This window comes from Mycoplasma haliaeeti (assembly GCF_048284645.1).
Taxonomy (GTDB): Bacteria; Bacillota_I; Bacilli_A; order Mycoplasmatales; family Metamycoplasmataceae; genus Mycoplasmopsis.
Map to the genome: position 1 here is coordinate 1 of NZ_JBLWAB010000003.1, position 57,671 is coordinate 57,671.

The 57,671-nt window shown below is 29.7% G+C and carries 50 protein-coding genes, 3 tRNA genes and 1 other RNA gene (1 of these 54 running past the window's edge); 27 read left to right on the forward strand and 27 right to left on the reverse strand.

The window, feature by feature from the left end:
• Nucleotides 1-91: 91 nt before the first annotated feature.
• The 4 genes from ACNQ2T_RS01065 to gltX all read right to left on the reverse strand — a co-directional run bounded on the left by ACNQ2T_RS01065 (nucleotide 92) and on the right by gltX (nucleotide 7,387).
• The gene (locus tag ACNQ2T_RS01065; protein WP_418035781.1) at nucleotides 92-2,770 is read right to left on the reverse strand and encodes a hypothetical protein; all 2,679 of its coding nucleotides are present in this window, start codon (nucleotides 2,768-2,770) and stop codon (nucleotides 92-94) included.
• A gap of 327 nt (nucleotides 2,771-3,097) precedes the next feature.
• Nucleotides 3,098-5,359: a 5'-nucleotidase C-terminal domain-containing protein gene (locus ACNQ2T_RS01070; RefSeq protein WP_418035782.1), complete on the reverse strand. Its 2,262-nt coding sequence runs from the start codon at nucleotides 5,357-5,359 to the stop codon at nucleotides 3,098-3,100.
• A 182-nt stretch (nucleotides 5,360-5,541) separates the two neighbouring features.
• Nucleotides 5,542-5,976: a hypothetical protein gene (locus tag ACNQ2T_RS01075; RefSeq protein WP_416755312.1), complete on the reverse strand. Its 435-nt coding sequence runs from the start codon at nucleotides 5,974-5,976 to the stop codon at nucleotides 5,542-5,544.
• Nucleotides 5,966-7,387, reverse strand: coding sequence for a glutamate--tRNA ligase (gltX, locus tag ACNQ2T_RS01080; RefSeq protein ID WP_418035783.1), 1,422 nt, complete (start codon nucleotides 7,385-7,387; stop codon nucleotides 5,966-5,968). Before gltX ends, ACNQ2T_RS01075 begins: the two co-directional genes overlap by 11 nt.
• Nucleotides 7,388-7,790: 403 nt before the next feature.
• Here gltX and ACNQ2T_RS01085 point away from each other — a divergent pair, with 403 nt between their 5' ends.
• The 3 genes from ACNQ2T_RS01085 to ACNQ2T_RS01095 all read left to right on the forward strand — a co-directional run bounded on the left by ACNQ2T_RS01085 (nucleotide 7,791) and on the right by ACNQ2T_RS01095 (nucleotide 10,410).
• On the forward strand, nucleotides 7,791-8,348 hold the full coding sequence (locus ACNQ2T_RS01085; protein WP_418035784.1) for a hypothetical protein: 558 nt from the start codon (nucleotides 7,791-7,793) through the stop codon (nucleotides 8,346-8,348).
• Between the two features lie 318 nt (nucleotides 8,349-8,666).
• A tRNA-Lys gene (locus ACNQ2T_RS01090) sits at nucleotides 8,667-8,742 on the forward strand.
• A gap of 156 nt (nucleotides 8,743-8,898) precedes the next feature.
• On the forward strand, nucleotides 8,899-10,410 hold the full coding sequence (locus tag ACNQ2T_RS01095; RefSeq protein WP_416755298.1) for a YitT family protein: 1,512 nt from the start codon (nucleotides 8,899-8,901) through the stop codon (nucleotides 10,408-10,410).
• A 36-nt stretch (nucleotides 10,411-10,446) separates the two neighbouring features.
• Here ACNQ2T_RS01095 and ACNQ2T_RS01100 read toward each other — a convergent pair whose 3' ends face one another.
• The 5 genes from ACNQ2T_RS01100 to ACNQ2T_RS01120 all read right to left on the reverse strand — a co-directional run bounded on the left by ACNQ2T_RS01100 (nucleotide 10,447) and on the right by ACNQ2T_RS01120 (nucleotide 14,636).
• On the reverse strand, nucleotides 10,447-11,562 hold the full coding sequence (locus ACNQ2T_RS01100; RefSeq protein ID WP_418035785.1) for a 5-methylcytosine restriction system specificity protein McrC: 1,116 nt from the start codon (nucleotides 11,560-11,562) through the stop codon (nucleotides 10,447-10,449).
• Nucleotides 11,563-11,616: 54 nt separating this feature from the next.
• Nucleotides 11,617-11,691 (reverse strand) — tRNA-Thr (locus ACNQ2T_RS01105).
• Nucleotide 11,692: 1 nt separating this feature from the next.
• Nucleotides 11,693-12,064: a transfer-messenger RNA gene (gene ssrA, locus ACNQ2T_RS01110) on the reverse strand.
• 15 nt (nucleotides 12,065-12,079) lie between these two features.
• Entirely contained in the window at nucleotides 12,080-12,514 is a 435-nt protein-coding gene (gene smpB / locus ACNQ2T_RS01115; RefSeq protein WP_416755294.1) for an SsrA-binding protein, read from the reverse strand.
• Nucleotides 12,515-12,581: 67 nt separating this feature from the next.
• Entirely contained in the window at nucleotides 12,582-14,636 is a 2,055-nt protein-coding gene (locus ACNQ2T_RS01120; RefSeq protein WP_418035786.1) for a GmrSD restriction endonuclease domain-containing protein, read from the reverse strand.
• A 250-nt stretch (nucleotides 14,637-14,886) separates the two neighbouring features.
• Here ACNQ2T_RS01120 and ACNQ2T_RS01125 point away from each other — a divergent pair, with 250 nt between their 5' ends.
• Nucleotides 14,887-17,376 (forward strand): valine--tRNA ligase, encoded by a 2,490-nt coding sequence (locus ACNQ2T_RS01125; protein WP_416755292.1) that lies wholly within the window; start codon nucleotides 14,887-14,889, stop codon nucleotides 17,374-17,376.
• Nucleotides 17,364-18,194 carry a bifunctional 5,10-methylenetetrahydrofolate dehydrogenase/5,10-methenyltetrahydrofolate cyclohydrolase gene (locus ACNQ2T_RS01130; protein WP_418006121.1) on the forward strand — a complete coding sequence of 277 codons (831 nt, stop codon included), beginning with the start codon at nucleotides 17,364-17,366 and terminating at the stop codon, nucleotides 18,192-18,194. The genes ACNQ2T_RS01125 and ACNQ2T_RS01130 overlap by 13 nt, the downstream gene beginning before the upstream one ends.
• A 71-nt stretch (nucleotides 18,195-18,265) precedes the next feature.
• On the opposite strand, the gene ACNQ2T_RS01135 is transcribed toward ACNQ2T_RS01130, so the two are convergent.
• From ACNQ2T_RS01135 to argS, 6 genes are all read right to left on the reverse strand, one after another.
• The gene (locus ACNQ2T_RS01135; RefSeq protein WP_418035787.1) at nucleotides 18,266-18,640 is read right to left on the reverse strand and encodes a hypothetical protein; all 375 of its coding nucleotides are present in this window, start codon (nucleotides 18,638-18,640) and stop codon (nucleotides 18,266-18,268) included.
• A gap of 119 nt (nucleotides 18,641-18,759) precedes the next feature.
• Nucleotides 18,760-20,712, reverse strand: coding sequence for a DNA topoisomerase subunit B (locus tag ACNQ2T_RS01140; RefSeq protein ID WP_416741616.1), 1,953 nt, complete (start codon nucleotides 20,710-20,712; stop codon nucleotides 18,760-18,762).
• 137 nt (nucleotides 20,713-20,849) lie between these two features.
• The gene (locus ACNQ2T_RS01145) at nucleotides 20,850-22,040 is read right to left on the reverse strand and encodes a thermonuclease family protein (protein ID WP_418035788.1); all 1,191 of its coding nucleotides are present in this window, start codon (nucleotides 22,038-22,040) and stop codon (nucleotides 20,850-20,852) included.
• Nucleotides 22,041-22,083: 43 nt separating this feature from the next.
• A complete protein-coding gene (fba, locus tag ACNQ2T_RS01150; protein ID WP_418035789.1) occupies nucleotides 22,084-22,950 on the reverse strand; it encodes a class II fructose-1,6-bisphosphate aldolase in 867 nt (288 codons plus the stop codon).
• A gap of 9 nt (nucleotides 22,951-22,959) precedes the next feature.
• Entirely contained in the window at nucleotides 22,960-23,220 is a 261-nt protein-coding gene (rpoE, locus tag ACNQ2T_RS01155) for a DNA-directed RNA polymerase subunit delta (RefSeq protein ID WP_416755284.1), read from the reverse strand.
• A 44-nt stretch (nucleotides 23,221-23,264) separates the two neighbouring features.
• Entirely contained in the window at nucleotides 23,265-24,926 is a 1,662-nt protein-coding gene (gene argS / locus ACNQ2T_RS01160; RefSeq protein WP_418035790.1) for an arginine--tRNA ligase, read from the reverse strand.
• A 162-nt stretch (nucleotides 24,927-25,088) separates the two neighbouring features.
• Here argS and ACNQ2T_RS01165 point away from each other — a divergent pair, with 162 nt between their 5' ends.
• The 6 genes from ACNQ2T_RS01165 (at nucleotide 25,089) to der (ending at nucleotide 30,854) form a co-directional block, all read left to right on the forward strand.
• Nucleotides 25,089-26,318 (forward strand): class I tRNA ligase family protein, encoded by a 1,230-nt coding sequence (locus tag ACNQ2T_RS01165; RefSeq protein ID WP_418035791.1) that lies wholly within the window; start codon nucleotides 25,089-25,091, stop codon nucleotides 26,316-26,318.
• 8 nt (nucleotides 26,319-26,326) lie between these two features.
• A complete protein-coding gene (gene rlmB / locus ACNQ2T_RS01170; RefSeq protein ID WP_418035792.1) occupies nucleotides 26,327-27,115 on the forward strand; it encodes a 23S rRNA (guanosine(2251)-2'-O)-methyltransferase RlmB in 789 nt (262 codons plus the stop codon).
• Nucleotides 27,116-27,553: 438 nt separating this feature from the next.
• Nucleotides 27,554-28,336, forward strand: a complete 783-nt coding sequence (locus ACNQ2T_RS01175; protein ID WP_416755279.1) for a hypothetical protein — start codon at nucleotides 27,554-27,556, stop codon at nucleotides 28,334-28,336.
• Nucleotides 28,337-28,392: 56 nt separating this feature from the next.
• Complete coding sequence (locus ACNQ2T_RS01180; protein WP_416755278.1) at nucleotides 28,393-28,827, forward strand: hypothetical protein; 435 nt, start codon at nucleotides 28,393-28,395, stop codon at nucleotides 28,825-28,827.
• A gap of 37 nt (nucleotides 28,828-28,864) precedes the next feature.
• Complete coding sequence (cmk, locus tag ACNQ2T_RS01185; protein WP_416755277.1) at nucleotides 28,865-29,551, forward strand: (d)CMP kinase; 687 nt, start codon at nucleotides 28,865-28,867, stop codon at nucleotides 29,549-29,551.
• Nucleotides 29,544-30,854, forward strand: coding sequence for a ribosome biogenesis GTPase Der (gene der, locus ACNQ2T_RS01190; RefSeq protein WP_416755276.1), 1,311 nt, complete (start codon nucleotides 29,544-29,546; stop codon nucleotides 30,852-30,854). The genes cmk and der overlap by 8 nt, the downstream gene beginning before the upstream one ends.
• Before the next feature lie 49 nt (nucleotides 30,855-30,903).
• Here der and ACNQ2T_RS01195 read toward each other — a convergent pair whose 3' ends face one another.
• The 3 genes from ACNQ2T_RS01195 to ACNQ2T_RS01205 all read right to left on the reverse strand — a co-directional run bounded on the left by ACNQ2T_RS01195 (nucleotide 30,904) and on the right by ACNQ2T_RS01205 (nucleotide 34,838).
• The gene (locus tag ACNQ2T_RS01195; RefSeq protein WP_416755275.1) at nucleotides 30,904-31,254 is read right to left on the reverse strand and encodes a hypothetical protein; all 351 of its coding nucleotides are present in this window, start codon (nucleotides 31,252-31,254) and stop codon (nucleotides 30,904-30,906) included.
• An 80-nt stretch (nucleotides 31,255-31,334) separates the two neighbouring features.
• Nucleotides 31,335-32,147, reverse strand: coding sequence for a TIGR00282 family metallophosphoesterase (locus ACNQ2T_RS01200; protein ID WP_416755274.1), 813 nt, complete (start codon nucleotides 32,145-32,147; stop codon nucleotides 31,335-31,337).
• Between the two features lie 90 nt (nucleotides 32,148-32,237).
• Nucleotides 32,238-34,838, reverse strand: coding sequence for a DNA topoisomerase IV subunit A (locus tag ACNQ2T_RS01205; protein WP_418035793.1), 2,601 nt, complete (start codon nucleotides 34,836-34,838; stop codon nucleotides 32,238-32,240).
• A gap of 1,336 nt (nucleotides 34,839-36,174) precedes the next feature.
• On the opposite strand from ACNQ2T_RS01205, the gene ACNQ2T_RS01210 reads away from it, so the two are divergent.
• The 7 genes from ACNQ2T_RS01210 to rsmI all read left to right on the forward strand — a co-directional run bounded on the left by ACNQ2T_RS01210 (nucleotide 36,175) and on the right by rsmI (nucleotide 43,169).
• Nucleotides 36,175-37,290 (forward strand): restriction endonuclease subunit S, encoded by a 1,116-nt coding sequence (locus ACNQ2T_RS01210; protein ID WP_418035794.1) that lies wholly within the window; start codon nucleotides 36,175-36,177, stop codon nucleotides 37,288-37,290.
• A gap of 445 nt (nucleotides 37,291-37,735) precedes the next feature.
• Nucleotides 37,736-39,988, forward strand: a complete 2,253-nt coding sequence (dnaX, locus tag ACNQ2T_RS01215) for a DNA polymerase III subunit gamma/tau (protein ID WP_418035795.1) — start codon at nucleotides 37,736-37,738, stop codon at nucleotides 39,986-39,988.
• Between the two features lie 16 nt (nucleotides 39,989-40,004).
• Complete coding sequence (locus ACNQ2T_RS01220; protein ID WP_416741599.1) at nucleotides 40,005-40,295, forward strand: YbaB/EbfC family nucleoid-associated protein; 291 nt, start codon at nucleotides 40,005-40,007, stop codon at nucleotides 40,293-40,295.
• 6 nt (nucleotides 40,296-40,301) lie between these two features.
• The gene (locus ACNQ2T_RS01225) at nucleotides 40,302-40,886 is read left to right on the forward strand and encodes a recombination protein RecR (RefSeq protein WP_418018285.1); all 585 of its coding nucleotides are present in this window, start codon (nucleotides 40,302-40,304) and stop codon (nucleotides 40,884-40,886) included.
• A 10-nt stretch (nucleotides 40,887-40,896) separates the two neighbouring features.
• A complete protein-coding gene (tmk, locus tag ACNQ2T_RS01230; protein ID WP_416755114.1) occupies nucleotides 40,897-41,553 on the forward strand; it encodes a dTMP kinase in 657 nt (218 codons plus the stop codon).
• Complete coding sequence (locus ACNQ2T_RS01235) at nucleotides 41,540-42,466, forward strand: DNA polymerase III delta subunit-related protein (RefSeq protein ID WP_418035796.1); 927 nt, start codon at nucleotides 41,540-41,542, stop codon at nucleotides 42,464-42,466. The genes tmk and ACNQ2T_RS01235 overlap by 14 nt, the downstream gene beginning before the upstream one ends.
• The gene (gene rsmI / locus ACNQ2T_RS01240) at nucleotides 42,459-43,169 is read left to right on the forward strand and encodes a 16S rRNA (cytidine(1402)-2'-O)-methyltransferase (protein ID WP_418035797.1); all 711 of its coding nucleotides are present in this window, start codon (nucleotides 42,459-42,461) and stop codon (nucleotides 43,167-43,169) included. Before ACNQ2T_RS01235 ends, rsmI begins: the two co-directional genes overlap by 8 nt.
• A gap of 63 nt (nucleotides 43,170-43,232) precedes the next feature.
• Here rsmI and ACNQ2T_RS01245 read toward each other — a convergent pair whose 3' ends face one another.
• The 3 genes from ACNQ2T_RS01245 to ACNQ2T_RS01255 all read right to left on the reverse strand — a co-directional run bounded on the left by ACNQ2T_RS01245 (nucleotide 43,233) and on the right by ACNQ2T_RS01255 (nucleotide 46,527).
• Entirely contained in the window at nucleotides 43,233-44,840 is a 1,608-nt protein-coding gene (locus ACNQ2T_RS01245) for a DUF2130 domain-containing protein (RefSeq protein ID WP_418035798.1), read from the reverse strand.
• 86 nt (nucleotides 44,841-44,926) lie between these two features.
• The gene (locus ACNQ2T_RS01250; RefSeq protein ID WP_418035799.1) at nucleotides 44,927-45,619 is read right to left on the reverse strand and encodes a ribonuclease HIII; all 693 of its coding nucleotides are present in this window, start codon (nucleotides 45,617-45,619) and stop codon (nucleotides 44,927-44,929) included.
• A 2-nt stretch (nucleotides 45,620-45,621) separates the two neighbouring features.
• Complete coding sequence (locus ACNQ2T_RS01255; RefSeq protein ID WP_416755121.1) at nucleotides 45,622-46,527, reverse strand: Cof-type HAD-IIB family hydrolase; 906 nt, start codon at nucleotides 46,525-46,527, stop codon at nucleotides 45,622-45,624.
• Between the two features lie 376 nt (nucleotides 46,528-46,903).
• Here ACNQ2T_RS01255 and pyrH point away from each other — a divergent pair, with 376 nt between their 5' ends.
• Nucleotides 46,904-47,623 (forward strand): UMP kinase, encoded by a 720-nt coding sequence (gene pyrH, locus ACNQ2T_RS01260; protein ID WP_416755123.1) that lies wholly within the window; start codon nucleotides 46,904-46,906, stop codon nucleotides 47,621-47,623.
• Entirely contained in the window at nucleotides 47,623-48,174 is a 552-nt protein-coding gene (frr, locus tag ACNQ2T_RS01265) for a ribosome recycling factor (protein ID WP_416741590.1), read from the forward strand. The genes pyrH and frr overlap by 1 nt, the downstream gene beginning before the upstream one ends.
• Nucleotides 48,175-48,707: 533 nt before the next feature.
• Here frr and ACNQ2T_RS01270 read toward each other — a convergent pair.
• Nucleotides 48,708-48,935 carry a sigma factor-like helix-turn-helix DNA-binding protein gene (locus ACNQ2T_RS01270; RefSeq protein WP_418018728.1) on the reverse strand — a complete coding sequence of 76 codons (228 nt, stop codon included), beginning with the start codon at nucleotides 48,933-48,935 and terminating at the stop codon, nucleotides 48,708-48,710.
• On the reverse strand, nucleotides 48,928-49,968 hold the full coding sequence (gene ftsY, locus ACNQ2T_RS01275) for a signal recognition particle-docking protein FtsY (protein WP_416741588.1): 1,041 nt from the start codon (nucleotides 49,966-49,968) through the stop codon (nucleotides 48,928-48,930). The genes ACNQ2T_RS01270 and ftsY overlap by 8 nt, the downstream gene beginning before the upstream one ends.
• 162 nt (nucleotides 49,969-50,130) lie before the next feature.
• Here ftsY and ACNQ2T_RS01280 point away from each other — a divergent pair.
• A tRNA-Leu gene (locus ACNQ2T_RS01280) sits at nucleotides 50,131-50,215 on the forward strand.
• A gap of 73 nt (nucleotides 50,216-50,288) precedes the next feature.
• On the opposite strand, the gene ACNQ2T_RS01285 is transcribed toward ACNQ2T_RS01280, so the two are convergent.
• From ACNQ2T_RS01285 to ACNQ2T_RS01300, 4 genes are all read right to left on the reverse strand, one after another.
• Nucleotides 50,289-50,552: an HPr family phosphocarrier protein gene (locus ACNQ2T_RS01285; RefSeq protein WP_416741587.1), complete on the reverse strand. Its 264-nt coding sequence runs from the start codon at nucleotides 50,550-50,552 to the stop codon at nucleotides 50,289-50,291.
• 65 nt (nucleotides 50,553-50,617) lie between these two features.
• Complete coding sequence (locus tag ACNQ2T_RS01290; RefSeq protein ID WP_416755125.1) at nucleotides 50,618-52,132, reverse strand: phospholipase D-like domain-containing protein; 1,515 nt, start codon at nucleotides 52,130-52,132, stop codon at nucleotides 50,618-50,620.
• A gap of 45 nt (nucleotides 52,133-52,177) precedes the next feature.
• Complete coding sequence (locus tag ACNQ2T_RS01295; protein WP_416741585.1) at nucleotides 52,178-52,426, reverse strand: DUF2188 domain-containing protein; 249 nt, start codon at nucleotides 52,424-52,426, stop codon at nucleotides 52,178-52,180.
• A gap of 2 nt (nucleotides 52,427-52,428) precedes the next feature.
• Entirely contained in the window at nucleotides 52,429-52,866 is a 438-nt protein-coding gene (locus ACNQ2T_RS01300) for an RpiB/LacA/LacB family sugar-phosphate isomerase (RefSeq protein WP_416755129.1), read from the reverse strand.
• Between the two features lie 99 nt (nucleotides 52,867-52,965).
• Between ACNQ2T_RS01300 and ACNQ2T_RS01305 the strand changes: the two genes are divergently transcribed.
• From ACNQ2T_RS01305 to ACNQ2T_RS01330, 6 genes are all read left to right on the forward strand, one after another.
• A complete protein-coding gene (locus ACNQ2T_RS01305; RefSeq protein ID WP_418035800.1) occupies nucleotides 52,966-54,990 on the forward strand; it encodes an Mbov_0121 family peptidase domain-containing ABC transporter in 2,025 nt (674 codons plus the stop codon).
• The gene (locus ACNQ2T_RS01310; protein ID WP_416755132.1) at nucleotides 54,968-55,351 is read left to right on the forward strand and encodes an MAG1140 family protein; all 384 of its coding nucleotides are present in this window, start codon (nucleotides 54,968-54,970) and stop codon (nucleotides 55,349-55,351) included. Before ACNQ2T_RS01305 ends, ACNQ2T_RS01310 begins: the two co-directional genes overlap by 23 nt.
• A 52-nt stretch (nucleotides 55,352-55,403) precedes the next feature.
• Nucleotides 55,404-55,901 (forward strand): rRNA maturation RNase YbeY, encoded by a 498-nt coding sequence (ybeY, locus tag ACNQ2T_RS01315; protein ID WP_416755133.1) that lies wholly within the window; start codon nucleotides 55,404-55,406, stop codon nucleotides 55,899-55,901.
• A 71-nt stretch (nucleotides 55,902-55,972) separates the two neighbouring features.
• Nucleotides 55,973-56,371, forward strand: coding sequence for a cytidine deaminase (gene cdd, locus ACNQ2T_RS01320; protein ID WP_416755134.1), 399 nt, complete (start codon nucleotides 55,973-55,975; stop codon nucleotides 56,369-56,371).
• A 2-nt stretch (nucleotides 56,372-56,373) separates the two neighbouring features.
• Nucleotides 56,374-57,255 carry a GTPase Era gene (era, locus tag ACNQ2T_RS01325; protein WP_416741578.1) on the forward strand — a complete coding sequence of 294 codons (882 nt, stop codon included), beginning with the start codon at nucleotides 56,374-56,376 and terminating at the stop codon, nucleotides 57,253-57,255.
• Nucleotides 57,256-57,353: 98 nt separating this feature from the next.
• Nucleotides 57,354-57,671 carry the beginning of a heat-inducible transcriptional repressor HrcA gene (locus ACNQ2T_RS01330; RefSeq protein ID WP_416755135.1) on the forward strand. It continues 720 nt past the right edge of the window, so 318 of the gene's 1,038 nt are visible here — the first part of the coding sequence; it begins with the start codon at nucleotides 57,354-57,356; the stop codon falls past the right edge of the window.

The window sequence follows — 57,671 nt, forward strand, 5'->3', positions numbered from 1 at the left end:
GAATACATTAATTTTTTAAACGAAAGGAATTGTCCTAAATATCTTTATTAGTTCGATAAAAAAGCCTATGCCATAGGCATAGACTAATAAATTATATGTATGTAATGTGAATGTTGTTAAAGTAACTATCAGCTTGAATTGCATCTTTAAACTTGGTTGGAATTTTGAGCTCTTCTAAGCCAATATTTTTAAGAGCTTCTAGATTAATTTCTTTGGTATTCTTATTAAATATGATTTTCTTTATACTATATGGACTCTTTATTTCATGGCCAACTATATTTTTAAAAATATTAGGATCATCAAAGTACATTACATTAGATTGAGAAAGGTCAATGGCGTCAAAATATGATACTGTCTTATATCATTTATTAGTATTGCTATCATATCCTTTAACATTGTGCTTACAGCTAAATAAATCATCAATAGATGTAATATTTTGTGGCACATATAAAGTGGCTGGATAAGCGCTTTGTGATACTTTCAATGCAATTGCATCTATCATATTTGTGCCACTATAAATAATGCTATTTTCATAGTTATAGAATATATGGTCTTTATCATAATCTACTCAATATGTATCATCTGTAGTTGGGTTATAAACGAAGTTAAGTAAAACATTATTTATAGATATGCTATCAGGATATAAGGCAAGAATAGAAAGATTGAATGCTTTATTATTTTCATCAGTATCGTCACTCTTATTGCCAGGAACTCCTTTAAGGAGATACATTAGATTATGTTGTTTGAGGAATGTAACTAATTGAGTAACTTTAGGAGTAATTCAAGCATCGAAATCAAGTGCATTTGTAAGCTTGTTAAAAGCTAGAGAATATTTTGAATGTAATAAATTTAGTTCATTTAGCAAGTTGACATAATTACTCTTATAATCAATTTTAATAAGTTTGTTAATAACTTCAAATATATCACTTTGATTCAAGCCTTTGCTTAAGTCTTCATAATCTTCTTGGTACTTGTAGGCTATATATTTGTTGAATGCAGTAGCAAGGTCAGGACTATTAAAGAATGTGCTATTATCAATGTGATTATAAGTCTTGATTAAGAAATCTTTAGCAGCATTTGAAAAGGCTTCCTTATTTGCATATTTATTTACAAATTGTTCAGCTTTTACTTTGTATTCTGCTGTTATGGCATTATCTTGTTCAATGACATCTAACTTAAGTCCTACAATAATTTCAAACATCTCTGGATTTAAGAATATATTGTAAGTAGATTCTATAGTACTATTTGAATTCTTTTCTAGTAGAGCAGATAAGAGATTTGAGGTTTTAACAAAATAATCTGAACCAATATAAGTTTGATATACATCATTATTAATTGCATTAATATAGTTTGTTAGCGCTTTGAAATAAGCAACTATCATATCAGTCTTTTCGCTATCTTTAGCAATTGATTCAAAATCCTTTACAACTGAATAAATATTTTCAAGAGTTAACTTAGCATTTTTGCGAGCTAATGAAGCTGCAATTGGTAGATTTTCTTTTTCCACAAAGAAATTAGTTGGTATTGCCTCATATGCTTTGGTTAATTTTTCTTTATTACTATCACTTATAATAATAGCAGGACCAATTACTGTAGATGAAATAGATTTAACATATTTAAAGTTAGGGTAAGTTTTGCTAAAAATTTTTGAAACACCTTTAAATTCTAGACTGTAATTTAATATTAAATCACGACTGGTTTCTGGTTTAGTGATTGAATCAACTTTAAAATTAACAACAGGTTGTTCACTAGTATATCCAAAATCTGATTTATCACTGATATCTTGACGATTTAATTCACTTGGTAACTTAGCATTAATGGTTTTAACTTGTAAAAATGCTTCATTGGCTTTGTTTAAGATTTCTTCAAAATTAATTTTAAATCCGGTATAGCTTTTACTAAATCCTTTGTTAACATCTCCGGCAACAATATTGTAATGCAGTACTAAAGTATTGCTATTAATGTCTTTATGAATTGAAACAGTCTTAAATGAGTATTTACTATCTTTTGGATAATTAAAGTCAGAATTATCATCAATATTAGATAAGTAAAGTTGATCAAGAGACTTGCCATTAATTGTCTTGATTGAATTAAATTCACTGTTAGCCTTAGTTATTAAATTTTCTCAATTAGGCTTAAATCCAGTATAAGTACGCGTAAAATCTTTTGTTACATATTTATATGTAATACTGTAAGACAAGGTAACTGTATCATCCTTAACTACAACATTTTTTACTTTAAATGTAGCATCATTAGCAGGGAAATTAAAGTTAGAAGTAGTATTTATTTCACTAGCTAGTAATTCATAAATAGGTTTGTTATTAATTGTTTTATTAGCTAAGAAATCATTATTTGCTTTTGTTATGATACTATCATAGTCAGCTTGAAAGCCTTTTAGTCTAAATCCTCGATAAGTTTTTTCAAAATGTTTAGTTATACCTTTGTAACTAATTGAGTAGTGTAGAACTAAAACGTTGCTAATTCCTTTGTTAATAGAATCAACTGTAAAAGTTGAATCAAGGTCTGGATAATTAAAGTCAGAGTTACTATTAACATTTTCAATAACTATTTGATTTACTGGTTGACCATCAATAGTATTGATACGATTAAATTGTTCTGCCTTTTGTACGATTTCTTTACTGATTTCTTCGCTATTATTTTCCGAATTTGGCTTACTGCAAGCCTTTAAGGGAATAATAATTGCACATAATAGACCAGTAACTCCAAGCGTCACACCCCCAGCAAGTAGAATTTTTGATCTTTTGTTCATTTTTTTCTCCTAGAAAAACACTTGTTTTTCTATTTTTATTATATTAAATTGACAAATCTATATCGCTATATGAAATTAAATTGTGGAACAAGCAAGCATAATTTTTTCACCTTATTTATAGGCATTTTAAGAATGTGCTTATAAAAATACATTTTAAAACTAAGTTTATTTAGCGAATTATTTTGCTGCCAAATTGACTTTTATAGCTAAAATTAAGTTAAATATAATTTTTAGTTATAAAGCTTTATGCAAATAAAAAACTACATGAATATTATTTTACTCATGTAGTTTATATCTTTAATCCTATGTAATAGGCACTATATTATTTTAGTCAGCTGTTGGAACTGGTTTTTCTCCAGCTTCAGCAGGAATGTTAACCACTTGTCCTTTTAGTGTATCTTTATTTGCAAATTCATCAAATGTTTTTTCGAATTTACTTGCATCTAATTTAACATCAGGTGTTAAGATGTGCTTTACAAATTTAATTGTTTCTTCAATTAAACTTAGTCCTTCATACATTAATTTAACTTCATCTTTATCTTTTACATAGTTAAGCATTGTGTAACCATCTCCACCTGCAGCTAAATAGTCATTTGTACAGATGTAGTAGTATTTGTTAGGATCAATAGCTTTTCCATTAATCTTAATTGTACCTTCTTTTGCTTTTCACATGTATTCTTGTTTTTGTGTTTTAGGGTTTAATTCCTTATTAATTTCAACTTCATATGTAACGTTTGAAGATAATTGTGAGAATCCACCTGATCTAGCTTTAGAAAGTCCGTATTTAATAGCTTGTAAAGCTCTATCACCTTTAACTTGGATTACATTAGGTCTATTTCCAAATGGTGAAATTCCTCTCATTTTTCCATATGTAACTTCACCTTTAGTGATGTTTTCACGTAATCCACCACCATTCATAAGTCCAAATGTATTATCTAGTGAAGCAGCTTCAGCTCCTTCTTGTCCTTCTCAGGCTTTGGTATTCATGTAGTTTCATGCAGCAGCATTAGTAAATAACATACCTAAAGTTGTAGGTTCAACTCTACCTCTTCAGTATGGCACTCCATCAATATTAACGCTATCTGTGTGCACAAAGTCTTGTGTAGAAGTGAAAACTACTTTATCATTTTCAGCTTTATAAATGTCTTCTAGTGCTTTAAGAAGTTTTTCGTTTGGACTATTAGGGTCAATTACATCATTAATTGTAGCAACAGCAATTTCGTACATATCTCTAAGCACTTGTTTTTGACTAACAATTTTACCTGTTTGGGTATCAAATTCAAGTTCGATATCTCCTAGATATTTAGTGTAAGCTTCGGTTTGTGTTACATAAACATCTTTATTATCATTGTTATTAATGTGGATTAATGTGTGTGAGTGTCCATCTAAAATTAAGTCTAGTTCATTATCAGTGTGTGCAGCTAAATATTCAGATGTTCAAGCAGCATTAGATCTTCCTTTACCTAAGTGTGCGATACAAATAATAAAGTTAATATCTGGGTGTTCTTTTCTAATTTCTGCTACTACTTTTTTAGATTCTTCAACTGGTTCTGTAAATTTAACTAGTCTTGAGTTTCTTGGGTGAGATGTAACACTTGTATCAGGAGTTGTAAGTCCAAAGATACCAACTTTAATTCCACTTTCTAGTTCCTTAACAATATAAGGTTTGAAAGCACGTTGTCCAACTTTGCTTGCATCATATCCTTCAACTGATTTTTGATCTTCTGCTGATAATTCTTTATAGTAAATATTAGCTGATAAAAATGGCATAACTTCTTTTTCTTCATTAAGTTCTGCGTTAAGGTCTAAAACGTGTTTTAATCCATAGTCAAATTCATGGTTACCTACAGCTATAGCTTCATAGCCAATGTTTCTAGCAATGTGAGTAATTGTTTTACCTTTATCAGTATCTGAAAGAGGTAATCCTTGAATCATGTCTCCAGCTGAAAGAAGTAAATCACGGGCTTTACCATTTAAATATTCTCCAGTGCGGATCATACCTGAGTAAAGTGAGTATTTTCCATCATCCATCTTAATTCTTCCATGTTCATCATTAGAGTGGAAAATTTTAATTGTTTTAATTCTTGAGTTAGCATCTTTTTCAGCTTTTCTTAAAAGATTAAAGGCTTGGTCATGTTTAACACTTAATGGTTGTAATTCATTTGTAACTCTAGTTTTAAGTTCGTTAATACCTTTAGTTTTTTCAGTTTCATCTTTTAAGCCTTTAACTTCTTTAAGTTTTAATGCTAGTTCTTTTAGTTTAGCATCATATGCTTTAGAAGCTTCTTTGTATTGATCTTTAGCAACAGCTAAAATGGCATTGGCTGTAGCTGTTTTTTCAGCTTTTAATTTTTCTAATTGTGCTTGAACATCTTTAAGTTGATCAGCACTTCCTTTACTATCGTTAAGTTGAGCTTCTAATGCAGCAATTCTGCTATCTAAGCTACTTTTTTCACCTTTTAATTTATCTAATTGAGCTTTGATTTGATCTTTTTCAGGATCGTTACATGATACAACTGCTAATGGTAAGGTAATTGCAGCTGTACCAAGAGGCATCAATTTTAAAAATCATTTAGTTCTGTTTTTCATATATGTTCTCCATAATTTTGCGTATTTAATTGAATACTACTTTGATTTTATAATAACCAGATAAAGGTAAAAATAAATAGATAATAAATGTGGAAATATATTTGTTTTTTCCACATTTGTGAGAATTTCCACATCATTTGCATAAGAAAGATATAAAAAAAGCTAGTATTACTAGCTTATTATTATTCAGATAAAGTTAATGTTAAATCAAAATAACTAGCAGGAGTTGCATTATCTGGTGCACAGATAAAGTACTTAAATTCATACTTATTTTCTTCCTTAAGGAATTCAGAACAATATGTACGCATATTTAACTCGTGTAGTTGTTTAGTTTTAGGATCTAAGAAAGTAACATTAACTTCACCAAAGGCATTGTGTTTGATTTGGACTGTGGTTTGATTGGTATAAACCCAAGCTTCAGAATCATAAATATCAATCCGATTGGTTTCGTTATATTTTGGCTCTTTAAAAATCAATTCTACAGCTTGTTCTTCTTCGTTTCAGTTACGATTAACAGGCGCATCAAATTCAATAATTTGAATTGCTTCTTCATTAATCTTTTCTTCACCATTTTCTGTAAAAACAGGCTTTATTATAGACTTAAAATTAATTTTCATAGTGAGCTAATCTTTCTTTAATTACATCAGCACCAAATAGTCAAATAGCTTTAGCTAATTCAGGCCCATGTGAAACACAAGTAGCAGCAAGTCTAATTGGCATGAATAGATTTTTACCTTTAACACCAAGTTCTTGTTGAGTTTGATTAATTGCTTCTTGAATGCTTGAAATAGTAAAGATATTATTAGCTAAGTTAGCTTTTAAATATTTAGTAAATGTAGCAACTGTTTTTAAATCAGCTTCATTAAATTCTTGTTTTTCAAATGAAGGCTGCATGTATAAGTCTAAGTGAGATTTTAGTTCACTTGTAGTAACCGCACTAGATTTAAATGTTTCAACAAAAGTATCTAATCAGTCAGCATCAAAAGCACTAGCATCTAGGTTCATAAGTTTAATTAACTTATCATTAGGTTCGTTTTTAAGGTATTGTTTTGAGAATCAATCCATCTTAGTAATATCAAATTTAGAAGGGCTTTTTGATAGTCTAGCTGGATCAAATTTTTCAATAATTTCAGCTTGAGACATCACTTCACTAGCATCAGCTGCAGTTCATCCAAGTAAAGCTAAGAAGTTGAAAATAGCTTCAGGAATGTAACCTTCATTACGGTAGTCTTCAATAAATTGTTTAGTTTCTAAATCACGCTTTGAAAGTTTTTTACCTTCCATGTTAGTAATAATTGTCATGTGACCAAAAGCTGGAGTATCTCAGCCTAACGCTTGATATAAAGCAAGTTGTTTAGGTGTATTTCCGATATGTTCTTCACCACGTAAAATGTGAGTAATTTCCATATCATGATCGTCTACTACTACAGCAAAGTTGTAGGTAGGATATCCATCTGATTTAAAGATAACTCAATCAGCAATTTCATCAGAATTAAAGCTAATTCTATCTCTAACCATATCATCTCAAGCTAATTCAACATTTTTAGGCATAACTAGACGATAAGAAAATTCACCAGCAGCATCTCTTTTAGCTTTTTCAGCATCAGAAATTTTTAATCAGTTTTTGTTATATCTAAAACTTGGAATTCCTTTAGCATCTGATTCAGCTTTTTGAGCTTCTAATTCTTCAGTAGTATCATAAGCTTTATATGCTAAACCTTTAGCTAATAATTCTTCTAGTACTTGGTTATATCTGTCTAACTTTTCACTTTGACGATATTTTCCATATTTAGGATTTGGATTAAGTGGACTTTCATCAGGTACAATTCCTAACCAAGCAAGGTTAAGAAGTTGAGATTCCTCACCACCTTCTACATTTCTCTTAACATCTGTATCTTCTAATCTAAAAACAAAGTCACCATTGTAGTGTTTAGCAAATAAATAACAGAAAAGGGCTGTTCTAGCTCCCCCAATGTGTAAATATCCAGTAGGACTAGGTGCATAACGTGTTCTAACTTTTTTAGTCATATATTCTCCTTTAAAGTAGTTAAATTATAAATTAATTTAGATATGTGTTATTAAATTTCTTTAAGGCTTTATTTGCTTATTTGTAAGCAGAAAATAAAGCCTAGTAATACTTAAAACATTGACTGGGATAGATTTTTCAATATTAGTTATTAAGATTATTTACTACCACACAACTGTTTAATATGAATATTAAAAGAATATAATTAAATTAGGAGGTTATAAAAAGTATCTATTTTTATATTTTTTAAACAACAATTATTAATTACCTGAGTAATTGAATTAGTTAATTGGATACAAATTAATTAGCCTATAACATAGGGATATATATTTTGTTATATTACAATGTACTTAGAAATCTAAATTTAGAACAATTATGAGGGTAAAATTAAAAAAGGAGATTACAATGTGACGTAAAAACTGATTAAAATTCTCAACCTTATGTGTCTATTTAGTTATTTTATTTTCTATTATAATAGCCTTACCTATTTATTATCTCGATTTAGTTCCATCAGAATGACCAGGCTTGCCAGAAGGAATTCATAAACACTATGGTGGTGGAGAATTATATATCTTTAAAGATTTTGGCTTTTGATACATACTTAGTTTATTTATATTAACAAATAATATTGTCTATTTACGTTTAAATAAAAATAGTTGATTTACATGCCTTCTTCCATTTTTCGCTGAAACTATCAAGATAGAATATTCATTTACTTATAAAATGAAATTTATTACATTTCTATTTGTGTATGGTTTTATAGCAATTATATTGATCACAGGAACTGTTTTACAATTTGTCTTTATCTTCATAAAAACATATCCAGTAAATTCTATAACTATTATTGCACTTGTTACAAGTATATTTATGGCTCTTACTATTTTCTTATTCATCTGTATTCTAGTGTTTGATGGTTATCAAAAAATAGCTTTAGCTAAAAGAAACAATAATGTAGCTGCATAAGTAACATAAAAATTATGAATTTATAAAATTTCAATTTAAACCAAACATAGTCACATTTTCAAATATAAGATGTGACTTTTGTTTTAGTTTCAAAAAGACTATGCCAAATCAAGCACAATATAATTAGGTGTATTTGTCTTATATAAATAGCATTTTGCTTTGATAGCTTATTTGTCATTAACAAATCGGACCTGAAATATTATTTCAAAGCTATCTAATTAGTAAGGGCTTAAATTGAGTTAAAGTATCTACTTGCTTAAAAATATAAAAAAGAACATTTTTTATTATCACATATAAAAAAAGTTCTATAATAATACTGCATCGTTAGCTCAGTCGGTAGAGCAGCTGGCTCTTAACCAGCGGGTCGCAGGTTCGAACCCTGTACGATGTACCATTTCATCTTTGATGACTAATTCTAGCCTAGTTATGCTTAACTAGGCTTTTTAATTAAAATTTTAGTGCTATAGGTGCTAAAAAGTAGTAGAATAAAAAGGATATTAGCTGTTGCTAATAATCTTTTTTATTTATTTTTTAAGGAAGGGAGGAAAAAATGAAAAATATCTTTTCTAAGAAAAAAGAAAAATCAAATGATAGCGAATTTAACCAAGAAATGCGTAATCTAGTTGAAGGATATGATCAAAGTGGTGCAGCACATATTCAAAAACGTAACACTTTATACAAAAGAACTAGAATGTCTAACTTTGGACTTAAATTAAATCGCTTTTACTCACAAATGCCAATGTGAAAAATAGTTACAATCACTATAGTAACAGCTATTTTCTTTGGGATTATCAGTGTTTTCTTCGTTAAGAACGTTGGTATTTATAACTTTGGTTTAGCTGCTTTTGGACAATCTGCTGCTAAAATCATTGTTGTTAACTTAAAAGAATCTCAAGTTAGCGAAACTGTAAGAAACTTTATTGACCAATTCATTTTCTGGGTTGCTTATATTATTTTAAGTATTCCTATATTTATATTTGGATATAAAAAAGTTGGTAAGTTATTTACAAACATTACAATTTTATTCCTAGCAGTATCATCATTAGTATCATTCTCAATCGGAATGATTCCAGGAGCTAATGCTGTTTACATTATCGGGGATTATTCAAATGTTAATGTTAAAAACTTCTTATCAGACTATAAGAAATCATTAAGTAGCATTATTCCTATGCAATGAACAGGGGCTGATGCAGGTAACACAATTGCCTTAATGCTTTACTCAATCGTATATGGATACATGCTGGCTTACATTTTTGCAATTATCCAAATTATTGGTGGTACAGCTGGAGTTACTGGGGTTATTGGGGAATGATATGCTAATGCAAAACAAAAATCATTCGGTGCTATCTCAGGATACATGAACATTATTATTGTCTTTATAGCTGTTGCTATCGGGTCATGATTACCAGGTTCATTATTATTACAAGATGCAAAAACAAATATGACTGAAGCTCAAAAAGTGTGAGCTGCAAGTTTAACAGCTATTCAATCTAATGCAGAAATAACAACTGTAGAAGGACTTAAAGCATCAGTATCTGAAGCTGCAAAAAACATTAACGGAATTAACTTAACAAACTTTAATGAATTTAAGGACATAGATTGAAAAGCTGCATTTAATAATAAAGCTGACCTTGTAAATTACTTATCATTAAGCAAGGATTTTGCAGCTGCAAATGAATTATTTAGCAAAGCTTGATCATTTGAATTATACTTATCACCAAACTTTGTTGCTACAATTTTAGTTAACGTAGTTTACATCATGATGCTTGATAAGCTATATCCTAAATTTAAACTTGTTCGTGTTCAAATCTTTACAAAGAATGCTGACTTGATCAGAGATATTATTAACAATGATAATAAAATTGTTACAGGTATGACTATATTCCCTGCAAAAGGTGGATATAAAGGTGAAGACCTTCAAGTTATTACATCTATCGCATTATTTAGACACGTGCTTCGTATTATTAAAGACGTACGTAAATGCGACGAAAATGCCTTTATTTCAGTTTCAGAAATCAAGAGCATTGATGGAAATATCTACTTACCTGAAGATAAATTCTAAAATTATAATAATAGAGCTACCTAATGGCAGCTCTTTTTATTTAATCTTATTTTCTAGCAATGTATATATTTGACTGAGAGAATTTTCATCTAAATGTCCAAGATGAAATGGGATGAGCAGAATTGAAATTTCAATTTCTTTACTTAGACAAAACCAAGTAGCTTTCTTTTCTTTGTAAACAATTTTTTCTTCATGTACTTGATTATCAAAAGAAGGATAAATTAAGAACCCTTTCTTTAATTTTAAAGCTTGACAGTATGCTAATAATTGATAAAGATTCGCATTATGAATTTTATATTGTCCATTATTATATGTTTTGGGAATAATGTGCTTAATTTCAATTGCACAGGTTGGTTTGTTTTTATGTGAAATTAATAAATCTGGCTTAAAATCAAAAGTATTAGTTAGATAACTAGTGCTTGAAACTTTAGTTAAGATATTATTGACCACAGGTTGATAATGAACATTATCACTACTATTAGCTAGGTAATTTTCGATAAGACTATAGATAAAAATTTCAAATAAAGTAGTCTCAGGTATATAAAACTCTAATCGTCCATTTAATTTAACACTACTAAAAATAGTTGTATAAAACTTATTGATAAATTTTAGCCTGAAATTCAAATCCTCTGGTTTGATAATATCAAAATCATTTTCTAGCAATTCATGGAATTTATTGCTTCCATTTGCTAAATTGAACAGATAAGTTAAGTAATCAGCATTATTTTGCAATTTCTTAACTAATTGTAATGAAGTAGTATCTAATACATATGTCTTTTTTACAGCTTTTAAATATTCTTTTATTATGTAATTTAGCTTAAAGAAAATATTAGTTTGTGCTTGAGTTTTATCACTATCAGAATGAAGTATTTGGCAAAAAATCAAGAATAATCAACTGTCAAAATCACTACGGAAATTAGCATTTTGATTTCCTTTTTGATTTCCACGGTGATCAGTTATGCAATAAATATTATGGTATCAATTTAATCCATTATCTTTATTATGCAGAAAATGCTCAACACCTAATAAACGTAATTTCTGATTTTTATCAAAGAATCATTTTTGTGAAGCAACATTAGCATTAGTGATGATTTTATAGTTTGCAGAGCTGAAGAAAATGAATTCTCAATTTATATCTTTTTGTTCTTTCATAATTTAATTATACCCAAATTTAAGGCATAAAAAAATCATGCACAGCATGATATATGGTGCCCCTTATGAGAATCGAACTCATGATGGTTGGTTACGAGTCAACTGTTTTACCACTAGAACTAAAAGGGCATGGTGGAGATAAGGGGAATCGAACCCCTGTCCACATTATAAAGGACTTACTACGTCTACAGTTTAGTTTGCTTTTAATAACACCATAAGCCTAAAGCAAACTAAAAGGTTTTATGATGTGTGACAAATTTCATGCAAGCTTGTCAACCTTTGCACTATCCTCTAACCGACTTATAAAACCGAGGAATTTCTTATAAGCCACTAGTTCGCAAATATTAAGCGAAAACTAGGTTTGTGTTGTTGTAAGCAAAAACCATTGGGTTGATGCTTGATTCTTTTTTAGCGTTTCCGTTTAAAAAGTCTAGAAGTATTATAGTCTACCAAACTACTGCAATAATAAGGCTCCATAACATGTCGAAACCATTATATCCCCATAAAGAAAATTGTATTAAAATAATAAAGTTTTAGCAATTTTTTTATTGACTTCTTCTTTAATAATTTTAGCACGCTTATCATATTTTTTAAGCCCACGTGCAAGGGCTATCTCTACTTTAAGACGTGACTTTTCATTGAAATAAATTTTAAGTGGAATGATAGTTAAACGTAATGTGTCTTCTTTAAAACCAATTTTACGTATTTCGTTTTTATGCAAAAGCAATCTACGATCTCTGGTTTCATCACATTTTACTTGCATATATTGCTTAAAATAAGCTTCTTTAAGGTACATTTCACCTTTATAGATTGAGCAAAAGGCATTAGTAATATCAATGCTTGAAGCACGTGCTGATTTAACCTCTCAGCCCATTAACTCAATTCCAGCTTCAAATTTTTCAATGATTTCATAATCATGATAAGCTTTTTTATTATTTGCTACTATTTTCATATACCTATTTTACCTTAATATTGGTACTAAAGTCAAATAAAAACAGCTATTTATATAGCTGCTTGAATTATTTATTCTTGTTAAATGATTGAGTAATTAAATCAAAGGCATAAGTTGGGTTAGTATTATTTGTGAATGAAAACTCACTTTTACCTAAGTGTAGATGTCCAATATTTGTTACATCTCTACAAATTTGCTTAGAGTCATTAATTTCATTTATATTTAAATGTAGCCCAACAACAATTTTAGATACTCTTGGAGCTAATGATAAGAATGATTTATCTTTGATTTCATAAACAATATAAGTTTTGGTGATATAACGATTCACATCTTCTGATAATGACATAGCATAATCATCAATCATATGAAATATATGTAAAGATTCCTCACTTGTATTGAAGTCATTAATTGTATATTGTGCTTTTTGTTTAGGCACAAAGTCTTTTTCAACAGTAGGAAAAATTCAAATTTTTACTGCTTCTTGTGCTAAGATTGAACCTCTTTTATCAATTTGATCAGGGTTTCAAACTTGTATATCATTTTCAATAAAATATTGATTTAACTTGTAAGGAGTTTTTTGAATTCCACCCTTCATAGTTAATTTTGTTAAGAATGGTCTATTGCTTAGCTCAGAATTATAGTTGGTTAAAGTTAAATTTCCTATTCTATCACGATATTGTTCCTGGATAGAACGATAATTCTCTCCCAACATTTTTTGCCATTCAGCTCCTAGACTCCCTTGAGGTAAAATGTGCTCAATTGTAGCTGTATCAATATTAATATGATTTTTATTATCATATTCTTCTAGAGATTTTAAGATGTACTTCTTATTTAACTTCTTATAAACATTGAATGTCTTAAAGTCTTGCATGAATTCATCATCTCTTGGAAATCTGTCTTTATCTCTTAAACTAAAGAAATACTCATTAATAGATTTTGAGAAGTTATTTAGGTCAAGATGGCTAATTAATGAAGCAAATATTTTATTTAATCTATTACTTGGGAGGCCACATACATTACGACGTATAATGAAACTAATTGATAATTGTAGTCCTAAACAAAGATCTTCTTGAGTTATTTTTCCGGCTTCAAACAAGTCAATTAATTGCATAAAAAATGGGTAAGTAATGTTAATTTGTAGTCCTTTTATGTTACCTAGAATTGAGCTAACTTCTTTATCATTTCTATAATATCCATTAATAATTTGCTCGTATATTATTGCTTTTAAATAGAGGTCTTTGCAGACTTCTAGATTTTTATTTTCAATTGTTAAATTATTAAAGTATGCTTGGAACTGTTCATATAATTGATCTTTATTAGGAATAACCCTAGTCTTCATTGTTAAATAATCGCGTATAAAATTATCTGCAATTTCATTATTAAATGTATTGTTAATTGTAAATAATTCCTCTAAATTAATTCAATAATCATTGTAAATATGTTCTTGCTCTTTATATTTTAAGTTCATGAGCAAGTAATTTCTTATTAAATCTGACCCAGTTAAATTCTTTCCTGTTGAGTTAAGAGATTCAAAAATAGATTGTGAATCTTCATTTTCTTTATTTAAAATAATTTGAACTAGGCAAATTTGATTAATAGCTTCCACTAATTCATTACATTTAATTTTTGAATTTTTGATTTTCTTCATAAAGAAATCATAAGCAGACATGATTAAAGATGCTTTTTTGTCATGTGGTTTATTTTCTATTAAAGAAACTAATGCTTCTTGGTCATTTTTCCTTGATTCAATCCGATTATAAGTATTTTGTCTGGTTGATATAGTTAAATAAGTGTCTTGAATTATCTGTGCTTCATAATTTTGTTTATTATCTAAATAATAATCCCTCAAAGCTGCAAATAAGATGATAAATGTGGTTAATCTTTGCTGTCCATCAATGATAACTAAATCTTTAATAAGGCTTGCCGACATTTTTTCTTCTACAGAAACCATTGCTCCAATAAAGTAATCTTTCTTCTTAAAATTATGTATTTTAATAATATCATCTCATAGTCTAGACAATTTTTTTTCAGTTCAACTATAAGGCCTTTGATAAATGGGTATGATGTATTTAGTTTGCTCTGCAGATAATATATCTGATATATAATTTTGTGCTGTTTCCATAATTGTTACCATATCTATTATATATTTATCGAACCTAATTGGAAACTAAATAATTAAAGGGAGAAACTTAATTTTTAATTAACTATTGAAAAATAATTTTTTAATGCATATTTATGGGCATAGAAATTTCCAATAAAAAATTATTACCTTTTTTATTTAAAAATGTATAATACTGCCCTTTTTTGCAAAATACTATATAATTATATTAAATATATTTAGTATATAAATTTTGAAGAAAATTAGGAGAAAAATGGACAAATCATACAACCATAAACTTGTTGAAGCTGGCATCGATAATAAATGGCAAGCTAAAAAATATTTCCAAACTCATGATGAGGCTAAAAGACCTTTTACAATCTTATTACCACCTCCTAATGTTACAGGTAAATTACACTTAGGGCATGCTTTAGACGTATATATTCCTGACACCATTATTCGTTATAAGAAACTAAATGGTTTTGATGTACTTTGACTTCCAGGTATGGATCATGCTGGAATTGCAACTCAATCAAAAGTAGAAGACGAAATTTATAAAAAAGAAGGCCTAAATCGTCACGATTTAGGACGTGAAGAATTTATTAGACGTGTTTGAGAATGAAAACATGAATATGCAAATTTATTCAGAAAACAATGATCAACAATTGGATTAGCCTTAGATTATTCTAATGAACGTTTCACCTTAGATGAAAAAGCTAATGAGGCAGTCTCAAAAGTATTTGTTGACTTATACAATAAAGGCTTTATTTACAAGGGAGTAAAAGCAATTAACTGAGACGTTAAATTGCAAACAGCTCTTTCTAATATTGAAGTAAATAATGAACCTACAGAACAAAAAATGTATTACATTAAATATCCAATTGAAAACTCAAATGAATATTTAGTTATTGCTACAGTTAGAACTGAAACTTTACTTAGTGATGTGGCTGTAGTTTACAATCCAGAAGATACTCGTTACCAACATTTAGCAGGTAAATACGTAATTCACCCAGTTACTGGAAAACGTTTACCAATTATTGCGGATAACTATGTAGAAATTGGCTTTGGATCAGGATTAATGAAACTTAGTGCTCATGCTGAAGCTGATATTGAAATTATGCAAAAACTTGGTTTTGAAATTTTAGAAACCATTGATAAAGCTGGAAAAATTAATTATCCAGAAAATGCACTCTTCCATGGAATGGAACGTTTTGCAGCTCGTGAAGCTATTGGACAATATTTAGCTGACAACAACTTACTTGAAAAGGTTGAAACCACCATTTCAAATGTGGGAATTTCAGATAGATCTAAGACACCTGTAGAAATATTGGTATTGCCTCAATGATTCGTTAAAATGGAACACTTTAGAGATTTAATCTTAAATGACTTAGATTCAGGTAAGGGAGTTGAATTCTTCCCTAAACGTTTTGAAAACACCATGAGACAATGAATGGAAAATGTTTATGACTGAACTATTTCAAGACAATTATGATGAGGGCACAGAATTCCTGCTTGATATGACGCTGCTGGTAACATGAAAGTGCAAGTAGCTTGCCCCGGAGAAGGCTGAGTTCAAGATCCTGACGTGCTTGATACATGATTCTCTTCTGGATTAGCTCCATTTGTCTTTTTAGGATGACCTCAAGATGATAAATTGGTTAAAAGATACTATCCAACTTCTTTATTAGTTACTGGATATGACATTATCTTTTTCTGAGTTGCTAGAATGTACTTCTTTGGGCTTGAATTTATGGGACAAAAACCATTTGATGAATTATTACTTCATGGATTAATTCGTGATGCTCAAGGTAGAAAGATGTCAAAATCATTGAACAATGGTGTTGACCCAATGGATATGGTTGATAAATATGGATCAGATGCTTTAAGATGATTCTTAATTACCAATACAACTCCTGGACTAGATATCAAGTTTAGTGATGAAAAAGTTGAAGCAGCTTGAAGAGTTAATAATAAACTTTGAAATATTGCTAAATATATCTCTGATTTACCAGACAATGACTGCGATCAAACTGATGCAGATAAGTGAATAATGGAAAAATTAGCTTATTTAGAAGCTAAAATCAATACTCACATTAAGAGCTATGATTTTGCTGTGCTTGGAACTGAAATTTATCGTTATTTATTTAACGACTTATCAGGTTGATATGTTGAATTTTTAAAGACAGCATACTCAAAACAAAGTGCTATGGAAGTGCTTAGAAAGACCTTAATTGTGCTTCATCCATTTTTACCATTTATCACAGATAGACTATACAGTGAAATCTTTAAGGCTGAATTACTAGAACAAAGCTGACCTAGCTTTGAAATTGAAGCTCAAGCTTCTTATATTAACGATGTTATTTCAGTAGTTACTGAAATTAGAAAATATCGTGAAGACAACAACATATCTAAAAAAGAAATTATTTTATATAACTTAGTTACTGAATTAAACCCAAATGCAATTGCTATGATTAACAAGATGGCTTATGCACAAGTACAAGCTAACCTTGATTATATGATTGCACTGGAAAATAACACTTTATACATTAAACAATCTGATGAAACTAAAGCAAGAAATAAAGAAATGCTATTAGAAAAGATTGCTTTTGTTAAAAGTGAAATTGCCCGTGCTAAAGGCATTTTAAGCAATGAAAAATTCGTTGCTAAAGCACCTAGAGATAAAGTTGAAGCTGAAGAAAACAAACTAAAGAAATATAGTGAAGAACTAGAAAAATACGAAGAGGAGCTAAGATGCAAATATTAAGTGGAAAAGAATTAGCCAAAAGCGAATTAGCAAAATTAAAACAAGAACTAATCGACTTAGAATTACCAAGAGCCTTAACCATGGCAATTATTCAAGTTGGTGATAATGAAGCTTCAAATAAATACATTAAACATAAATTAAAGGTTGCTGAAGATTTAGGAATTGAAGCAACTTTATACAAATTCCCAGAAGACATTAGTCAAGATCGTTTATTAAAGAAAATGGATCGTATTAATGAAAAACACGATGGAATCATTGTGCAATTACCATTGCCAAAACACCTACCTACACAAGTTATTTTAGATGCTGTTCCATATGATAAAGATATTGATGGATTAACAAGCAAAAATGAATTCAGATTATATAATGATCAACCTGAAAAACACTTTGTACCAGCCACAGCCCGTGGTGTACTTGAATTAATGGAATACTACAAAATTGATGTGGAAGATAAAAAAGTTTGTGTTGTAGGTCGTTCACATGTTGTAGGAAAACCTCTAGCACACATTATTAAACGTATGGGCGCTACTGTAGCTACATATAACGAAGAAACTGGAATTAAAGGAATTGAATCTGGTGATATTGTTATTGTAGCAATCGGAGTAGCTAAATACATTAAGGCTAAAAACTTAAAAGAAGGTGCTATTGTAATTGATGTTGGTACAAACTTAGATGATAAATTAACTAGCGAACTTTGTGGTGATGTTGATTTTGAAGATGTAAAAGACAAAGTAGCAGCAATTACTCCAGTTCCTGGTGGAGTTGGACCAATGACAGTTGTTTCATTAATGAAAAACTTAGTTGATATTATTAGATAGAAAGTGCAATTGCACTTTTTTATTTGCAAAATAAAAATCCCTATCTGATAGGGATAAAGGGATTTATAATGCTAATTAGTTAGTTTAATTTCTTTTAAAGCTTGATAGCGACATGATAAAACTAAATAAATTTTTAAATTGCGATTTAAACTATTAATTGAACTATCCTCGCTTGCATATAAAATAATAAGCAAGCTAATTAATCTAGCTAAGAAATATGCATCTATTAGGATTAGGGCCAATCAGATTAAAGCAGCAGCAATACGTTGCGTAAGGCTTGAAAATGTTTCTCCGAAGCATGCCAATAAGAATGCCACAAGAAATGCTGCTAATAAAAATGAATTTAGCACAATAAAGGTAATAGTTCAGGTTTTATTTTTAGTATTTTTAAATGATGTAATAAATTCACTAGCTTTAGCATTTAAGTTAGTGTTTTGTTCTTTCATAATTCTCCTTATATTCTTATTATATAGAATATTTCCATACATTGTGAAATTAAATCTTTTTGACCTAAATTTCAGAAGCAAAATTAAAAACTCAGAGGGCTACTCTGAATTTTGAATTATTATAAATCGATATTTTTAACGTATTTAGCATTGGTTTGAATGAATTCACGTCTTGGTTCAACACGTTCACCCATTAAGGTTTCAAATACTTGATCAGCTTTATAAGCATCTTCAATTTGTACTTGAAGCATCTTTCTGTTTTCAGGATCCATAGTTGTTTCTCACAATTGTTCAGGGTCCATTTCTCCAAGCCCTTTGTAACGTTGAATAGTAATCTTAGTATTTGGATTTAAATCAGCTAAAATAGCATCTTTTTGTGCATCGTTGAAAGCATATGCAACAAACTTGTTTTGTTGAATTTTATATAGAGGTGGTTGAGCAATATAGATGAAACCATGTTCAATTAATGGTTTAAAGTATCTATAGAAGAATGTTAAAAGTAGAGTTCTAATGTGAGCACCATCGACGTCAGCGTCCGTCATAATAACAATCTTGTGATATCTAAGTTTATTAATGTTAAAGTTATCTCCAAGTCCTGTTCCAAGTGCTGTAATTAATGAAAGAATTTCTTCATTAGCAAGCACTTTTTCTTGACGAGATTTTTCTACATTAATAATTTTCCCTCTTAAAGGTAAGATAGCTTGAGTTTTTCTATCTCTACCCATTTTAGCACTACCACCAGCTGAGTTCCCTTCGACTATGTATAGTTCAGAAATTTCTGCATTTTTAGAACTACAATCTGAAAGTTTACCTGGAAGACCACCACTTTCAAAAACATTTTTACGTCTAGCATTTTCTCTGGCTGCATTTGATGCTAAACGCCCTTTTCTAGCTGTTGTAGCGATTTCAATAATCTTCTTAGCTAGTTCAGGGTTTTCGTTTAAGAAACGCTCTAAAATAGGGCTAAATACCTTGTTTACAGCTTGTCTTGCATCTTTAGAACCAAGTTTTCCTTTAGTTTGCCCTTCGAATTCAGGATCTGGGTGTTTAATTGAGATAACTGCAGTTACACCTTCAAGTAAGTCATCACGAGTGAATTTTTCAGCATCAGTCTTAATAATTCCGTGTTCAATTGCATAGTTATTAATTAGTCTCATTAATGAATCATAGAATCCTGATACGTGGCTTCCACCTTCGTGAGTTGAAATGTTGTTAGTATATGAAATAACATTCCCACGGTATAAGTCTGCTAGATATTGCATTGCAACTTCTACACCAATAACAACATCTTCATCTTTGTTGTTTTTAGCTGTGTATTCACCTTCAGCATAAATTACTGGTGTAACAGGTTTATATCCTTCATTTAACTCATTTACGTAGTCAATAATACCATTGTCGTATTGAAATTCAACTTGTGTATTGTCACGTAAGTCAGTAACTGAAACATAGAGTCCTTTATTTAAATGAGCAATTTGTTTAGCATGGTCAATGATTAGTTCCTTATCAAAAGGAAGTTGTTCCATAACTAAGTAATCAGGGTGGAATTGAATTTTTGTTCCTGTTTCTCCAGGATTACATGTACCAATTACATGAGTTGATTGAATAGTTTTTCCACCATTAGCAAACTCTGCAAAATAGATGTTTCCATTTCTCTTAACTCAAGCTTTAAATGAATCACTTAAGGCATTAACTACAGAAGCTCCAACCCCGTGCAATCCACCTGATACTTTATAGGCATTAGATTCAAATTTTCCACCTGCATTTAGCTTAGTTAAAACAACTTCTAACGCTGAGATCTTAAATCTTTCATGTGTGTCTACTGGAATTCCACGTCCATTATCTTCAACAATAATTGAATTATCAGGATTAATGGTAATATCAATTCTGCTTGCAAATCCAGCCATACATTCATCCACAGAGTTATCAACGATTTCTCAAACTAAGTGGTGTAGTCCAGATTTAGAAGTAGAACCAATATACATACCTGGTCTTTTTCTAACGTGTTCAAGTCCTTCTAGAAATTGAATATTACTTGCATTATAGTTATTTTGTTCTTTATTTTGTTCGGCCATTTTAGCTCCAATTCTAATAAATATTTATATTTATTAGAATTATACCTAAATTTTAACTTTTTCCAAATTGCACCAGTTTGACAACAAAAACAAATAAGCCTATGGGGTAGATAAAAAAATAGCAAAATTGCTATCTTTTAATCAACATGAAAAACATTATTAATATCTTCTTTTCAAAATCCTTTTTTCTCAGCTTGCGCTTGTTTTTGGACTTCGATTATATACTTGTAATATTCTTTTTCTAATGATGTCTTAGTATAGTAAATAGTTTTCTTAGTGTTATCAATATATCAAACACGTGCCATACCATCAGCAACTTGCCTTACACCAAATTCAGTTGCAAAATCTTCTTTGGAATTTGAAAATAAGAATGTAACTCATCTACCATAAATATCAGTTCCAGTCTTATGGATATAAAAGACTCAGTTTTCTTCATCTAAAATATTCATAAGATTTTGCTTAGCAGCTTGGGCATACTTATTTTCAAGCTTAGCTAACTTAGCATCTTTTTCAGGTTTACCTTTAAATGTTTCAGGAGTATCAATTCCTCTAAAACGTAGGCCTAAAATTCTACCAATGTTTTCTTTATGATTTGCTTCTTTTACATGGAGTGGTTGTTCAGCTTTGCTAGTATCTTTACCACTATCTGGTTGTCCTAAAAAGATATTATAAATAGTATCTCCATCTGCAACATGATTATCCATTAAGACTACATAATTTTGAGGTAAATGATCTCTCATAAATAATTTATATCTTAGCAATGCGTGATTGTAAAGATTATTAAAACTTTTAGCATCACTATTAGCAATAAAATCAAATCTGCTATTAGCAAAATCATTATTTAACTCCTGCATAAAAGCTTTATATTTTGCTTTACTATCAGCTAGTTTTAAGTCATTTTGAAGAATAAAATTAGATTTTTCAATCATTTTATCTAAAGAACGATTGAAATGCATCCAAGCTTCAACTAGGTCATGATCTAGTATATTTTCATTTGAAAACACCTTGCTCATAGCCTTAAAGTTATTTTCTTGTTGTGTAATATATGCTTTAGCTTGCTGCTTGTTTGCATCCCTTTGTTGTCCTAAAGTATCTATTTTATTTACTTGAGTGTTGAGGTAATTAAGTAGTGGTTGATATTTAACAACTTCCTTATGATTTAATAAGTTTTCTCTAGCGTACTTAATTGCTTTGGAACTTAATTCTTTAAGTTCACTATCAGGTTGTTGATTTTCATTTGTTTTAGTCTGATTACATTGAGTGGCAACAGTTGGGATAAGTGCGCTTAATACAACTGTTGGTAAAAGTAGTTTTTTAAATTTCTTCATATATTAATTCTATTATTTTTCTAAATAAGCAAAAGAAAAAGGCCTAAGCCTTATCTTGTGATCCAAATTCAAGAACTTTTTCTTTAATTACTTTACACATAGCTTCATATCCAGGTTTGTAAAGCTTTCTAGGATCATAATTTTTACCTTCTAGGTCTTTATTTGAAATAATAAATTCTCTGATTGCTTGATGATTTGCAAGTTGAAGTTCAGTATTAACATTAATTTTGGTTACACCAAGAGAGATAGCTTTTTGAATTTGATCTTTTGGAATTCCACTTCCACCATGAAGCACAATTCCCATTCCTGTTTCAGTAGCTAGTTCAGCTAGCACATCAAAATTAAGTCCAGCTCAATCTTTTGGATAGATTCCATGAATGTTTCCAATTCCAGCAGCTAATACAGTAATTCCTTGTCTACTTAATGAAACAGCTTGATTTACATCTGCAATTTCACCAGCTCCAATTATTCCATCTTCTTCACCACCAATTGAGCCAACTTCAGCTTCAACTGACATATTACGACTTGCAGCAAGGAAAACAAGTTCTTGAGTTAGTTCCTTGTTTTCTTCAAATGGTAAATGTGATCCATCAAACATAATTGATGTAAAGGCTTCTGATTTAATTGCTTCGACACAAGCATCAAATGAACCATGATCTAAGTGGAGAGCAACTGGAATTGAGATTTTGAAATCTTTAATCATTCCAAGTACCATACCTGAGACAGTTTCAAAACCACCCATGTATTTTAAAGCACCTTCAGAAACACCTAAAATTACAGGTGATTTCATTTCTTCACAAGTTAATAAAATTGCTTTGGTTCACTCTAAATTATTAATGTTAAAGTGAGGAATAGCATACTTACCTTTTCTTGCTTTTTTAAGCATATCTTTTGCATTTACTAAAGCCATAATTACCTACTAAAATCCAGTGTTTTTACCTTGTCATTTATCATTAGCTGTTCTTTGGAATCTTTTATCAACAGTTAATAAACGATGTAATTCACCCATCTTTGTTTCTCTTACTTTTTCGTAAGGTTTTTCTTCAGTAACGAAACGTTCTTCTCAGTCTGATTTTAATTCGTTTTCTACAGCATCAAAGATTTCGAAAAATGTAAATTCTGCTGTAGGGTTTGAATTTACTTTATTGATTGCAATTTCTAGCATTGTTCTTTTTGACATATTTTCCCCTTAAAGTATTTCTATTATACTTGATTATTTTAATATTACATTGATTTAGGAGCTGAAACCCCAATAAGTTTAAGTCCTAATTCTAAAACAATTTGTACAGCTTGAACTAAGTAAGCATAGGTACTTTGATCTTGATGGTTAAGTAACTTAGTTTCTGCATAAAAACTATTGAATAGTTTAGCTAAGTTAATTAAGTATTGAGTCATTAAGTTAACTTTTGTAGTTGAGATAATTGTTTTGATTAACTCATCAAAGTTATCTAGTTCAACAATTACTTTTTTAGCTTTGTCAGTGAATTGAATGTTTTCATTAATAGCTTCTTTATTTAGTCTTTCTAGTAATGAAATGGCTCTAGAGTGAGCATATTGAACGATGAAAACTGGGTTCTTAGAATCTTGCGAATTAGCAAAATCAATATCAAAGTCAAACTTGTTATTGATTTCTCTAGTTAACATCATAAATCTAATAGCATCAGTTGATGAAACATCCATTAGGTCAGCTAAAGTAACGCTAGTTCCAGCACGCTTAGACATTTTAAACTCTTGACCATCTTTAATCAATCTAACTAATTGAATTGTTAGAATGTTTAGGTTTTCAGGATTAAATCCTAAATATTGCATAGCTATCTTCATTCTTTGAATGTAACCTGAGTGGTCAGCACCAAAGATGTTAATTAAGTTGTTGCATTTCTTAAACTTAATTTGGTGATAAGCAATATCTGGTAAGAAATATGTATAGTCACCATTTGATTTAACAAGAACACGATCTTTATCATCACCTAAGGCTTCGGTTTTTAAAAATAGTGCACCATCTTGTTGATATGTAGCATCTTTTGCTTTTAAATCTGCTAATGTTTGTTCAATTGCACCTGAGTTCTTAATTGCTTTTTCACTTGAGAAAGTATTAAAGCTAACATTGAAGTGTGCTAAATCATCTTTAATCTTATCTAACATGATTTTTGTAGCAATTGTTGCTAATTGTTCACGTTTTTGATCATTTAGTTCAATAAAGAAATCTCCATATTGATCTTTAATTTGTTGAGCACCTCAAATAATATCGCTTCCTCTGTAGCATTCTTCAGGCATTGGATGTGAGATATTAAATAATTCACAGTATCTAACTCAAATTGAATTAGTTAACACGCTAATTTGATTTCCAGCATCATTAACATAATATTCTGCTTCAACATCATATCCAGCATGTCTTAAGACTCTAACTAATGAATCACCAAAAGCAGCTCCTCTAGCATGTCCTACATGTAAGAAACCAGTTGGGTTAGCTGAGACAAATTCAACATTTAATTTGTCACCTGCAATATAGTTTCCTCCAAAGTTATCTTTAGCTGTAATTACTTGTTGGATAGTTTGCACAAAAGCACCATTAGCTAGCACTATGTTTAAAAATCCAGGACGTGCTACATCAATTTGACTAAATAAGCTATCTTGAGCAAGAATTTGGGCAATTTTTTCAGCAACAATAGTAGGATTTTTTTCTACAGCATATTGTTTTACAATAAAAGCTACATTAGTTGAGAAATCATATTGAATTTGATCTGTGTTTAGATTTTCTGGCACATTTGGTTGAACAACATTAAAATTTAGATTTTCAATTTCTAGTTCTTGATTGAAAAAACTTTGATCTTGTAGTTGTTTTAAAGCCTGATTAATAGCAAGCTTTACTTTTTGTTTTAATGACATCATACTCCTTAAATATAGGTAAATTAATAATTTTTTATATTATATAAAATTATTAATTTTGTATAGTTTGAAACATTAAAATTTTTATATCTTATATATAGCTTTTTTCAAGCTTTTAAGGTGTAAATATAATATAATTACATAAATTAATAAGGAGAATAGATGATTAAAGTTTATACCTGTGGTCCAACTGTTTATAATGATGTTCATATCGGAAATTTAAGACCTATTTTAACAATGGATTTAATACTAAAAGCACATCGTGCATTAGGCAATGAATTTAATTTTGTGCACAATATCACTGATATTGATGACAAAATTATTAATAAAGCTATTGCAACTAATCAAAGCGAACAAGAAGTAGCAACCTTTTATTCTAATAAGTATCTAGAGTTACTACAAAAATTTAATGTTGATACAATCACTCATTTAGAATACGTCACAGCTAATATGGATTTAATTGTTGCTTTTATTCAAAAACTTTTAGATCTTGGAGCTGCATATCAAGATAGTGAAGGAAATGTTTGATTTGATGTAATTAAATACCAAAATCACTATGGCGTAGTCTCAAACCAAAAAATTGAAAATATGATTTCAGAAGAAAATGAATATAGCAACCTTAAAAAATCACCAATTGATTTTGCTTTATGAAAAAAGACTAAAGTAGGGGTTGTGTATGATTCACCTTTTAGTAAAGGAAGACCTGGATGGCACACTGAATGTGCTGTATTAATATATAAACATTTTGGGAAGGAAGGGGTTGATATTCATAGTGGTGGTATGGATTTAACTTTCCCTCACCATGAAAATGAAAACATTCAATTTTATGCCTTAACTAATCAACCAATTGCACAAAACTGACTTAGAACAGGGCAAATTAATCTTAATGGTATGAAGATGTCTAAATCATTGCAAAATGTTATTCTCCCTAAAGACTTCTTACAAAACTATAGTCCAGATGTATTAAAAACCATTTTCTTACAAAATGGCTTTACTAGTGAAATAAATATTGATAGCAACACCCTTGAATCAGTTAATGCTTTAATTAATAAAATTAAACGTTTATATTTTGCTGCTTATTTAGATCAAATTAACCTTAAGGACTATGACATAGAGTTATTTGTACAAGCAATGCAAGCTATTGCTAACTTAAGATTTTCTGATTTTAATAAGTTGATTAATGAAATTATTAAGCAAGCAAATAAAACTAAAGAAGCTAAATACTTTGCTACAGTTATGCAAATCTTTAATGTTTTAGGCTATGAGTTTAATCAAATTGACTTTGCCTCATATGCTAATATTTATCATCAATGAAAAGAATTACTTGCACAAAAGAACTATCAAGCTGCTGATCAATTACGTGAAATATTGGTGAATAATAATTTAATCTAAGGAAGAAAATGAAAAAAGAATTTAATAAAAAAAATAAGCCTTTTGTCAAGGAACGTTTTGACAAAAAGACCATGGACAAGCCAGCAAAAATTGTTAGTGAAACCTTAATTTGAGGAAAAAACTCAGTAATGGATGCTTTAAATAGTAACTTAAATATTTCAAAAATTTATGTTAATGAAAACTTTACTAGTTTTAAAGTTGATAAGCGCTCAATTACAGTAGAATTTGTTCCTAAAGCTACTTTAGATGAAATGTCTAATAATGCTAATCACCAAGGATATATTGTAGCTATTAAAAGTATCAATTATTCTGATGTTGAACAACTAATCAAAAGAAAGCCAAATATTGTGTTAGCTTTAGATCATATAGTTGATCCACAAAATCTAGGAGCAATTATACGTACAGCTAATGCAGCTGGTATAAAGGATATTTTACTTCCTAAAGATAATGCAGCTGAAGTAAATTCAACAGCTTTAAAAGTTTCTTCTGGTGGATTTGTTGGAATGAACTTTTATAAAGTTAGCTCATTAAGCGCTGTACTTACAAAATTAAAAAATAATTCATACTGAGTATATAGTACTACCTTACAAGAAGGCTCAGTTGACTATAACACAATTAGTTATCCTGACTATACAGTATTAGTTATGGGAAATGAAGGTAGCGGAGTAAGTAAAAGTGTACTTGCTGTTACTGACCAATGTATACATATTAACCAATATGGTACTGTACAATCTCTAAATGTTTCAGTGGCAACTGGAATAGTAGTATTTGAATATTTAAACTCAAAAAACAAGTAAAAAAAATTGCTTGTTTTTTCTTTGCAGAAGAAACAAGCAACTTTCGTTTTTGTAAAATAAAGTTGGAACTTTCGATTTCTTAAAATACCATGGAGATCCTCAAGAACGAGACATATTAAGGAATAGGGGTATATAAGAAATATTTTAAAAATAATACCATAAAAGTGATAACTTTATTAATCAACTAAATAACCTAAGATAGAAAGTTCTTTCGTCTTTAGTTATTTAATATCATCGAGGCAATATTTATTTGCCTCATAATTATTCTATCAAACCTGGAAAGAAAATGTCATAAAAAAAGCAATTTCCACATTTTTTTATTTGCTCCCATTTTATGGGGCTATTCATCATAAAAATGTGGAAATTTCAAAAAAATATTTTTATTTTTAAAGAGAAAAATTAAATATTTTTTTAAAAACAATCTAGTAAAATAAAATTATGACGATAAATTGATTATATATTATTGTAATCATACTAGCTGCATTATTGTTCTATGCAGCCTTTAAAATGTATGGTTACTTCAACTTTATTAAGGCAGGATTCAATATTGCCTGAGTAAGAACACAAACATTTTGAAAACTTGGACTTGCTAGTGCCTACTTTGGACTTATCATTATTTTATTTGCATTATATGCAAGTGGAGTGCTTAAGATAACTATTTGAGATAAGACAGCGTATGTACCTTATGCTTTTAGCCCAATTGGAGCATTTGCATTAATTAGCTATTTTGCATTAGTATTTTACATTGCAATTGTTGTCTTTTCTCTCATTGTATTATTAAGTAAAAAAGAAAGAATCACAATTACTTGACAAGACGTGTGTGATTTAGATGTTGACTCATTTAATTTAAACATTGATAAGACTTATATTAAGAATAGAAATAGTTATACTATGTTTAAAGACTATATAACTAATTCAATGATGTTTAAGAAACATCCAAAAATCTTTGCTTCAAAAGTAATTTACTATGCTTTAATGTTTATTTACTCATCACCAGTATATGAAAATGCATTTAAAAAACAAGTTGATCAAAATGAAGAAACAGTAGAAGAAAATGAATTTGATAAATTGTTAGTTTCGGAACGTCCAATTGCTGAATTATTTAGTGACAATAAGCAATATATTACCTATGTAATTAAGACTGCATATCAAAAAGTTAATACATTTTATCCACTTGATGAAATTTCATTTAAGAATGCTGTAATAAAGGCTTTTAAATAGCCTTTTTTTCTTGATATTTATCACTTTTTTATAAATTAATATAGTAAAATAAAGCTATGGGTAAAATAGGTTATAAATCAAAGCAATCTGCCCAAGAAATTCCCTCATTTCAAAGGTTAAAATATTTAGCCTTGCAAGACAATAGTGAGCTTGAAAAAGAAGTGAAATGAATTAGCAATTTTTTTGGATCAGACTTAGTAGAAATTAAACATTTTAACATCCAAGCTTGTCAAGAATGATGTGATGAGCAATCTTTTATAACCGATAAAAAGCCAATAAAACACGTAGAAGAAGAATTAAACAAAATTGAAGTTGAATACTTGAAATTGACAGACTGTTTCATAGACAAGTTTCCTTTCTATCAAACTAATGAAAGAAACAAAGTTTTCTATGAATTAATAAATTCTCAACCCAATAATACTCAAGTAGCCAACCAAAATTTACAAGGCACAAATACTACTCGAGTTAAGGTTAATAAGCTCGAAATCTAATTTTGTGCATTTTTATTTATTTATTGTAGGAGCAAACATGAAAGTTAATATAGCAATCGACGGGCCAAGTGGGGCTGGAAAATCAACCATTTCAAAGGAACTAGCGAAACGTTTAGGGTACACATTTATCAACAGTGGAAGTGCCTACCGGGCAGTAGCTTACAATGCTAACAAATTAGGAATTGAATCACATGATACTGAAAAAATCATTCAATCACTTGAACCAGGAATGATTGAATTAAGACCTAATGATGTAACTTTACTAAGAGGTGTAGACATTTCACACGATATTAGAGCAGATTACATTTCAAAAATTACACCAACTGTAGCTAAAATTCCTGAAGTAAGAGAATTTGTAGTTGACTTTATTCAACATATGACACTTAAAAGCAAAGGATACATTATTGATGGTAGAGATACTACTTTCAAAATTATGCCTCATGCTGAAGTTAAAATTTTCTTATGAGCTAGCGAAGAAGAACGTGCAAGACGTAGACTTGAACAAAATCAAGCCTTAGGTTATAACACTGACTTCCAAGAAGTACTTTATGAAGTTAAATTAAGAGACGCGCAAGATATGAACCGGGCAATTGACCCGCTTCATAAAACAGCGGACGCTATTTATGTCGATTGTACAGAAATGACTTTAGAAGAAGTTTTAGATCACATCCTACAAATTATTGATGATAAAATTAAAACCCTACAAGGAGGCAATAATGCGTAATACAGTAGCTATTATAGGGAAACCAAACGTTGGAAAAAGTACATTTTTCAACAAACTAATTGGAAGAAAAGTTTCAATCGTACACGATGAACCAGGGGTTACTCGTGATCGTCTTTATGAAAAGATTCATTGAGCTGGTAAAGAATTAAAAATCATTGACACCGGTGGAATTGAAATCGAAAATAGACCATTCCAAGAACAAATTCAAATCCAAGCTAAAATTGCCATTGAAGAAGCTGATGTAATCATCTTCTTATTTGATGGAACTAGTGAAATTACTAATGATGATTTATTTATCATGAACATTTTACGTAAAAGTCATAAACCAATCATTGCAGTAGCTAATAAACTAGAAGATAACCAACAATTTGACTATAGTTGATATAAATTAGGTGTGGATCACATTTTTCCAGTTTCAGCACTTCATGGTGAAGGAATTGGGGATGTGCTTAATAGATGTTTAGAAGACTTAGATTTTAGCGAAGAAGAAAGTGTTGAAACATTTAATCTTGCAATTATTGGTAAACCTAATGCTGGAAAAAGCTCATTGTTAAATAATTTAGCTAAAGAAGAACGTTCAATTGTTTCTCCAATTGCAGGGACAACTAGAGATTCAGTTAAATCACTAGTTGAAATTGATGGAAAAGTTTATAACGTAATTGATACAGCTGGAATTACTAAGAAATCTAAACTAGTAGAATCAGTTGACCACTATGCCTTAATGAGAGCGATGAATTCTCTTGCTGAAGCTGACTTATCTTTAATTGTGATTGATGCAACTCAAGAAGAAGTTTCACACTTTGACTCACGTATCATTGGATATGCTTTAGAAAATGAAAAGCCTATTATTGTAGTAATCAATAAGTGAGACTTAGTTGAAAAAGAAACTAATACAATGGCACAATATGAAAAGAAACTTAGAAACAAATTCCACTTTGTACCATGAGTTCCATTTGTTTTCATTTCAGCTAAATATAACCAACGTTTAAACAAATTATATGAAACAATTAATATGGTTAGAACAAACCTTGAAAGAGATATTAAACCTTCAATGCTTTCTAACTTAATTATGGAAACACAAATTATTCAACCTGCTGTACCATTTAATGGTGGTAGATTAAATATTTACTTTGCTCGTCAAGAAAGAGCTAAGATTCCAACATTTACATTCTTTGTTAATAACAAGAAGTTCTTACACTTCTCATACCAACGTTATTTAGAAAATCAACTTAGAGCAACTTTTGATTTTAGAGGTTGTCCAATTAAAATGAACTTTAAAAACAAACAAAACGCAATGGAATAATACTTAAAATTAGACTAAAAAATCTAGACAACGAAGTCTAGATTTTTTGCTATTGAAATTGATTTCTATAGAAAGAAGTTTCGCGTGAGATCACAATAAAATTCAAAATTCAACTTACAATTGGGAAAAAGAATAAGAAAATAAATGAAACTCAAAGCAAGGTTTTATTGTCTTGTGAAACATATGAAGTTAAAGTGGCAGTAGTTACTAGCATAATAATAAATACTACAAAAGTAGCTAGATAGATTGCACCAGAAAAGACTGTAGCTAGTGTTCTTAGCACTCCTAATCCAGTGTCTGTAACATATATAGGGATTGTAAAAGAAGTTGTTATTATTACTAAAATCAGGTGAATAATTGTAACAATTTTGAGTTGCTCTAAATTTTTTATTTTATTCATATCGCCTCCTAGGATTTAGATATTATAGCAGCTTTTGATTCCGTGTTAGCAATAAAAAAATCAGACAAAGCTGATTTAAATTAAAGTGCAATATCAGAAATATTTAGTAATTGAATTGAATTACCATTTACTTTATCTAGTGTAATAATAACCCCATTAATTTGGGTGTTATTATCACTAACCTTAAAACGTTCATGTGCATTGTAGCGCATCTTGTGGTAAACTTCATCAAAATTTGCTCCAATTGCACAATTCATTGGTCCTGTCATTCCAGCATCAGTAATATAAGCTGTACCTTTAGGTAAAATACGAGCATCGTTAGTTTGCACATGGGTATGTGTTCCACAGATTGCATCAACTTTTCCATCTAGGTATAAGGCAAAAACATTTTTTTCACTTGTGGTTTCAGCATGGAAATCAACAAAGTGAAAATCAGTTTTTTGGCCAACTTCTAGCAATTGATCCATAGCATCAAAGAAGTTATTAGCTTGTGATTGTTTTCAAGGTGACATTAATTCATTAAAAGTAATTCCCATAATAGAGGTTACTCTTAAAGTATTTCCTTTAACTTCAAATACTTTACTTCCTTGTCCAGGGTAATCAAAATCAATGTTATAAGGTCTAATAACATTACTGTTATCAATAAAGTTTTCAATATCGCTGTTAGCTCAAACATGGTTTCCCATGGTGAAAGCATTAACTCCAGCATGTGAAAGTCTATCGTAATCGTTTTTATCTAATCCTTTTCTACCAGTTACATTTTCACCTTGTGCAATGGTGAAATCAACTGAAAAATCTTTGATTAGGGTAGGTAGAAATTTTTCTACAGTTTTCACACCTGGTTCTCCAAAAATATCTCCTAAAAATAAGATATTAATTGCTTGATTTTTCATATCGTTCTTATTATAGCAGCATTATTTAAACAAGTAAAAGAATTCTATCATTAGCTAGAAAAAAACAGCAAGAATTCTTGCTGCCTAATCTTATTTATTCTTCTTTTTATCTTCTTCTAAATTCTTATTAATCTTTTCCATTAAGGCATTAATTGCTGCAGTGGCTGATTCTTCTAGAATACGAACTTGTTCCAATGTTTTAGCTTCAGTTTGGACTCTTTCTTTTGAAAAGATCATTTCTCCTGCTTTATAGTCTTGGTCAAAATATTTAACGTTGAAAGCTACTTTTTCTGGGTTAGCTACATCAATGTGGTAAATTCTAGGACTATCAGTTGAGATTGCATATGATTTAACATCATCAATAAAGCTATGTTCAAGCACATCTCTTGCAATTAAAGTTGCTTCATCACTAGTAATTTCAGCTATTGAATCCACTGAGAATTTTTTAGCATCTTTAAAAATAGGTTTTCCTTTAATGTTTTTAGGCACATAAGGAAATTTATCAGCTTTAATCTTAACAATTTGACCATTGTTAGATGCTAGTGCTAGTAAACCATCAGCTGCTGTAGTACTAAAGGCTTGTACTTTATCATTGAGAGATAAATATACCCCTTTATTTCCTTTAGCTTTAGGTCCGTATTGAGCTAAATCAGTTTCACTATATCTTGATACACAACCATTTTCGGTGAAAATTACAATATCACGTGAGCCATTGCAAATAGTTGCATTAACTAATTTATCACCTTTTTCCATGGCAATAGCTGTGTAAGAACGATTGATTCTAGATACAGAAAAGTCTTGGAGTAAGGTCTTTTTGAAATATCCATTCTTAGTTCCTAGTGCAATATAAATTAGAGAGTCTCAATTATTGATTTCAAAAATTGAAACAACTTCATCAGCTAGCAAGAAGTCAGCAAAATTAGATAAGTGGAATCCTAAATCTTTTCATTTTGATTCTTGAATCTTATATGCAGGAATAATCATGTAATTTCCAAGTGCTGTAAATATTAATAGGTTGTTAATTGAATTTACTTTTCCAAAGAAAATTAAATTATCATCATCTTTTAAGTTATAAGTTTCAAAGTTATTTGAGTCAACTACTCTTTGAGATAGACGTTTAATATATCCGCCACGTGAAAGACCAATATTAATCATTTCTTCTTTAATAAGGTCTGTTTCATTGTAACTAAAGTCAAATTCTGCTTCAACAATTTCAGTTTTTCTAGGTTTAGCAAAAAGTAATTTAAGTTGACTTAATTGATCAATAATAAAGTCATTAAATTTACTTTCATCACTAAGTAGTAGGTTAATACGTTGAATTTCAGCAACTAATTCAGCTTTTTCATTTAAGTAAGCTTCTTTATCTGTTTTACTTAATCTATAAAGTCTTAATTCAGCAATTGCTGTAGCTTGATTTTTAGTAAAGCCAAAAGCATTAATTAAGTTTTCAATTACTCCAGCTTTTGAACCTTCAGTTTTACGGATAACTTCAATTACTTTATCAGTAATTTCAGATACCTTAATAAACCCTTCTACAAGTTCTAAACGTAATTTATATTTTTCTAAATCATAAATTAATGTTTTGGTTTTGATATCTTTAACGTGTAGGATGTAGTTATCAATAAGTTGCACAATTCCTAAAGTGCGAGGAGAATTTTGCACAATGCAAGTATTATTGTATGAATAAGTAACTTGTAAGTCTGTTTTTTGGAATAAGTAAGTAAGAATACTATTTTCGCTAGCGTTAGCATCTAAAGTAATTAATATATTAATTCCTTCACGATCTGATTGGTCTTTAATTTCTAAAATACCATCAATATCTTTGTTGTTAATTATATTATCAATATCATAAACTAATTTAGATTTAACTACGCCATAGGGAATTTCGGTAATTTCAATGTACTTGTATTTATCTTTTGAATAAGTTGTATATTTAGCAAAAAGTCTAATTTTATCCTTTTGGTTTCTTCCGGTATCAAAGGCTTCTAAAATACCTTTTGTTCCCCGAATAATTCCTCCAGTTGGAAAATCAGGTCCTTTAATAAATTTGACTACATCATAAAAAGTGGCGTGAGGATTTAAAATACGATAAATAGTTGCATCAATGATTTCACCAAGGTTGTGTGGTGGCATATCAGTCGCCATTCCGATAGCAATTCCCATTGATCCATTAACAAGTAAGTTAGGGAAAATTGATGGAAGCACCGTTGGTTCAACTTCGGAGTCATCAAAGTTAGGAGCAAATTTTACTGTGTCTTTTTTAATATCTCCAATAATGAATTCTGAAATTTTAGACAATCTAACTTCAGTATAACGCATAGCAGCAGCTGGGTCATTATCAATTGATCCAACATTTCCATGCATATCTAGAAGTGGTAGATTCATTTTTCATCATTGTGACATATTAACCATAGCTTCATAAACTGAAGAATCCCCATGTGGGTGATACTTACCAATAACATCTCCAACAACTCTAGCAGATTTTTTATATTGTTTATCACTAAATAAACCAAGTCCATACATAGCATATAAAATACGACGTTGTACAGGTTTTAGTCCATCTCTAACATCTGGCAAGGCTCTTTGTTGAATAACATATTTTGAATATCTTCCAAAACGATCTGCCATGATACGATCTAGTGTCTCATTAATGATTTTTTCTGTTACAAGTACTTCTTTTTCTTTTTTCATATTCTTCCTCTATTCAATAGTTTCCATTTAATTATAATTTATTTTATTAACATAGTTATAAAAAGGCCCCAGAGATTGTTTTATTTCTAATAATATGTAATTTGCAACATTTATGTGCATTAAAGAGAATATTGCTTGCAATGGGCAAAGGTAATAAGATCAGCTTAATTTAAATGTCATATCAGTGTGCAATATGATAATGAAATATAATGATATCTTTCATTAGTTACTATACAGCACAGATTACACACTTTTCCCAGCAGTAGCATAATGTTTCTTAATTACTATCAGATTTAAAATTCATACAATTTTTGCATGTTTTTTTGTTACTTTTCTTGTAAACCACACTAAAATTGCTTGTTTTTGCCCAAAAACTGACAAAAAATACCTTAAACCAGCAAGCTCTTAGAAAAAAACTTGCAAAAAAATTGAAGTATTAACTTATGCTATATATACAAAAAGTGCCCTTTCCCAGCAGTATCATAATGTTTCATAATTACATTAAATTTTAAATTCATAAAATTTTTGCATGTTTTTTTGATGCCTTTGTCAAAAATAACCCACAAAATGCTTGTTTTTACCCAAAAACTGATAAAAAATAGCCTAAACTTGCAAATTCTCAGTAAAAAACATACAAAAAAATTGAAGTATTAACTTATGCTATATATACAAAAAGTGCCCTTTCCCAGCAGTAGCATAATGTTTCATAATTACATTAAATTTTAAATTCATAAAATTTTTGCATGTTTTTTTGATGCCTTTGTCAAAAATAACCCACAAAATGCTTGTTTTTGCCCAAAAACTGACAAAAAATAGCCTAAACTAGCAAGTTCCCAGAAAAAAAGTTGCAAAAAATTAAAGCATTAATTTTTACTATATAGACAAAAAAGCACCCTTTTCCATCAGTAACATAATGTTTCTTAATTACCATCAGATTTAAATCAATACAATTTTTGCATGTTTATTTGCCACTTTTGGTGAAAATCATCTTAAAAATGCTAGTTTTTGGTAAAAAAATTGACAAAAAATACCCTAAACTAGCAAGTTCACAGTAAAAAACATACAAAAAAATTGAAGTATTAACTTATGCCTATACAGGCAAAAAAGATCCTTTCCCAGCAGTAGCATAATAGCAAAATGCACGATAAATATTTCTGCCATTTCTCTCAAATGTTCATAAATAAGGTTATTTATGAAAAAATAAGCCTTCATTTGTTTAAATGAAATAAAGGTCTTTTTAAAATAAGTTTTTTAATAATGCAGGTACAAAATTTGTACATTTAGGTAACTAATTATTTAGCTATGATAAAATTAGGTTATCAATGAAAGAGGAGACATGTTAGATAAAAAGATGGCACCAGAAATAAGGTTTAAAGGATTTAATGCAGAATGAGAAATAGCAGCACTAAGTGATTTTATAGATTATGAGAGACCTGATAAATATATTGAAAAACTACCATTATTGGAGTTTGGACAAATACCTGTACTAACAGCAAATAAATCATTTAAATTAGGATATACCGAAAGTCAAAACTATTATGCAAAAGGTGACTGTATTCTTTTTGATGATTTCACACTAGATTCAAAATATGTTGATTTTCCATTTATGGTTGTTTCCTCAGCTTTAAAAATTTTGTCACTAAAAAATAGTCAAGATTCATTGCCTTATTATTTTGCAATATTAAAAAATAATACATTCGAAAGTCAAGGGCATGCTAGACATTACATTTCAATTGTTGCAAAAACCCCAATAAAAATTAGCGATAATATTGAAGAAAGAAATTTAATTGGCTCATTCTTTACTTATACAGATTCTCTTATCTATTCTCAAGAACGAAAACTAGAAAAACTTCAAAGAATAAAACAATCATTATTAAACAAAATGTTTGCTTCAGATGATAAAAAAATTCCAGAAATAAGGTTTAAAGATTTTCTAGATGCATGAAATCATAAATTAGTAAAAAACTTGGGTTACATTACTACCGGTAATAGTAATACTCAAGACAGTGATGTAAATGGTGCTTATCCATTTTTCATAAGATCTGATAAACCTTTAAAAAGTGATAAATATCTTTATGATGAAGAGGCTGTTATTACAATAGGAGATGGTAATATAGGTAAAGTATTTCACTATGTTAATGGAAAATTCGACTTACATCAAAGATGTTATAAAATATCAAATTTTACCGATGTTTTAGGAAAGTATTTTTATTGATATTTTTCATCTAATTTCTATGATAGAGTCATAAGAATGTCAGCTAAGGCAACAGTTGATTCAGTTAGATTAGAAATGATAGCAGATATGGAAATTTACTACCCATCCAACAAGAACGAGCAATCTAAAATATCTACACTCTTAGATGGTCTAGACTCCCTTATCCATTCTCAAGAGCAAAAACTTGAAAAGCTAAACAACATCAAGCAAGCTTTATTAGAAAAGATGTTTTGTTAGTTAGAATCTAGACCAAATTAGCAAAATATAAATTATTTGTTACAATTTGATAAGAATATTATTTTTATTACTATTTTAGTTGAGTAATAAGTACTAAAAATGTTTTTAAAAATTCAACTTTTATAGTAAAATAAATTCATAATTATTAATAATTAAATGAAAAGGATTAACATGCGTAAAGTAGTTAGATTAAAAAACAAATTACGTGCTGAAGCTCGTGCAAAAAAATTAGCTAAAGAAGAAAAGAAAGCTGCTAGAAAAGCTGCTGAAGCTGAAGCTAAATAATAAGTCCATTGGACTTTTTTTATTTGCGTTTCACAAAATGTGGAAATTAACTTTTATACCTATGTTATAGGAACAAAAGGAAATTCTAGAATAAATTTTATTTATTTATATTAGCAATTTCTTTAATTGTTTATAATATTAAAACATAGTAAGGAGCAAAATGAGTTACAAGACGTTATATAGAAAATATAGACCTAATACTTTTGAACAAGTTGTTGGCCAAGAACACATTGTTAAAACACTGCAAAATATTATTCTTTCAGGTAAAGTTGGACATGCTTATTTATTCTGTGGTCCAAAAGGAACCGGAAAAACATCTGTAGCTAAAATTTTTGCCAATGTCTTAAACTGTTCACATAATAATAACAGTGCAATTTCTTGCCAAAATTGCCTTGCACATTTCAATGACAGTTTAGATATCATTGAAATGGATGCTGCTTCAAATAATGGAGTAGATGAAATTAGAGATCTTAAAGAAAAGATTGAACAAGCACCGATTAATAGTAAATACAAAATTTACATTATTGACGAAGTTCATATGCTTACTAAAAGTGCCTTTAATGCACTTTTAAAAACACTTGAAGAGCCACCGATGCATTCAATTTTCATTCTAGCAACAACTGATGTGCAAAAAGTGCCTTTAACTATTCGCTCAAGAGTACAAGCTTTTAACTTTAATAGGATGAGTGATAAAGACATTATGCAACATTTAGCTCATGTACTAGATTTAGAAAATATTAAATATGAAGCTGAAGCACTTCGTATTATTGCTCGCTTATCTAGCGGAGGAATGCGGGATGCCCTTTCGATTGCTGATCAAGCTGCTTCCTTTAATGGAGGAAATATCACAGCTAGCAGTCTATATGCTAACTTTGGTATTTTATCAACTAGTGAAACTATTGGCTTAATGAACCTAATTTTAAATGCTAGTGCTTATGAATTAATTCGTAAGTTAAATGAACTAGAACAAAAAGGAATTGATCCAAGCCAACTAGTACTTTCTCTTTTAAACTTGAATAAAGAAAAACTGCTGTACTTAAAAACTCAAGCAAGTGATTTACTAGCTATTTATACAGCAGCAGAATTAAATCAAGTTTCAACTTCAATTCATAATTGCTTTATACTAGCTGATACATTCTATGATATGTTTATCAAAGTGCAAAGAAGTCCTTTCCCATTTGAAATTATTGAACTTGGGCTACTAAAAGCATTGCAAGAATTTGAAACAGTAACTCCTGAAACAAATCATATTCAAATCCCAGTGCCAGAAACTAAACTAGCTCCTGAAGTAACTTCAATTAATCCTACACCTAGTTTGGAAGTGCAACATGAAGTGCCTGAAGCTGAAGTCTTTATTAATTTAGCCCCTGAAGAAAATGAGCCAGCTCCAGAAGCAAAAGCTCCACAACATGAGCTTAATATTCAACATCATACAACCGAAAGTGTGCTAAATTTAGTCTCAGAAAACTTTAAATTTGATATTGCTCCAAGTATTGATATTGATTTAGTAGCTACTAATTTAGATGATAATTTAATTCAAAGCAATGAAAGCGATCAAATTCAAAATGTAGTTGATCAAAAAGTGCATGACTTTTTAAATGCTTCTATGCAAGATTCTTTCCTAGCTAATAAATTAATTAAAGAAGATGATGATAACTATAATCAAATGGACTTATCATTTTCAAATGTGGTTGAGGAAAATAACAAAACTCAAGCTATGGTAAGTGAAATGTTGAATCAAACTCAAGAATTCTTGCTCAATAATAATGAGCATGAAGGAGACATTAAAGATGTCGATTCTGAGCTAATTAATGATCCAGCTAATACTGGAGAGAAAGAAAATCTTATTTCTACAAGAGAGATAGACATAAACAAAATTCAAGATTTCACCAGTTTAGAATATAATAAAGAAACACCAATCGCTAAGAAAATTCCATATGCGGAATTCTTACAAAAACGTAGTATTGAAGAATATGTTAATGACGCAAGATGAATTCAACAAAATGCTGAATATAACTTTACAGCTGTTTTTAGAAACGCACTTGCAAATGTCGATTCAATATTACTTACAAAACCAGAATTTAAACAACAAGCTGCACTATTTAAGCAACTTAAAATTATGTTTGGATCAGATCGCTTTATTGTGGTTACTTCAAATGACCAAGCAGTATTAGACAAAATTGCTCAAAAAGGTGATAGTCAATGGTTACAAAACTTTGTAACATACCTTTTTGGGGAACCTTATAAATATATTTATCCAATTTCTCATGCTCGTGTGCAAGAAATTAAGGAATATATTAGTAGTCATAATAAAGATGACTTACCTCCAATTGTTGAACCAGAGTTTCTAGAAGAAACAGTGGCAGAAAACAATGATGATTGATTTATCAATCGTGCTAACTTATTTAGATAAAAATTAGGAGTATCTTATGAACATGTCACCAGACTTTTTAAGAAGAATTAAAACAATGCAAAAAGAACTTGAAGCAAAACAAAAAGAGCTTGAAGAAAAGGAATTTGTAATTGAAAAACAAGGAATCAAACTAGTAATGAAAGGTGATTATTCAATCGTTTCTCTTGAATTAGATGAATTATTAGTTGATCCTGAAGACAAAGAATTATTACAAGACTTACTTGTTGTAGCTTTCAATGAAGGAATTGACTTAATTAAAGAAGAAACTGAAAAACTAGCTCCAGCAATGCCAGGAATGCCTTTCTAGGTAACTATGTTTTACACTGATGATATAAATACCTTTATCGCTAAGGCTAAAAAAATTCCAGGCATCAGTAAAAAACAAGCTGAAAAAATTGTGTACTGGATTCTAGAATCAGAACAAAATGATGTTTTTGAATTAAGTAAATTAATTCAAGATATTAAGATTGAAACCAAATTCTGCCCAATTTGCAGTAGCTTGATGCAGCAAGATAGCTGTACAATCTGTCACGATCCTAGTCGAGATAACTCTTTACTAGTAATTGAGAACTTACAAGCTATGCAAAAGATTGAAGATGCAGGATTTTATCATGGGAAATACTATATCTTGCCTTTTTTAATTGAAAAAGAAAAAGATATTATAAAGTATCAAAAGGAAATTAAGGAGTTTGTTAAATATGCAAGCTCTTTTGATGAAATCATTTTAGCGATTTCACCTACGCTAAAGGGTGAAATAACTAACCAAATATTAAAAATTGAATTAGGTAAAGACAAATTAAATGTGTCTAAATTAGCCATTGGATTACCACTAGGTGCTTCATTGGACTATATGGATGAAATCACAATAAAATTTGCCCTAAATAATAGACAAAAATAAAGGAGTTGATATGTTTATATCTTTTGAAGGACTTGATGGATCAGGAAAAACAACCATCACACAAAAATTAGTAGTTAAATTAGCAGAAATGCACCCTGAAATCAGCGTTATCTGAACCAGAGAACCAGGTGGTAGAGGAATTAGAGAAGCTGAAAAAATCAGAGAAATTATTTTAGATAAGTCTTCTGAACTTTCACCAGTAGCAGAAGCACTACTATATACAACTAGTCGTAGAATTCACTTAGAAAAAGTTATTTGACCAGCTTTGGAACAAGGCCAAATAGTTGTTTGTGATAGATATGTAGATAGTTTTTATGCTTACCAAGGATATGCAAGAGAACTTGGAATTGAGTTTGTTAAAGCTATTACTAACATTGTTATTAACCACACAATGCCAGATATTACAGTATTTTTAGATCTTACACCGGAGGAATCTAAACAAAGAAGAGAAAGCACTAGATTAGTTGAAGATAGAATGGAACAAGAAAAATTAGAGTTTCATAATTTAGTCTACAAAGGATACCAAGCATTAATTCATGAAGATCCTCAACGTTTCATGGTAATTGATGCAACTCAAACTGAAGAAGAAGTTCTTCAAGATATAATTAATCAACTTCACCAACACCCTAAATTTATTGCTTATTTAGAAAAGCATGCTACAAAATAAAATACTTGAAAATATAAATGATTTAGCTTTAAATGGGAAGTTAAGTCATTTATTTTTATTACAGGGTGAAGAAAACTATAGTTTTGATGCTGATTTAGTTAAGTTTATTAATGCAATTAATAATAGCGAGGAAGTAAGTAGCTTAGAATACTTAACTCCCAACGTTTTACTACTAGATGGTAGTGAAGAAAGTATTAAAAAGGATGAATTTGATAGTGCTTTTTATGCACTTTCATTTAGTAGTACAACTAAGCGTTTATATAAATATTCAATTTTAGTAATAAAGAATATTGAAAATACTTCAATTAATGGGTTAAATTCAATCTTAAAATCAATTGAAGAACCTAGTGAAGACTTAATAATTGTGCTAACTACGAATAATATTAATGCGCTACTAGATACAATTATTTCTCGTGCTCAAGTGCTTAGAGTAGAAAGTCCTAGTTATCAAGAAATCCTAGCTAGTTGACCTAGCACACTAACTCAAAAACCTGTAGTGCTATTACTAGCGTACTTATTTAAGGATCCTAGTTTAAGTGAAAATGAAGAGTTCTTTGAAGCAGCTGATATTGAAATTAGAATGCTAATAAATGCTATTGAACAATCATTTCAGCAACCAGAACAACTCTTTATTTATCTAGATAACATTCTAAATAAAGACAACTTATTAATGAGCAAGTTTATATTGCTTACACTAAAAGCAATGTTGCTTGGAAAAATGCGCTTTTTACCTATGGGAAACCAATTAACTCAAGAATTAAGTGCTTTACGCAATACTTGATATAATCATTGTAATAACGTATTAAACTTTGTCCTAGATATAGACGAGTTTATTAATAAAATCAAAAGACAAGCAATTTTTGAATTGCAAAAGCAAATTATGCTGAACAAATTAATGGAGTATTATGGCTAAATTATACATAGTGGGGACACCTATTGGTAACCTAGAGGATATTACACTTAGAGCTTTACGGATTCTAAATGAAGTAGAATACATTGCTTGTGAAGACACAAGAGTAACTCATAAGTTACTTGAAAAATACGAAATCAAAAATAAGAAGTTATTAACTTATAATAACTTCACTGAAAAGAGTTCTTCAAAAGGACTTCTTGAACTAATTAGAAATGGAAATGACATTGTCCTAGTATCAGACGCTGGTATGCCGGTGGTTTCTGATCCTGGTTTTGAAGTAATTGCACAAGCTAAAGAAGCTGGAATTGAGGTTGAAATTATACCTGGAGTTAATGCAGCTATAACTGCCTTTGTTGGGTCTAATTTTTCAAATGAATTCACTTTCTTAGGCTTTATTAAGGATAAAAGTCAACAACGGATCAATCAACTTTCAAGCCTAGAAATTGGGACTTATATTTTCTATGTCTCTCCTCATAAATTACTTGCTACATTGCAAGATATTGATACAGTATTTCAAGGCAAAGAAAGAGTATGTTTAGCTAAAGAATTAACCAAAATGTATGAACAATGATTCTTTGGTTCAGGAGCACAACTATATCAAGAATTTGCTTCTTTAGATAGTATTAAAGGTGAATTTACAATGGTGCTTAATATTCCAAAAATTAAACGTGTTAAGGTTAATAAATACAAGAAGGAAGACTAGTGGGTAACTACTAGTTTTTTATATAAAAGCCCCCAAGATTACTTTGGGAGCTTGCTGCTAGTATTATTCTTCTTCTACAATGTCAGCATCCTGAATATTTGGAATTTCCTTCATTGTGTGTGGAATTTGAAGTGTGTCGTCTTCAGAGTCTTGAATATCGAGTTTTTCATATTCTTTTTGAAGACTGAATTTATTAAATTTACTCATTAAACGTTCAAATCTTCCTTTAAGTTCATTATCAATTGAATTACGTAAATTATTGGCAATACTAATTAAGTCATCAGTTTGCTTGATCATTTTAGCAATTGTTTCATCAACTAAACGTACATTATAAGTCATTAATTCATGTCTAAACTCATCAAATTTTTGTAGTAATTTAGCTTTAGATTCAAGATTAATATCTAAACGATTTAATTTACTTTTTTCTAGGGCTAGACGTTGTCAAATACGGATCATTTGTGGTAAGGCTTCAAAGCGCATTTGAACAATATTCTTATAACCATTTACATTTTTTACTAAATAGCTTTCATTTGGTTCAAGGGTAGTTACAAGGAAGGCAATATCAGCTTTATAATTATTACGATCACTTTCTAGCTTCTTGTAGAAGTTAGCATTTTTTTGCTTTCCTTCTTCACTAGCTTGATCTTTAGCTTCAATAATAATTTTACCAATGACTTCATTATCTCTACCTGGATCTTGATTTAAGAATTCAATTAAGAAATCAGGCTTAGTTCCTTCATCTTTAACAGTAGTATTTTTTCCTTCTTTAGTCTTGGAGATAGTTGTTTTAGAAAATCTAATGCTATTATCAAAACCAAAGTTTTCATTTAATGAGTCAAAAATAGATTTTTCAAAATCTTCACCTAATTCTTTAGTTGAACGCATGTATTTTGCTGAAGTTAGCTTATTATTTTCTTCCTTTGTGTGAGCAATTTCAGATTGTAAAGTAGAAATTTGTTGTGTTAAATAGCTAACTTTTTCATTTAAGATAGCTTCATCAATAGCTTTTTGTTCTTGTTTTCCAGCTAATAATAATTCATTCTTTTTAGCTTCAAGCATTTGCTCAAAGTCTTTTTTGATATTTTCTTTTTGTTCTAAAACTTTATTTTGAACTATTAGATCATGATTTTTCTTAAGGCTATCAATTTGAGCTTTATATCCATTAATTTCATTTTCTTTTTCATAACTAGCCTTAGAAATTTGATTATTTAAGTCATTAATTTTTTTCTTTAAAGTTTCCATATCTTGAGCTAATTGTTCTTTAGCTTTATTTTGAGCATTTTCAATTTCAACGCGCATGGTTTCATTATATTGATCTAATTTTGCTTTAGCAATTTCATATTCTTGACTTTTAGCTGCTAATTTATCTTTTATCTCTTGGGCTTGCTTGATTTCTTCTTGTAATTTTTCATTAAATTCAGTTTGTACTTTATCTAGTAGCTTTCTAACTTGAAGTTGATTTGGTAAGTCTTTTTCATAGTCTTGAATAACTTGTTCCTTAATTTTGGCAACAAAAGTTGTACTTTGTTCCTTATATTTTTCAAATAAAGTTGAAATTTTGTCACTATCTAAATCTAAAAGTGAGACAAAATCCCCAGCAGAAGCTTGTTGTAATAATTCAATTTCAAGCTTGTCAAAATCCTTGATTTTAATACCTATTTTTTTACTCATTTTTTATGTCCTTCCTTAGTATTGTTTACTATTTTAATTGTATCAAATCGTGCATTAAAGGCATAATAAAATCGCATTATCTGCGATTATTTAATTTTAAAATTTAGCTTGCAAACTTGTGCAAGAGAATCTTCTCCATAAGTTAAAGCAAAGTCCTGAACTTGTTGTTTGACTTCCTTGCTTGCTCCAAGCAAGAAGTGGAAATTTCAAGTTTTTTCTTGTTCTTGCATGTATTCTAATAATTTATAACGAGCAATAATTGAAGCACAAGCAACAGCTAAGTGGACATCTTCTGCTTTTTCAATTAATAGTGTGGGCAAGTCATATTCATAGAGATTTGCTCAGTTATTTGCAAATATTTTATCGTGATATTTAAGAATTGAATTAGTGGTTGAATATTTATCAATAATGATAGCATTAGCTTTAGTTGAAGCTACATGATATTGATGTAAATTAGATAATGCTGCTGCATGAGTAAAAAACTTAAGTTCATTATTATTTAAGTTTTTACTCAATTTATTGAATCCAGCTTGAGATAAAATGTAGGCTGAATAAGGTAAAAACTCCATTAATTTAGGTGCTAAAGTTTTGATGCGTGCATCAGTTAGCTTTTTAGAGTCTTTTACCCCTAAGTCTAAAACAAATTTTTTTAATCGATTAGGTAAATATACAGCACAAGCAACTAGAGGGGTAAAGTAATCACCTACTCCAGTTTCATCAACTCCAATTACTTTATAAGTTTCTAATTCAAATAACTTAACATCATCAATAAATTTCATGATTATTCTTCCTCAACTGCTTGAACTTTTCTTTTTCTAGCGTTTGATTTTTCGATTTCAGCTTTAGGGTTGTCTAAGAATTTGTGAATGTATTCTCCAACTCCCCCTTCTTTATTTGTTTTTGTCATTTTAATTGAAGCGTATTTTTTAACATCTTTAGATGCGTTTGCCATTGCTACTGAAACGTTAGCAATCTTAAACATAGGAACATCATTAAATCCATCACCTAAAGCAATAGTGTTTTCAATTTTAATGTCATAGTAACGAATTAATAAGCTTAAAGCTTTTCCTTTGTTGGCTTGAGTATTTGTAATATCAAATACTGGTGTAAGACCTTCACCTTTTGATCAGTATGAGAATTCTGCTAAGTCACCATAACGCGCTTTTAAGTATCTTCTTAAGAATTCAACATCTGTTGTAGCTTTAACGTCAAAGATAACACCTGTAGGCATTAAAGGAAGTTTGTGGTAGTCAAGACCAATTTGTAATTTTGAACTTGTTTTGAATCCAAAAACTTTTTCAAGTTCTTCATCACGGTGATCAAGTTGTACCCAGTCTGGTCCTTCGATTGCTAAGTTAGTAATTTCTTTTTGTACCATTGGGTCCCCAATAATGTATAAAGCTTCGTTTAAGTTTAAGTATTTAATGTAAGGGATAAATTCTTGATTATAAGGGTGGTGAATGTGAGCTCCATTGAAGTTAGAAACGATTGTGTTTAAACCTAAAGTATCATAAATAAATTTAGTACTTCTTCAAGGTCTTCCTGTAAGGATACATACAACGTGCCCTTCTTCTGTGGCTCTTTTAATAGCTGAAACTGTTCTATCGTGGATTGCACCTGTAGCACTTGATTGAAGTGTGGTACCATCTAAGTCGATAGCAAATAAGTATCTTTCTTTTTGTTCCATATTAATAATTCCTTTCGTAATTTAATTATTTGTATAACTTGAATAAAAATGGTATGAAACCATTTCTCGCTAATTGTTATACAATTATAACCATTTTTTTGAAAAATAGAAAAATCATAAATAATTTCCACATTCTGTTCCACATTTGCTTTTTTAGCCTATTTTTGCATATTTTTCAAGACTAAAAGAATCCAAATTTTCTTGCAATCATTTTTAGTTATCTTATTCAAATGATTATTTTAGTCATTACCTAAAGATAGGCCAAGAGCAAAAAATGATGTTTATAGCTATATGCATATAGTAAAAAAAGTAATTAGCATTTCATATCTGGCATATTTTAATATAAAATATAAGCAATAAAAATTAGAGGTGAAAAATGATCAAATATAAAAGAATCTTAATAAAACTTTCTGGTGAAGGTTTTGCAAATAAAGAAAAACATTTAGCAATTGATTATGATTTAGTATCAAAAATTGCTCATCAATTAAAAGAGGTTGTATCTCAAGGTGTTGAGGTATCAATCGTTATTGGTGGGGGTAACTTCTGAAGAGGTGCTTCTGCTGAAAAAAATGGAATCAACAGAAATAGAGCTGACTATATTGGAATGCTTGCAACTATCATGAATGGGCTTGCATTATGCAGTGGATTTGAACAAGTTGGCTTAAAAGCTAGAGTTCAAAGCTCACTTAATATTGACCAAAGAGTTGCTGAGAACTATGTAAATGAAAAAACTTTAAAATACTTAGAACAAGGTGAAGTTGTAATTTTTGTTGGTGGTACCGGTAGACCATTTTTCACAACCGATACAGCTGCTACACTATATGCTTCTGAAATCGGAGCTCAAGTTATTTTAATGGGTAAAAATGGAACTGATGGAGTTTATGACTCAGATCCTAAAAAGAACCCGAGTGCAAAACGCTATGATACAGTAACTTATGATGAAATTCTTGAAAAGAAATTACAAGTTATGGATCTAACTGCAACAAGCATGGCAAGAGATAATAATATCAATTTAATTGTCTTCAACTTACTTGAAGAAAACTCAATAGTAAGAGCATTAGAAGGCACAATCACTCATACGGAGGTAACAAAATAATGGAATTAGAAATGTACTTAATGGAACTAGAAGAAAAATGTGATAAAGCTATTTCTCACTATCGTTTCGAATTATCTAAAATTTCAACAGGGAGAGCAAACCCTCAAATTATTAAAGGAGTTAGAGTTAACTATTACGACACTTTAACACCACTTGAAGAATTAGCTAACATTAGCGTTCCTGAACCACAACAATTATTAATTAAACCTTACGATATTACTTCTGTAAGAGAAATTAATAAAGCTTTAGAAAAAGCTAATTTAGGAATTTTACCAGTTGATGAAGGAAGTCAAATTAGACTTACATTTCCAACATTAACAACTGAAAGACGTAAGGAAATGACAAAATCCCTTGCTAAATTAACTGAAAATGCTAAAGTTGGTGTACGTAATGCACGTCAAGATATCAACAAAGCAATTAAAGCTGATGAAGAATTATCAGAAGATGTTCAAAAGAACTTCTTAGACGCAATTCAAAAAGAAGTAGATAAAGAAATTGCTAAAATTGATGCAATTACTAAAGAAAAACAAGATGAATTAATGAACAAGTAGTTCATAGATATAATAGATATAAATGTAAAAAAATCCTAGTCTTAACTAGGTTTTTTAATTCAATATTGCACTAATAAAGCAAGGAGTAAGCTAAAAATATGTTGCACTTTTTATAATAAGTGACTTTAGATTTATCATTAAAAGAGTAAGAGAAAGCACATTCCTAAGAATGTGCCTAAATTATTCTTATACAACCAATTTTTCTTGAAAACAAAGAGAAAGGTTTTCTTATGGATATTTATAGAATTTAAATATAAACAAATTGGAAATATAATATAAATGAATTTGTATGTGAAATATGCCTACGGAATAAAAAATTTTTACAAATGAAATGGTATGTTAATAATTGATATAAGTAGCAAATTCACTATGCTTTATTAAAATAAAGCAATCTTTTATAAGCAATGATGAGTTACATTTTTTAAATATAAAAAAATGATTAATTATACTTTGGAGCACTTTTACATGCTCCATAATTATTATATTATATTTGAATAACTAATCAATATAAATTGCTAGTCAAAAGAGTTAACTTATTGATCTATTTGCTTTTCGTATTTAAGTAAATTTTTAATAGCTTTATTTAAGGCGTCATAAGCAGCTGATCTAGTGGTTGCTAGAATTTCAGCAACTTCTGCATAAGAAAGGTCTTGTTCATAGTATAAACGAAAGACTTGTTGTTGGTTTTGTGTTAGTAATTTGCCATATTTATCAAATAAGGCTGTATATCTGTCGATATTTTCAATTGATTTATTATTCATGAATTAAATCCTTAGTCATTTGATAAATAAACATTTCAAGGTCAAATTCTTGTAAATCATCTAACCCTTCTCCTAGACCAACATATTTAACATCAATATCATACTCATCTTTAATTGAAAGTACAATACCACCTTTTGATGTTCCATCCATTTTGGTTAGAATAATTCCAGTTAAGTTAGCAATATCTTTGAAATGTTTAGCTTGTGATAATCCATTTTGTCCAGTAGTTGCATCTAGTACTAATAAAGATTCATGAGGAGCTGAAGGTTCAAACTTTTGAATTACACCAATCATTTTTTCCAGTTCCTTCATTAAGTTAACTTTATTTTGTAATCTACCAGCTGTATCAATGATTAATAAATCATAGTGTTCACTTGTAGCTTTATCCATTGCTTTATAGACTACACTAGAAGGATCAGCACCTTCTTTATCAGGCTTTACAATGCTTGCTCCAATTCTTTCTGCTCAAACACCTAACTGGTTAACTGCACCAGCTCTAAAGGTATCAGCAGCAGCTATTAGTACCTTTTTACCTTCTTTGATATATTTGTTTGCTATTTTGGCAATTGAAGTAGTTTTTCCTGATCCATTAACTCCAACAAAAATAAAGACATTTAATCTACCATCTTCAAAGTTTAAATTAGTGTTAACAATTGAGTTATTAGCATAAATTGAAAACATCATATCAGCTACTAATTCACCAATCAATTTTGGATCATCAATATTGTTAGTTCTAATTTCTTGTTTGATTTTTTCAATCATAACATCAACTAAAGAGGCATTAATATCTGACATAATAAGCAATTCTTCAAAGTCATCAAAGAAATCTTCATCTATTTTAACGTGCTTATTTTGAATTTCGAGTAGTTTTTTTCCAAATGAGGAAGCACTATTAAGTCCTGATTCATATTTCTTAAACTTTTCTGAAGCTAATATTTCTTTAGTTTCTTTTTCATCTAGTTGTTTATTAACTGTTTCTACATCTTTTTTCTTAGTAAAAACTTTTTCTTTTAATTTAGTAAAAAATCCCATATATGTATTTTACTAATTAAATTAAAATTGCTGCATTATTTTTTAATAAATAGCTTACTTTTACCTAATTTTAAGTAAGAAGAAAAAGACTGGGCAAAAGCAACTTTTTTCCAGTTTTCTTATTTACTTCTTTCGTTTTTTATATTATAATATTTACATCAAGCCCGAGTGGTGAAATTGGCAGACACGCTAGACTAAGGATCTAGTGGAGCAATCCGTGCAGGTTCAAATCCTGTCTTGGGCACCAGAATATGCGTTTATCGCATTTTTTTATTGCTTTTTTGCATAAAAAATCACCACTGAATTGGTGGTGATATTTACTATATTAAACCGTTAGCTTCTAATGCGCCTTTGATAGCTTTAACTGCATCAGCTTCATCGTCGCCAGAAACTTTGATTGTGATTTCGGCACCGTGTTTAACACCTAAGGCCATAATGTTCATAATAGATTTTAAATTAGCTTCACGTCCGTTGTAAATTAATTTAGAATCAGACTTGAATTTAGTTGCTGTAGAAACTATTAATGTAGCAGGTCTAGCGTGTAGCCCAATCGGGTCAATAATCTTAGATGAAAATTCTTTCATTAGACTCCTCCATAGGATTTACGTTCTATATTTATAAACTTAAATTCTTTTTTCGTACGTTATTATTATATCAGTGGTTTAGTAATATCATATAGAAATTTTTCAATAACGTTAGGCTTTTTATCGATTTCTGGAAAATTTTCCACTTTTTGGCTATCTTTTTCATATTTGTGGAAAATTCCACATAGGTTTTCAATGGATTTACCAGTTAAAATGTCCATAGTTTCATATTGAGAAAACATACTACGTGAATCTCAATTATTTGTTCCGACCCAGCCATATTCATCATCAATTAGCCCAGCTTTAGTATGCAAGAAGTGATCTTGATAGATTTTAACTTCCAAACCATATTCCCTAAGCTTGCTAAGTTGGTAAATACCAATCTTATAAACTAGTTTTTTATCAGGCAGCCCAGGGAAATAAAGCGTAACTTTAACTCCACTTTTAAGGGCTAGGATAATTTGCTTTTCAAGGGCACGAGTAATTGAAAAATAAGGGGTAGCAATCTTAATGCTTTTTTTAGCATTCGGAATCATTTTAAGGAAAAACAATTCAGCTTCTGAATGTGAATAAGATGGTGATTCAGTAACTAGTAAAGCTGAATCTTCGTAGTTTTGATTTTGATCAGGGATAAAAAGCGATGCTTGAATATCTATTTCACTGCGGGTAATAACTTTCCAAAACTTAATAAAGTGTATGATGTAAGCATTAATATATGGTCCAGTAATTCGATAGTTTAAATCGATTCAGTGCCCATATTTTTTTGACATTGAGGCATATTCATCAGAGATGTTATTTCCACCTGAAAATACCACTTCATTGTCAATGATAATAAATTTTTGGTGATTACGTGAGAAACTAGCTGCATTGATAAAAGGATAATAGATTTTACCAATTAGCTTAATTTCAATATTTGGATGTTTGTTTAATTTACGTAGCAATCTTTTTTGCGATGCCATGGCACCAAAGTCATCAACTAACCACTTGATCTTAACCCCTTGGTTCGCCTTTTGCTCAAGAATGTGCAAGAATTCTTGTGAGATTTCAGATTGCTTAATAATGTAAGTCACAATGTAGATACTACGCTGCGATTGTTTTAAGGCTGCAAATAAATCATCGTAAAAGCGATATCCTTCAGCAAAGAAATCAAAGTTACATGGCAATACCATGTTTTGATTAATATTTTCCATGCGCTTAAGCATCGCAATGTGTTTTACTGAATTATTGCTATAAATTAAATCTTTATAGGTTCTTAAATTGTATTTCGGGTCTTCGTTAATTTTGAGTTCATATTTATTTCTAAATAATAACCCATAGCCAATAAAAATAGCATGTCCAATAAAGGGAACTAGTAAGACTAAATAAATCCAACTAAATTTCGCTTCATGTTCACGATTTTGAGCATATATTACAAAAACAAAGAGCACATTAATTAGGTAAAGTAGGAATAAAAGCAAGTAAGCATATCGCTTATCAACATTTAAAATAAGCATAGTAATTCCAACAATAAACCCAATAAATAAAATAATTTGTAGTAAGAAAATTACTACATTTTTTAAACTTATTTTAGTTTTATTCATATTTAAATTTTATCTTAATTAAAAATAACGCGTAAGCGTTATTTATTATTTTTCTTTAAAGCTTTGACCAGCTCTAATTTTACCTTTTTGACTGTGGATAAGGTATCTTCCTTCATTGTTTTTAGCTAATTGTTTTGCATATTCAATAGCTTCTTTTTGGGTGTCAAAAGTCTTGATTGCCTTAACTCCACCTTGTCTTATAACTTTTCATCCATCAGGGTGTTGTGAAACGTGTCAAACAGCAGCTAATTCTTTAGCTTCTTTTTCGTTTACTTCTAAGTTTTTATCAGCCATAATTATTCGTCCAATTCATCAATTCTTGCTTGGTGACGTCCACCTTCGTATTCTGTTTTTAAGTATTCATCAACCATAGCTTTAGCTTGGTCTAATGTAACTTGACGTCCACCAAAAACAAGAACGTTTGCATTGTTGTGTTGTTTTGCTAAGTGTGCGTCTTCAACAGATGTTACTCTAGCTGCTCTAATGTGTTTGTGTCTGTTTAAAGCGTAAGAAATTCCTAAACCTGTTCCACAAACACCAATTCCAAATGTTGGTTTAGCTTCATCAATATAGTTAGCTAATTCTTTTCCCATTAAAGCGTATGAAACAGAATTTGCGTCTGTAGATGGACCTAAGTCAACAACGTCAAAACCTTTTTCTTTAAGGTATGTTGCTAATTCATCTTTTAATTTGAATCCAGCGTGATCACTTGCAAGTGCTACTACTTTGTTCATAAAATATCTCCTTTCACTTTTTATACCTTAATTATATAGAAAAAAACGCTTTTTGTTCTTTTTTAGTCCACTTATCGAATAATTTAATTTATAGAATATATGAGAGAAAAACAAATTGATATTAGAGATTGCTCACTGTTTGTTTTGAAGTGATTTTATGATCACTATAATCTCAATTCAATTGAAATTAGTGAGCTAAAGTTAAATGCCAAATATACTGAAAAAGGAATTGCTATTCCTGATTTTGAAGCATTAGCTAGTAATTATAATTTCGCAATTGAAGTCTACAATTGTGACTTTTTAGGCTTACTGCAATTAGATATTGAAACCTTTCCAATTGCAGCGCTAATAAAGAAGGATAATAATACTCACATGGTGGTAATTAAGAAAGTAACGCATAATAAAATTAAACTTTATGATCCTGTCTTTGGAAATGTATCTTACTCATATGCAGACTTTAAAGCTAATTTTTTTGGCTTGCTGATAAACTTTAAAAAACAAGAGGGTGAATTAAAATTTAGCTCACAGCTAAAAGAAAGTTCTTGAGTCAAGTTTGATAAGTTTTCCTTCTTCTATTTAGCTGCCTTATTGTGCGAAATTTTAATTCTATTTTCCTTGCCTTATTTTAATAAGATTATTTTGGAAAAAATTATTCCAAATAAGCTAAATATTCACTTGTTGTATCTTGGAATAGTCTTTATTTTTGTGGTGCTATTAAATTTTGCTTTACGCAATCTTAGCCAAAAGATTTTGCAAAAGATACTAGCACAAAGGCGTGAAAGTGTCTCTTTAAACTTTATTAAGAATTTAAAATTTAAAAATTATAAAGTAATAGATAAGCTTACTGTACTAGAAGCTAAAAATCGGATCGCAGTCTTTGATACTATTATTCATTTCCAAATTGTTTTTATACCTGAGGTGCTTTCAAGTGTTATTACCTTAATTTTGGCTCTTATTTTACTATGAAATGTTAATGTCTACTTAATGATTATTATTGCGCTTTATTCAGTTCTAACACTTATAGTAAGCTTTATTTCAAAATCAATCTATGATAATGAATTTCCAAAACTAATGCAAGAAAATATCTCAACTGATAATGCTTTTAACAACTATTTTAACCATATAAAAAACATTCATAACTACTATCTAGATGAAAAACTATTTAATACTCTATCTAATTCATATCAAAATATGAACTTAAAGTTACTGCAATTTAAAGAAAAGACCATTTCACTAAATTCATTTTTAGCTACTTTAGATGTTATTGCACCCTTATGTATCCTAATTTTAGGTTCATATCAAATTTGAAACAATAAATTAAGTGTAGTCAATTTAATCTTTTTCCTAACTGGGGCTAGTTTATTTACTCGACCAATTAAAAATGTTTTACCGCTAGTAAGTAGTTATAGTGAGTTTAAAAAAGCCTTTAGTATGCTTAAAATATTTAAATTTGATGAGCAAGAAACTGAAGAAAGCAACAGTGTTGATAAGAAAATAAATTCAATTAAGCTTTCAAGTATTACCTATTCATATACTGAGTCCAAAATCAATAAAGCACTGAATATAAATTCTTGTATTATAGATAAAAGCCTCCATTTAATAGGACCAAATGGATGTGGTAAGTCAACTTTGTGTGCAATTTTAAATGGTTCTAAGCAAGCAGATGATGGAGAAATACTAATTAATGGCAATAAAGTTAATCCATTTTTAGATGCAGGTTATAAAACCAAAGTCATTTATATTGGAAAAGATAATAATTTAACACTTTCAGTACTTGATTACTTATGCATTAGCAATATTGAGCAGTTTAATGAGCTAATTAATCAACTGGATTTAAAAGGTTGCTTACAACATTTAAATATTAATTTAAGTCAAAATATTTCACTTGATAATCTTTCTTCAGGTCAAAAGCAATTTATTGCACTACTTAGTTTATTTTTGCTTCCCTATGATGTTGTGATGCTTGATGAGGCTTTTGAAAATTTAGATCAATATACTTTTGAAACCTTGCGTAACAAGTTGCAAAATGAATTGGGAAGTGCTTTAGTCCTAGAGATTAGTCATAATGGTAGATATTTATATCCAGAAAGTGAGGAGTTAAATGTACAAGAAATTAGTGCATAACTATTTAATTGAAATAGTGCTATTTATAGTTCTACTTGGACTTTTTGCTTTCATTATGTATTTAATTGTTACAGTTAAATTGCAAGATTATAAAGAAGGATTAATCCGTTATGAGGGTGATGATTTATATTTATATAATCTCAAACCACAAGATTTACCAAGTGAGCAAATAAGTATTAATTTTAACTATGACAATCACTTATATACCTATAGCGTAGATACAAAAAATGAAGAAGGTAATTTGGTAAAACTGTATAGTGAAGCTTTAAAATTCTTCCTGGATCAAAACAATATTGCTGAGCTAAAAGTGAGTGTTAAAATGCAAGATATCTCAGTTTTAAGTTATATATTTTCACTGTAAATTTAATAAGATAATTACTCTTTTAGCAAAATAAAAAAAGTATAATAATTTTATGAAAATTAACGTAGAAACAGATGCTATTAAAGCAGAAGATGAAATTTCAATTCACTCTCGTATTAAGCGTGCAATTATTTATCAAGCAGAAATGGAACAAATAGTTGCTAACTTAAAGAAATACTTTAAAATCAAAAAACCAGTGATACTAGATGTTACAATCGTTTCACCAGCAGCAATTAAGAAATTAAATGCTGAATATAGAGGAAAAGATTATGTAACTGACATCTTATCATTTGACTTTGGTTTTGATTCATTTGACATGGACTCATTACCATTTTTACAAATTGGAGAATTAGTAATTTGCTGAGAAAAAGTAGAAAAGCAAGCTAAAGAGTTTGGACATTCAGTTCGCAGAGAATTTTGCTACTTATTTACTCATGGTTTAGTTCACTTAATGGGATATGACCACGAAGAAGAAAATGAAAGAAAAGAAATGAATGCCATTGTGGATGCAATATTTGATCCACTTAAGATTACACGTGAATCATTTTAAAACGAGCATGTCGGTTAAAGGCGACTAAAGTAAGGATTATATGCTCACAAATTTATTAAGGAGATAATATTATGACTTTTGAAAAATTAAGAGACTTATTAAAATATTCTTACGCACCATATTCTAAGTTTCCAGTTGCAGCTATCTTGGTAGCTGAAGATGGAACAGAATACTACGGAGTTAATGTAGAAAACGCAGCTTACCCATCAGGACTTTGCGCTGAAAGAAGTGCAATGTTTGGTTCAGTAGCTTACGGTGGAAAAGTTGGAACATTCAAGGAAATTCACATTATCAGTGGAAAAAATGAAATCATTAGCCCATGTGCTGGATGTAGACAAGTAATGACAGAATTCATGCCATTAGACGCTAAAGTTTACCAATACAGTAATGATGGTAAAAGTGTTAGAGTAAACACTGTTGAAGAACTTGTTCCTTTCAGCATTAGAGCAGAAGAAATTACAATTAAATAATTATGAAAATTTGCTTTGCAAGTATCCTTGGTAGACCAAATGTTGGAAAGAGTTCATTACTAAATGCAATTTTAGGTTACAATGTTGCAATTGTAACTGATACAGCGCAAACTACAAGAGATCAAATTACTGGTATTTATACTGATGATGACACTCAAATTATTTTTACTGATACACCTGGAATCCACAAACCATTAAACAAGCTTGGCGAAGCTTTAAACAAAAACGCCTATGACGCAGCTAAAGATGTTGACGTCTTATTATTCTTAACACCTGCTGATGAAAAACTTGGTAAAGGTGATGAAATGATTTTAGAAAAAATTGCTCACACTAAAAATAAGATCGCAGTTGTTTCTAAAATTGACAAAATCAGAAGCAAACCTGAAATTTTAGTTGAAAAAATTAATGAATTACACGCACATGGTTTTGAAACTATTTTAGCTACTGATGTAAATGACTATAGATCAATTAATGCTTTAATAAATGAAATTAAGAAATATAGTTATGATGGTGAACCTCAATACGACCCTGAGTATTTAACTGATAAATCTATGAGATTTTTAGCTAAAGAAATTATTCGTGAGTCAGCTATTAATGCTTTATATGAAGAATTACCTCACTCAATTGCAGTTGAAGTGTCTGAATTTATTGAAGAAGATGATCACATTACAATTGATGCAGTAATTTATGTTAAGAAAGCTTCACAAAAAGGTATGGTCATTGGTAAAGGTGGAGAAAAAATTAAACAAATTGGCAAGAATGCTAGAATGAAGATCGCACATCAATTTGATGTGCCAACCACTTTAACTTTAAAAGTAAAAATTGCTAAAAAATGAATTGATGATCCAGAAGCTCTTGAAAAATTTGGTTATTCAAGTAAATAAATCACTCTATATATAAAGGGTGGTTTTTTCTTTAGCAAGCTTTTAGCAAAAGAAAAGTTTATTTGCTAAAAAATAAAATATTGTGGTAAAATAGTTCTATGAAAACAGGAAATAGATTAAGTGAAAAGTATGAACCAGTGCTTAAATACACAGTCCAAGCTTATATAGAAACAGGTGAACCAGTTTCATCATCATATTTATTAAGTAAGTATGCTCCAATTCATCCAGAGATCAATTTCTCAAGTGCTAAAATGCGCTACATGATGAATGATTTAGAGGAATTTGGCTTCCTTAAAAAAGAAGCACATACAAGTGGAAGAATACCTACTATTGAAGGGCTAAATTATTATGCAAAACATTTAAGTGCTTTAGCAACAACTCGTTTTGAAGATAAACTTGATGCTATACTCGCAAAT